34 protein-coding genes and 1 pseudogene are annotated in these 40,427 nt (G+C 46.9%); 15 read left to right on the top strand and 20 right to left on the bottom strand.

The window, feature by feature from the left end; all coding sequences use genetic code 11:
• Positions 1–53: 53 nt before the first annotated feature.
• The 8 genes and pseudogenes from QUA34_RS24765 to QUA34_RS24730 all read right to left on the bottom strand — a co-directional run.
• Positions 54–179, bottom strand: a pseudogene (locus QUA34_RS24765) (DUF3574 domain-containing protein); the annotation flags it as partial.
• A gap of 12 nt (positions 180–191) precedes the next feature.
• Positions 192–383, bottom strand: a complete 192-nt coding sequence (locus tag QUA34_RS24760; RefSeq protein ID WP_333389716.1) for a hypothetical protein — start codon at positions 381–383, stop codon at positions 192–194.
• Positions 384–761: 378 nt separating this feature from the next.
• Positions 762–1,109, bottom strand: coding sequence for a hypothetical protein (locus QUA34_RS24755; protein ID WP_333389715.1), 348 nt, complete (start codon positions 1,107–1,109; stop codon positions 762–764).
• A 333-nt stretch (positions 1,110–1,442) separates the two neighbouring features.
• On the bottom strand, positions 1,443–2,525 hold the full coding sequence (locus QUA34_RS24750; protein ID WP_333389713.1) for an ABC transporter ATP-binding protein: 1,083 nt from the start codon (positions 2,523–2,525) through the stop codon (positions 1,443–1,445).
• Positions 2,526–2,657: 132 nt separating this feature from the next.
• On the bottom strand, positions 2,658–3,521 hold the full coding sequence (locus tag QUA34_RS24745; protein ID WP_333084392.1) for a carbohydrate ABC transporter permease: 864 nt from the start codon (positions 3,519–3,521) through the stop codon (positions 2,658–2,660).
• A gap of 71 nt (positions 3,522–3,592) precedes the next feature.
• A complete protein-coding gene (locus QUA34_RS24740) occupies positions 3,593–4,501 on the bottom strand; it encodes a sugar ABC transporter permease (RefSeq protein WP_333327578.1) in 909 nt (302 codons plus the stop codon).
• A 201-nt stretch (positions 4,502–4,702) separates the two neighbouring features.
• The gene (locus tag QUA34_RS24735; protein ID WP_333389712.1) at positions 4,703–6,019 is read right to left on the bottom strand and encodes an ABC transporter substrate-binding protein; all 1,317 of its coding nucleotides are present in this window, start codon (positions 6,017–6,019) and stop codon (positions 4,703–4,705) included.
• 546 nt (positions 6,020–6,565) lie between these two features.
• Positions 6,566–7,930, bottom strand: a complete 1,365-nt coding sequence (locus tag QUA34_RS24730; RefSeq protein WP_333327573.1) for a DUF4912 domain-containing protein — start codon at positions 7,928–7,930, stop codon at positions 6,566–6,568.
• 566 nt (positions 7,931–8,496) lie between these two features.
• Between QUA34_RS24730 and QUA34_RS24725 the strand changes: the two genes are divergently transcribed.
• On the top strand, positions 8,497–8,619 hold the full coding sequence (locus QUA34_RS24725; protein ID WP_333389710.1) for a hypothetical protein: 123 nt from the start codon (positions 8,497–8,499) through the stop codon (positions 8,617–8,619).
• A 103-nt stretch (positions 8,620–8,722) separates the two neighbouring features.
• On the top strand, positions 8,723–10,261 hold the full coding sequence (gene cysS, locus QUA34_RS24720) for a cysteine--tRNA ligase (protein WP_333389708.1): 1,539 nt from the start codon (positions 8,723–8,725) through the stop codon (positions 10,259–10,261).
• A 91-nt stretch (positions 10,262–10,352) separates the two neighbouring features.
• Here the strand turns inward: cysS and QUA34_RS24715 are convergent, their stop codons facing one another.
• Positions 10,353–11,303, bottom strand: a complete 951-nt coding sequence (locus tag QUA34_RS24715; RefSeq protein ID WP_333389706.1) for an alpha/beta fold hydrolase — start codon at positions 11,301–11,303, stop codon at positions 10,353–10,355.
• Positions 11,304–11,447: 144 nt separating this feature from the next.
• Between QUA34_RS24715 and QUA34_RS24710 the strand changes: the two genes are divergently transcribed.
• Complete coding sequence (locus QUA34_RS24710) at positions 11,448–12,557, top strand: AI-2E family transporter (protein WP_333389704.1); 1,110 nt, start codon at positions 11,448–11,450, stop codon at positions 12,555–12,557.
• Between the two features lie 63 nt (positions 12,558–12,620).
• Here the strand turns inward: QUA34_RS24710 and QUA34_RS24705 are convergent, their stop codons facing one another.
• Positions 12,621–13,556, bottom strand: a complete 936-nt coding sequence (locus tag QUA34_RS24705; protein WP_333389702.1) for an OmpA family protein — start codon at positions 13,554–13,556, stop codon at positions 12,621–12,623.
• Positions 13,557–13,796: 240 nt separating this feature from the next.
• On the opposite strand from QUA34_RS24705, the gene QUA34_RS24700 reads away from it, so the two are divergent.
• Both QUA34_RS24700 and QUA34_RS24695 read left to right on the top strand, forming a co-directional pair.
• Positions 13,797–14,468 (top strand): hypothetical protein, encoded by a 672-nt coding sequence (locus QUA34_RS24700; RefSeq protein WP_333389700.1) that lies wholly within the window; start codon positions 13,797–13,799, stop codon positions 14,466–14,468.
• Positions 14,469–14,512: 44 nt separating this feature from the next.
• Positions 14,513–16,549: an abortive infection protein gene (locus tag QUA34_RS24695; protein WP_333389698.1), complete on the top strand. Its 2,037-nt coding sequence runs from the start codon at positions 14,513–14,515 to the stop codon at positions 16,547–16,549.
• Between the two features lie 335 nt (positions 16,550–16,884).
• Here the strand turns inward: QUA34_RS24695 and QUA34_RS24690 are convergent, their stop codons facing one another.
• From QUA34_RS24690 to QUA34_RS24670, 5 genes are all read right to left on the bottom strand, one after another.
• The gene (locus QUA34_RS24690; protein WP_333389696.1) at positions 16,885–18,057 is read right to left on the bottom strand and encodes a DUF4335 domain-containing protein; all 1,173 of its coding nucleotides are present in this window, start codon (positions 18,055–18,057) and stop codon (positions 16,885–16,887) included.
• Between the two features lie 3 nt (positions 18,058–18,060).
• On the bottom strand, positions 18,061–18,687 hold the full coding sequence (locus QUA34_RS24685; RefSeq protein ID WP_333327545.1) for a DUF3038 domain-containing protein: 627 nt from the start codon (positions 18,685–18,687) through the stop codon (positions 18,061–18,063).
• Between the two features lie 127 nt (positions 18,688–18,814).
• Positions 18,815–18,943, bottom strand: coding sequence for a hypothetical protein (locus tag QUA34_RS24680; RefSeq protein WP_333081937.1), 129 nt, complete (start codon positions 18,941–18,943; stop codon positions 18,815–18,817).
• Between the two features lie 23 nt (positions 18,944–18,966).
• Complete coding sequence (locus tag QUA34_RS24675; protein ID WP_333389693.1) at positions 18,967–19,503, bottom strand: hypothetical protein; 537 nt, start codon at positions 19,501–19,503, stop codon at positions 18,967–18,969.
• 131 nt (positions 19,504–19,634) lie between these two features.
• Complete coding sequence (locus QUA34_RS24670; protein WP_333389692.1) at positions 19,635–21,839, bottom strand: cation:proton antiporter domain-containing protein; 2,205 nt, start codon at positions 21,837–21,839, stop codon at positions 19,635–19,637.
• 555 nt (positions 21,840–22,394) lie between these two features.
• Between QUA34_RS24670 and rpsB the strand changes: the two genes are divergently transcribed.
• The 5 genes from rpsB to fusA all read left to right on the top strand — a co-directional run bounded on the left by rpsB (position 22,395) and on the right by fusA (position 30,854).
• Positions 22,395–23,225, top strand: a complete 831-nt coding sequence (gene rpsB, locus QUA34_RS24665; RefSeq protein WP_333389690.1) for a 30S ribosomal protein S2 — start codon at positions 22,395–22,397, stop codon at positions 23,223–23,225.
• A 422-nt stretch (positions 23,226–23,647) separates the two neighbouring features.
• Positions 23,648–24,307 (top strand): translation elongation factor Ts, encoded by a 660-nt coding sequence (gene tsf, locus QUA34_RS24660; RefSeq protein WP_333081940.1) that lies wholly within the window; start codon positions 23,648–23,650, stop codon positions 24,305–24,307.
• Positions 24,308–24,625: 318 nt separating this feature from the next.
• Positions 24,626–25,561, top strand: a complete 936-nt coding sequence (locus tag QUA34_RS24655) for a hypothetical protein (RefSeq protein WP_333389688.1) — start codon at positions 24,626–24,628, stop codon at positions 25,559–25,561.
• A gap of 150 nt (positions 25,562–25,711) precedes the next feature.
• The gene (recG, locus tag QUA34_RS24650; RefSeq protein ID WP_333327528.1) at positions 25,712–28,225 is read left to right on the top strand and encodes an ATP-dependent DNA helicase RecG; all 2,514 of its coding nucleotides are present in this window, start codon (positions 25,712–25,714) and stop codon (positions 28,223–28,225) included.
• Positions 28,226–28,769: 544 nt separating this feature from the next.
• Positions 28,770–30,854 carry an elongation factor G gene (fusA, locus tag QUA34_RS24645; protein ID WP_333081945.1) on the top strand — a complete coding sequence of 695 codons (2,085 nt, stop codon included), beginning with the start codon at positions 28,770–28,772 and terminating at the stop codon, positions 30,852–30,854.
• Between the two features lie 121 nt (positions 30,855–30,975).
• Here fusA and QUA34_RS24640 read toward each other — a convergent pair whose 3' ends face one another.
• Positions 30,976–32,094, bottom strand: coding sequence for an HNH endonuclease (locus QUA34_RS24640; RefSeq protein WP_333327524.1), 1,119 nt, complete (start codon positions 32,092–32,094; stop codon positions 30,976–30,978).
• 216 nt (positions 32,095–32,310) lie between these two features.
• Between QUA34_RS24640 and QUA34_RS24635 the strand changes: the two genes are divergently transcribed.
• Positions 32,311–32,745 carry a hypothetical protein gene (locus tag QUA34_RS24635; RefSeq protein ID WP_333327521.1) on the top strand — a complete coding sequence of 145 codons (435 nt, stop codon included), beginning with the start codon at positions 32,311–32,313 and terminating at the stop codon, positions 32,743–32,745.
• 123 nt (positions 32,746–32,868) lie between these two features.
• On the opposite strand, the gene QUA34_RS24630 is transcribed toward QUA34_RS24635, so the two are convergent.
• Positions 32,869–34,251: a UDP-N-acetylmuramoyl-tripeptide--D-alanyl-D-alanine ligase gene (locus QUA34_RS24630; protein ID WP_333327518.1), complete on the bottom strand. Its 1,383-nt coding sequence runs from the start codon at positions 34,249–34,251 to the stop codon at positions 32,869–32,871.
• Between the two features lie 409 nt (positions 34,252–34,660).
• On the opposite strand from QUA34_RS24630, the gene QUA34_RS24625 reads away from it, so the two are divergent.
• Both QUA34_RS24625 and QUA34_RS24620 read left to right on the top strand, forming a co-directional pair.
• Positions 34,661–35,941 (top strand): hypothetical protein, encoded by a 1,281-nt coding sequence (locus tag QUA34_RS24625; RefSeq protein ID WP_333081948.1) that lies wholly within the window; start codon positions 34,661–34,663, stop codon positions 35,939–35,941.
• 287 nt (positions 35,942–36,228) lie between these two features.
• Positions 36,229–36,561, top strand: coding sequence for an RNA-binding protein (locus tag QUA34_RS24620; protein WP_333035208.1), 333 nt, complete (start codon positions 36,229–36,231; stop codon positions 36,559–36,561).
• A 239-nt stretch (positions 36,562–36,800) separates the two neighbouring features.
• Here the strand turns inward: QUA34_RS24620 and clpS are convergent, their stop codons facing one another.
• Positions 36,801–37,082 carry an ATP-dependent Clp protease adapter ClpS gene (clpS, locus tag QUA34_RS24615; RefSeq protein WP_015178019.1) on the bottom strand — a complete coding sequence of 94 codons (282 nt, stop codon included), beginning with the start codon at positions 37,080–37,082 and terminating at the stop codon, positions 36,801–36,803.
• A 291-nt stretch (positions 37,083–37,373) separates the two neighbouring features.
• Here clpS and QUA34_RS24610 point away from each other — a divergent pair, with 291 nt between their 5' ends.
• Positions 37,374–37,976, top strand: a complete 603-nt coding sequence (locus QUA34_RS24610; RefSeq protein WP_333327515.1) for a DUF3172 domain-containing protein — start codon at positions 37,374–37,376, stop codon at positions 37,974–37,976.
• Between the two features lie 72 nt (positions 37,977–38,048).
• Here QUA34_RS24610 and QUA34_RS24605 read toward each other — a convergent pair whose 3' ends face one another.
• Entirely contained in the window at positions 38,049–38,354 is a 306-nt protein-coding gene (locus QUA34_RS24605; RefSeq protein WP_333327512.1) for a hypothetical protein, read from the bottom strand.
• A complete protein-coding gene (locus QUA34_RS24600; RefSeq protein WP_333389685.1) occupies positions 38,344–39,672 on the bottom strand; it encodes an AMIN domain-containing protein in 1,329 nt (442 codons plus the stop codon). Before QUA34_RS24600 ends, QUA34_RS24605 begins: the two co-directional genes overlap by 11 nt.
• 90 nt (positions 39,673–39,762) lie before the next feature.
• On the opposite strand from QUA34_RS24600, the gene QUA34_RS24595 reads away from it, so the two are divergent.
• Positions 39,763–40,320 (top strand): NUDIX hydrolase, encoded by a 558-nt coding sequence (locus QUA34_RS24595; protein ID WP_333327506.1) that lies wholly within the window; start codon positions 39,763–39,765, stop codon positions 40,318–40,320.
• Positions 40,321–40,427: the final 107 nt, after the last annotated feature.

The raw sequence follows: 40,427 nt of genomic DNA, 5'->3' as shown, positions 1-40,427 counted from the left end.
ATTTTAAATCACCCTAACCTTCCTTCAGTCTTGTCTTATGGTACTCTGGCTGCTTAAAAACTGTCCGGAGTATTGATTTTAGAGTTTTCTCTAATCAGAATTCCAGAGCTGTTGAGAAACTGCCCGGAGCCGTCTAATACGCTTAGCCCTTGCCGAAAGCGAGGGGCAATAACTGCCTTGACAAACTCCTGCTATTCTGATTCATCAATTGTCTCGCATCCCGGTTTTGTTAAGCCAAAATATAGTTCATCTTTGAGGAGATTTGTTTGCTTGGCATTAGTCTCCGAAGTTTCGGGAAGTTGAGCGGGGGCAATTGTCGCAGGACAAACAGGCAGGATGAACAGCAGGCCTGTCAAGCAAAGACTGTTAATATATTTATTCATCAGGAATTACGCAGAAATTCTATATTGTGGGCCATTGTTTCTAGCGTGCCCTTGAAATGCTGATTAAGAATCCTGCAATATCTCAGTTTTAACCACCGAGTCTGATCAACGGTTTTTTAACGCGAATTTGATTTAATTTAACAAGATAAAAAACTTCCAACTCAAAAACCCAGTTTCTCAGGTGAAACTGGGTTTTTGAGCATCTGTTCTAGTTTATTTATGCTCGCCTACTTGATTGCGTCTGCCGTATTAAGTAGCTCAACTTATTTAAACGTCAAACTTTTCAGGTGTTCAGAAACCCGGAAGGGCGAGCACTCTTGGCTGCGCCCCGAAAGCAATCAGGTTTCTCAAAGTGTTATATTTTTTTAGGTAGAGCTACTAATCCTTTAATTCGCGGATACTTCTCTTAGCAGTATCTTGATACATCTCCCCCATTTCTTTCACGGCTGCTCCTGCCTCTTGGCCAATCTTCTGGGCTCGTTCGCCGGGAGAGTCTGAGGTTTCGCGAGCTTCTTGCCTCCATTCCCGTGTTGTTTGGGGTCTTTCAGGATTGTTGAGCTCAGACTTTGAGCTGGCTTGCGCGCCAAAACCTTTGTTACTGCTTCCCGCATCAACATTTGTTGTTAGGAGCAGAAAACCGACTAGGACAACACTCAAAAAACTCTTGATTTGAAAACCCTTAAGCAGGGAACTGATGCGAGCAATGGCTGTGGAAATCAAATTCATCTCAGTAATACTCCCTAAGTTAATTGGTGATAATTTTCAACATTTTTTCATCTAATTGACTCGCTCCAAAATCAGCAGCTAATGCGAGGTAAAGCCAACTTAGCTTTAACTTGCGATTAACCACCTAAATAGAGTTATAGGTTAGCGATAAAATCTGGTTAACACGCCACCTATGTGTCAGCCAATTAGCTTTTTCACACATGAATATCACGTTAACAGCCGCCAAATATTTCTACCTCTAACTAAAGTCATAACTTAGTTAGAAGCAAAAAACATATTTTTATACACATGGTTAGACAATTTTTAATCAATCATGCTCTGCAGGGCAAATTCTTATTGCAAGCGATCGCCCGTTTTCACGTCAAACCAGTGCAGCAACTGAGGCGGAAAAACCAGCTCTACAATTTCGAAATTCCAGTGGCGGTCATTTGGCAGCAAAGCCCGCACCGTTACTGAGTCCACACCTTTAACTCGGACGCTAACTAAATTTTGCATTCCCAAGTTTTCCACTAAAAAAACCTCACCTTTAATTGCCTCTGGGGCAGACATCTTGCCGGCCTCTGCATCTGCAAAGCCGACGTGTTCGGGGCGAATTCCCAACACAATTTCTGGTGGCACAGTCGGCATATCTGGGAGTCGAACTCGAAAATCGCCCAACTGAGCAAAATTTCCCTGGCATTTAAGCACGAGCAAATTCATTTGCGGGCTGCCCACAAAACCAGCTACAAACTGATTTGCCGGACGAGTATAAATTAAGTGTGGCGGGTCTAGTTGCTGCACGTTGCCGCTGTTGAGAACTGCGACTTTGGTAGAAAGCGTCATTGCTTCGGTTTGGTCGTGAGTTACGTACACTACAGGAGCTTTTTGGGAGGAAAATAATTGTTTGAGTTCGGCCCTAACTTTTTCCCGCAATAATGCGTCAAGATTGCTCAAAGGTTCGTCGAGCAAAAATACTTCCGGTTGGCGCACTAATGCGCGGCCGAGGGCGACTCGCTGCCGCTGTCCGCCTGATAGTTTTCCTGGTTTGCGATCGATTAATTCCGTCAATCCGAGGGAAGTTGCAACTTCCGTCACTAACCGATTGATTTCGCTGGAGGGGATTTTGCGAAGTTTGAGGCTCGATGCCATATTCTCGTATACTGTCATGTGCGGATACAGCGCGTAACTTTGAAAAACCATTGCAATATCCCGATCGCCCGGTCTGAGATAAGTGACATTGCGATCGCCAATTCTAATCTCGCCTCTAGTTGGCTGTTCCAACCCTGCAATTAACCGCAGCGTCGTAGATTTGCCACACCCCGACGGCCCCAGCAAAGTCAGAAATTCTCCTTCGCTGACATCCAAACTAATGTCTTTTACGGGAACTACTTTAGGGCTGTAGGTTTTATTGAGGTTTTTGAGTTGCAATTTTGCCATGATTTTTAAAGTGTTGACTGTTGACTGTTAACTGTTAACTGTTGACTGTTGACTGTGTTGTTTGACTCGTTCCCAGCAAGAGCCCGGGAACCAGTTCAATCTAAAATCTAAAATCTAAAATCTAAAATCGATTTATCCTTTTACTGCCCCCGCAGTTAAACCCTGAACAATGCGCCGCTGGAACACCAAAACCAGCAAAACCAAGGGCAAAGTTCCCAAAACGGTAGCTGCGGCGATCGGGCCGTAAGGAATCTCAAACACTGACACCCCGCTGAGTTGAGCCGTGGCGACAGGAATAGTTTTCAGAGATTCGCGAGTCATAAATGTTAGTGCAAAAATAAACTCGTTCCAAGCTGAAATAAATGTTAAAATTCCAGTTGTGACTAACGCCGGAAATGTCATCGGTAGCACGATTTGCCACAGCATTTGAAAAGTGTTGTATCCGTCAACTTTAGCCGCATCTTCCAAATCTTTTGGCAACTGTTGAAAGAAACTTCGCATTACCAAAATTGTCAGCGGCAGATTGATAGCAGTGTAAGGAATAATTAATGCTAAATAATTATTGCCTAAATCCAAAGCTTTGACAATTTCTAGCAGTCCCAAAAATAGCAGCACTGCCGGAAATAGGGTAACTATCGTCACAGTTGCCAGGATGATTCTCTCCCCCCACAGCCGCAACCGGGCTAAAGCGTAAGCTGCGGGAGCGCCTACTGCTAAACACAGCAATGTTGAAGTAATGGAAACAAAAGCGCTATTTAAAATGTAAAGTGCAAAGGGGCGGCGCTGGAATAGGGACAGGTAATGCTCGAAAGTAATTCGTTTGGGAATGTAGACGTTTGGAATCGCTGAAATATCCGCATTTACTTTGAAAGAAGTTAGCACTTGCCAGATAATGGGTGCGAGAAAATATGCGACGATTAATATCGCTGAAATTGGCAAGATTAATTGCCGGATGTCAAAGGTTTTTTTGCTAGGTTGTTCGCGGGCGATCGACATAATTTATACCAATCAAATAAATGTGCAACTGTGGGTTATCTCAAATCTAAAATCCCCAATCTAAAATCGTCTTAGTTTCCTCCGGCTGCATTGGTGCGGGCTCTCGATAACAGGTAAGCTGCGATCGCAACTGCTGCCACTAACATCAAAAAAGTACACACCACCAAAGCCGCCCCGTACCCAAAGTCTAAATACCTCATGACCGTGCTGTAAATGTAGATAGAAACCGTCTCCGTTGCCCCCGCCGGCCCCCCTCCCGTCATCACCTGAATCAAGTCAAAAATGCCGAAAGATTGGGCAAATCGAAACAGCAAAGCAATCACAATTTGGGGCATCAGCAGGGGCAGGGTAACTTGACGGAAACTCTGCCAGCTACTCGCGCCGTCAATCGCGTGTGCTTCGTACAAATCACCGGGAATTGACTGCAATCCTGCTAGCAAAAGCAAGCTGACAAAGGGCGTAGTTTTCCACACATCTGCTGTAATCACTGCCATCATTGCCAAAGTCGGATCTCCCAGCCAGCTAATGCTATTTTGAATCAATCCCAAACGCCTTAAAATGTCGTTAATTACGCCGTATTGGTCGTTAAAAATCCACGCCCAAGCTACTCCCATCAATGCAGTCGGCAGCGCCCAAGGTAGCAGAGAGATTGTGCGAACAATGCCGCGCCCTGCGAAGGATTGATTTAAGACTAAGGCAATGCCCATACCGAGAATTAATTCCAGCACAACAGAGGCGACAGTAAATACAGTGGTGTTGCCTAAAGTTTGCCAGAAACGCCCGTCGCCTAACATTCGACTGTAGTTAGCAAAACCGGAAAAAACCAGTTTTAATTCAGTACCGAGGTTTTGGGTGAATAAACTCAGCCAAAAAGCGCGCAATATTGGGTAAGCAAATACTAGCATCAGAATTATCAAAGCTGGTGCTACTAATATCCATCCGGTTTTTTGTTCGCGCTGTCGCATCTTGTCTAATTGCATATTGTTCACCTTTTTCTCGTTTGATATTAATAAGATGGACTTTGTATCTCTCGCTTGTAGCCGAGTCGCGCTCCCCCTAAATCCCCCTTAATAAGGGGGACTTTGAAGGTTCCACTTCTTCCCTTTTTAGAAAATACTTTACAGGTTCCAGTCCCCCCCTTATTAAGGGCGGCTAGGGGGTATCGATCTGAAAGCAAGAAGTTACGAAGCTTGGGGTTGTTTCAAACTGCCTAATAAATTACGAGTTTCGCTAGCTGCTGCTTTCATTGCTTGTTCTGCACTCATTCTCCCGGTAAAAGCTGAACTCAAATAACGCTGCAAAATATCAGAAGCTTGAGCGTATTGTGCCAGGGGCGGGCGCAAAGCTGATCGTTCCACTACTTTTAGCAGTTGCGGGTAGTGGGGATATTTGGCGACTATTTCTTTGTTGGTAAATAGGGATTTATAACTGGGAACTAAACCGGTTTGTAAAATAAATTTGCGCTGGGTTTCCTCGCTGGTAAGGTACTGAATTGCTTTCCACGCTTGTTCTGGATGTTTTGAGGTTTTGGCAATTCCCCAGCCCCAGCCGCCCAAGCATGAACCGCCTGTTTTACCCGTACTGCTGAGCATTGGCTCGATCGCAATTTTGCCTCTAACATTCGATCCTTCGGCATTTGCCAGCTTCCAAACATAGGGCCAGTTTCGCAAAAAAAGCGCTTTGCCGTTTTGAAACAAAAGCCTGGTTTCTTCTTCGCCGTAGGTGGTGACACCCGGAGGAGAAATGCCAGAGGCGATCGTATTTTTGAGAAATTCCACTGCTTTAATTGCCTCCGGTTTATCTAACCCAACTTCAAAAGTTTGTGGGTTAGCCCAGAAGCCACCGAAACCGGAGAGCACTTCGACAAACATCGCAGATACTCCCTCGTATTGTTTGCCTTGCCACAGATAACCCCAAGTTGCTTTTCCCTGTTTCTGCAAGTTTTGAGAGATTTTTACCATCTCTTCAAAAGTTTTCGGCGCTGGAATTTTCGCTTGTTCTAAAATGTCTTTGCGGTAATAAAGCATTCCGGCATCGGAAGCATGGGGAATTCGGTAAAGTTTACCCCGATACCGCCCGCCTTCGACGTTACCTTGAATGAATTTTGATAGTTGTTCGGGGGGAATTCTGTCTGTCAAATCGCTTACCCAACCTGCGGCTGCAAATTTGGGAACCCAGACAATATCCATGTTGATGATGTCGTAGGGCGATTCGCCTAAAAGAAAGGCAGATGTGTAAAGATTTTCTATGAGGTTGCTGTCAAAAGGCCCTTCTATGAGGTTGATGCGAATCTTGGGGTTTTTCTGTTCAAATTCTTTGACAAAGGGTTTCCAGTTAACAAGGTCTTGACCTTGCATTAACATGGTGAGCACGACGGGCTGTTGAGTCAGTGCCGGCAGAATAAATAAAAGCAAGACGGTGGCTAATGTGACAGCGAATAAGGCTAAAAGACGGGGACGCTTCTGGCTTCGTTGCTGCGAGGAATTTATTTTTTGCATTTGCTTTTGAGAAATGGCGGTGCGATCGCCTTCTTTCTCTCATAACTCGCTTTCTTTTGTTTCGCTGCATTTACCGAGTTTGTGCAATAAAAATTTAAGTAAACTTTAGCTTACTTAATAATGCTTGAGTGGAAAGTGCAAATTTTGATTTAATTGATTAGATGGCGAGTTAAATCAACATCTATCTACAGATAGATATTAAACCTATTACAAAAATCATCAACTATCTTGAGATTATCTGCGTTTATCTGTATTTATCTGCCTGTCATCTGCGGTTGATCCTTCAATCAAAGATTTATGCAATTCAAGTCTATTGAGAACATTTAAATAAATAATTTTTCCTTCTTCCTTCTTCCTTCTTCCTTCTTCCTTCTAAATACAAAAAACACCGCTCCTCAAAATAGGAGAACGGTGTATAGGGGGTGTTATGGGTTGTTGTCTGGGATTAACCTTAACAAATCACGATCGGCTCAGCCTATGCCTTGTGATGGTTAAAAAATTGGCACAAACCTGCATGATCTGTCGCTGATCGATCGACCTTTGCGATTAGCCCAACCATTCCACAACAGCATCCTGCTTGGTATTGGTGCGCCGTTCTGGGGTTTCGCGGTTGAATTTCAAGTGGATGGCGCGGTTTTGTTCGCCGTCTGCTGCTACTGCAAAAATCGGATAGTCGATTAAGCCGTCTTGGAAGGACATCTGGAAGCGGAAAGTGCCGTCGGGATTGAGTTTAATCGGCTGTCCGCCTACGTAGACGGTAGCGTCAGGCTCGGTGGCGCCGTAAACGATCAGTTCGGCATCAGCAACTAACCAGAACTGGCGGGGGCGCATCGGGGCGGCGAAGCCAACTCCCGACATACCAACACCTGACATACCGAAACCGGACATGGTGAGGCCGGACATACCGACACCCGACATGGTGAGGCCGGACATACCGACACCCGACGCGGTGAGGCCGGACATACCGACACCCGACGCGGTGAGGCCGGACATGGTGGGAGCCGCCCACATTCCGACGCCGGAGGGGAACACGTAGGAACTGAGAGCTTGTTCGTGGATGCCGACTTGCTGGACGGAACCGGCGACGTGCTGCATGGAACCGAAAATAGAACCCGCTACCCGCAGGGATTCGGCAGATTCTGCCATGCCGAAGATTTGTTCGTAGATAGCGTTTTCGGTGCTGTAACCGAAGCCATTGGCTGCTTGTGCCATTTTCTTGGCCGGAGGAACCAGTTCGGCGAAGGTTTTGCCTTGCAAGTCTTCTTCCCAGTCGAGGGTGATGAATTGATCTTCAATCCAGTCGCTGGGATAGACGGGAGGAACGCGGACTTCTGCCGATCGAGCTAATACCAGCCAGCGGCCATCTGCACAGCGGTAGCCGATGTCGATCGCGTAGTCCCGATCGCTCACGGGGATTGGCACGTACCATTCCCGCGCCAATTCGTCGCAGGGATATTCTTGAATGCTGTGCGGGCTTTGAATGTCGAGGTTAACATCTGTAACGTCGTAGATCCGCAGGGCTAGTTGCTGTCCTCCTTGGCGACGCAACTCTTCTTTACGATCGTTGGGAATGTCCCAGTAAGTGTAGGCCCATTCTGGGTCGCGGGGCATTAAAACCACCCGGCTTTCGCCGTAGCCGTTGGGCAAATCTGCTAAACCTTCATCTACAGACGACAAAGAACCGCCTGTTCTATCTTCTTGACCGAGTTCAAACTTTGCTGCTTCCACTGCTTCTTGTGCCTCTAGTTTGCGAGATGGGCTGTAGGAAAATTTGGTGCGCTGAATTTCTTGAATAGATGCCAGGAGTTGCGATTTCCGCATTCGGCTGTAGCGAGAGACTCCACATTCGCTAGCAACTCTGCGGAGTTGTCGCAAAGTCATCTCTTCTAATGGTGGGCGTTCTTTTGCCATGAGTTGGTTCTCCACTAATTTAGGATGGCGGGTTAGATTTTTTTCTTCCAACACAAATGTGTTGACTTTTTGAGTTAGAAACTCTTTTAAATCTACATATTATCGAGCTTCCAAATCTCTCCAACCTTTGAAGCCTTGCTTGTTTTTAGCTTGTCTTGTGCCCCATGCGATCGGGGGTTTGGACTTATTGGCTTCTGCGCGCACCGTCCGATCTAAATAAAGCTTTATCTGTCGATTCTTGATTGACTAGATCGATTTTGTGAGTGCGACCGGTGCTGCTAGCAACGCTGTGCTGGCAGCACACGCGCTATTCGACTCCCAGGGCTGCTTAATCGAAGCATTTCTTTGGGATCGCTTTGTCATGACTTAATGTTGCAGACAAGTTGCGATCGGGTCAAGGGGTCTTTTCCCTCAATTCTGGGTACTTATACGCATTTTCGTGATTTTGGGGATCACTTTGTCAGGGAATCTTGACAATCAAGGGCTTGTGGGGATCGTCACGGAAACAAGTGTCAACATTCCCTGACATGAATTAGATGTGAGATTGAGTCGGCCAGGGCGGTACTATGGATAGAGGAGATTTAGTACAAAATTTGCTAGGCTGGCTGTTGGGCGATACTCTTGTGCAAGCTTCGCTAACGGGCGATCGCAACTACAAACCAACAGTCCAGGACGCAAAAATAGTTTGACACGCTACTTATACAGATAAGGTGGGTACTGCACACCCTACAGATAGAGCTTCTGCGTAAATCTTGTAAAATCTAAAATCTAAAATCTAAAATCTAAAATCGAATGACTCTAACGCTTTACAACAGCTTGACCCGTCGCGAATCACCTTTTGAACCCCTCGAACCCCCAAAGGTGCGGATGTACTGCTGCGGCGTTACGGTATACGATTACTGCCACGTCGGCCATGCGCGCGCTTACATTGTTTGGGACATGGTGCGGCGTTATCTGATGTGGCGGGGATACGATGTGCGCTACGTGCAGAATTTTACAGATATTGACGACAAAATTCTCAACCGCGCCCGCGAAACCAATTCCACAATGGAAGCCGTGGCGGAACGCTTCATCGAGGAATATTTTGTAGATATGGACAAGCTGAATATTCTCAGGGCCGATGAATATCCCCGCGCCACCCATACAATGGACGGCATTAAACGGCTGATTCACGAATTAGAAAATAAAGGTTATGCCTATGCGTCTGGCGGCGACGTTTACTACAAGGTGAGGCAGTTTGCCGATTACGGAAAACTTTCCGGCCGCAAGTTGGAAGAAATGCAGGCAGGGGCTAGCGGTAGATTGGAAACCGCAGAAATAGAAGCTCAAAAAAAGCAAGATTCCTCTGATTTTGCCCTGTGGAAAAGTGCTAAACCGGGAGAACCTGCTTGGGATTCATCTTGGGGAAAAGGTCGCCCCGGATGGCACATCGAATGTTCGGCGATGGTGCGCGATTGCTTGGGCGAAACAATTGACATTCACTGCGGCGGTTCCGATTTAACTTTTCCGCACCATGAAAACGAAATTGCTCAATCTGAAGCCGCGACGGGCAAGTCACTTGCTAATTATTGGATGCACAATGCTTTTGTGACTGTCAATGGCAGAAAGATGTCGAAATCTTTGCACAATTTTATTACAATTCGCGATTTGTTGGAGGGGAATTGGTCGGGTGATTTGGAATCTAACCCCCCCCAGCCCCCCCTTGGTAAGGGGGGGAGTAAGAAGGAAGGAAGCGAGAAGTCAAAAGCGGTGGAACCGATGGCGGTGAGGCTGTTTGCGTTGATGGCGCAGTACCGCAGTCAAATTGATTTTACCGAAGAGGCGATCGCTAGCGCTCGAAATGGCTGGAATACCATCAATGAAGGTTTGCTGTTTGGCCTTCGATATAATTCTCAACTAAGTTGGGACGTTGAGAAAACTGGACAGGATGGCAAAGCTGTGCAGGAATTCCAATCAGCGATGGACAATGATTTCAATACTCCCGGCGCTGTGACGGTTTTGTTTGAATTGGCTAAGGAATTGGCCAAAGAAGGCAATATTTTAGTGCATCAGGGAAAAACAGAAACTTCGCCAGATTTGTTGCAGCAAAAATGGGTAACTTTGGTGAGTTTGGCGGGAGTTTTGGGTTTAGAAGTTCAGCCGGAAAGTGATAGCAATGATGCTGTTGACGGTTTGAGTGATGCGGAGATTGAAGCGATGATTCAGCAGCGGAAAGATGCCCGAAAAGCGAGGGATTTTGCTGAGGGCGATCGCATTCGCAACGAACTTAAGGATAATGGGATTACTTTGATCGATCAAAAGGATGGTACAACCATCTGGCACAGGAGTTGAAATTTAGAGTTTTTTAACCGCAGATGAACGCGGATGAACGCAGATGAAATTCCATCCGCGTTCATCTGTGTTCATCTGCTGATATCTGCGGTTAAAAACTCCCATTGACAAACTCCGCAACAGCCGCGACAAATTCTGCGGTTGATTCGTAGGGTAAAACATTGCGCCCCGGCATTAATAAACCTTCAGCATGGGGAAAAGTTGTTAAATATTGCGCTAATCTTTCATCCGGTTTCTCTTCCTTACCCGCTTGACTGATGCTTGAGGCTTTTTCTCCCATCACAATGAGTGCGGGTCGATCGAACTTTTGAATCGTACCGCTATAATCCTGGCGCCAAAACCCTGCTAAAAACGAGAAAACCGCGTGACGACTGTCAGGATTTGCCGCCCCAGCCTGCAAAGCATCCAACCATTCGCTGTCAACTTTTGCCGCATCGCCAAAAAGTTGTTTCACTGAAAAAGAACGCAAAAACTCAGCGCGTCTGGCGTAGCGGTAAAAAGCGTTTCCCAGGGGAGAATTTAACAAATTCCAGACAATCCGTTGCTGTCTTTCGGTCGAATGTTTGTTCATTACCGCCCAAGCTGGAGGCCCTGCGAGGACTAACCCGCGAATTAAATTTGAGCCGCTTTCCTGCTGCCTTTTTGCTAAAGCCAAGGCTACACATAGTAAAGCACCTTGTACGAGGACGATCGCAGGTTTTTTGACTACAGTTTCCAAGAAATGCTGCAACTGTGCCGCCCAATCGTCAGGATAGCAAGCCACAGCCGGCATTTCGCAATCGCCGCAGCCCAAAAGGTCGGGATTGTAAATCGGGTTAGTGTTCCCTGCTTTGTACCAACTCTCACAAAATCTCTGCCAAAAGATTCTTGACAAACCAACTCCTATCGGATGAATTAATAACAAAGGGATGCTATCTTCTGTCGCAGTAGTTGGGTTATAAACTTCATAAGCACAGCGATAATTTTGCCATTCGTAAAACAGAGTTGGTGGCTTTATAGACGACATGGTGGAGAAATCTTGGGTTGAATATTGTGGTTGCATATTATTTTTTTGTGCCTATGTTACTTTTTATTATAATATGAGTAGGTTCGGGTTTTACCCGACATATATTTGGTAACTGACAAAATAAATAAACCCGCCCTGCGGGAGCACATAAGCGCGAATACAAACCTTTATTACTTAATTATGTCAGAACAGCGGATAACTATTTCTTTACCTAACTTGCTGCTAATTGTAGCATCGTCCTTGCTGCTAGTGCTGCTGTGGCAATTGCGGAGCCTGCTAGTAATTCTAATGATATCAGTTGTGCTGGCCGCATCGATCGTCCCGATCGTTAATTGGGCCCAAACGATGCGGGTTCCCCGCTGGCTGGCGGTGATTATGGTTTATTTAACTCTCATCGGCGGATTTAGCGGGACGGTAGTGTTAATCGGGCCCACGGTAATCGAACAAATAGAGTTACTGCTGCGGCAGTTACCAGTTTATGTCGAAAGTTTGCGAACTGTGGCAACTAATGTATTGAGTCGCTTAAGCGACGATGCCCCAACCTTGGTGGGTCTGGTGGACACTCAATCGCTGACTAATTGGCTGATTCGATCGAGCCAACAACTGGTTTTGCGATCGTACAGTTTAACCAGAGGCATTCTCGGCGGTTTCTTCAGCTTAGTTTTAGCATTATTTATTTCAGGTTACATGGTTGCCGACAGCGACACATTAATCAAAAGTTTGGTGCAGTTTTTCCCGAAACCTTGGGATGCAAAATTAGCTTCACAAGCGGCGCCAATCGGTCAAAGAATGGGGAGTTATATTCGAGGCAGAGTCTTAGTTTCGGGCATTTTAGGGATATTTATTACCACAGGTTTGAGCATTTTGGGAATGCCGGAATTTGCTTTAGGCTTGGGTGCGATCGCCGGTGTGACAAACCTGATTCCCTTCATCGGGCCAGTATTGGGAGCAGTACCAGCATTAATCGTAGCATTAGCTAAAGGTGGCTGGGTACTTGTGTGGGTATTGCTGTTATTTGTAATCATCCAAAACTTGGAAACTTACGTCCTCGATCCTTTGCTTGTTGGTTCGTCGGTTGGGGTGCATCCTTTGTATCAATTGCTGTCTGTGTTGGGAGGCGTACAAGTATTGGGAATTATTGGGGCAGTAATTGTGCCGCCTTGGTTTGCGGGAGTGGCAGCTTTGATTGAGAACTTGTATTTAAAACCGAAGCTGAGGAGTGAACATCGAGAGACAATAAATCAAGCCAAAAATAATTCTGACTTGCCGCCTCTTACACCGTCGGCGTGACAGTAACTACCTCCTTGACAATTCAACAGAGTATCTACAAATTCGCCGACTAAAGACTAAAAACTAAGGACTAATTGCCACTTCAATGCGGCGGTTACGCTGCCGATTAGTATCAGAACTATTATCTACCGAAGGCCTACTTTCTCCATAGCCGATCGCCACCCAATGATACTTCTGACCGAGTACACCAGACAAATACTGCACCACCGCCTGAGCCCGCGCAAACGACACATTGCGATTATCCGCCGCTTCCCCCGCGTCGTCAGTATGGCCCGCAACCCGCACAGTTGCCCCCTCATGATTGCCCAACTCCGCCACCAAATTGTCCAAAATCGCATTAGTTCCCGGGCGCAAAGAAATGCTGCCAGTATCAAACAAAACATCGCTGGGCAGAGTCACCATCAGCCCATCCCCCCCAAACACCGGATTATTGGCATTCTGTGGCGCAGTATTCACCGTTTCAGGGTTCAGACTGGGGCTGCTGCCGATCGCCGGTAAAGCAGGAACAGGACTTGTGGCCGTTTCCGGTGCCGCCAATTCCCGCGACATCAACTGCAAACGCTTTTCCAAAGTTTCCGTCGGGCGGCTGCTGCCCAACTGACTCTCCAAAGCAGCCGTGCGACCAATCAGCGCATTGAGTTCGCCCTGCAACTGTCTCAAATCCGACTGCAATTTCTCTCTCTGGGCAGGACTGACTGTTGACTGGGGAGTCGGTGTAGCGGTGGGTGGCGGAAGCGCCGGAATTGGCGTTGCTGGGGCGCGTTTCGGGCTGGAGGTCAAATTTTGAGTTACACGCAGCAATCTCTCTGCCAGTGGCATTTCCGTCGCGCCTGACGGATAAATTTGAGCGATCGCGATCCCCAGAACCCACGCAAAACCGCTACCCACTCCCAACAGCAGCAGTCGAAAAATCAGCGATAGTACAAGCAAACCTTTTCCCCGCGACTTGGAGACACGAGTGGGGGGGATTGAAGGTTTTTGGTTAAAAGATCGCGTCATATTTCATCCCTCTCGGTGTACATACCAGGTTAATTTCGATACTATCTTACCTATCCGATTTCAAATTTGAGATTTAAGATTTGAGATTTGTCCTCCAATCTAAAATCTCAAAAATAAACCCGGTTTCTATAAATCTGGGGTTTGGTGGCCAAGCATCGAGGCAGAAACCGGGTTTCTAGTCCGTTGCGTGCCAGCCTGAATCTGTTGGATAATTCAGTAAAACTTTTGGAAAAAAAACCGATGACTGACCCTTTAAATAGCCCTTATCCCGTTCCTTGGGAATGGATTAGTGCCACTCATGCTAAAGTGAGCTCCACAGCAGGCACAGGCCTCCGCTATTATCGCAGTCCATCCTTAGTATCAACTAACGGCCAATACGCAGCTTACAGTCGAATTGAGTTGCAAGTCCACCCGGAATTCGCCCGGTGTCGGGTTAGCAGTGTCATGTTTGTGGAAAATCTCAAAACCGGGGAACTGCAAACAGTAGCGGCTGCTTCGCCACTGGCCGAAAGTGGGATGTATGCTAGCGATGATACAGATATGTCCGGGACGATCGCCATTTTAGTGCCTGTTTCTTGGAATCAAGATGGTTCGCGCATTCTCGCCCGCGAATTTGAAGCACTTTTCAACTCTTCCGATATGTCCGACTACGGTGTCATTTGGGACAAAAATGATAATTACACTTATACCGTTGCTCCGGCTCGCAGTCTTTACACTCATGCTGTATTGTTGGGTTGGAGTCAAGTTTGTCCCGGAAAAGTTCTGTTCCGCGCAGGCAATTTGGGCGATCGATATTGGCCTCTTTGTGCAGTGGATATGACAGGGCAAACGGTAGCAGTCACCGAGGACAAACCCTTAGTTTTCGGCAGTCAAGCCAGCACAGACTGGATCGAACCTAAAACTCGCTTTTAGATATTATGGCGGCATTTTCTTTGATCTGGCCAACATTTTTTTTAGTGTCAGGTCAGTCTTTCAACCAATTCATTTTGATCCTGGGGCTGATTATTTTAGCTGTTGTTTTTGGTTTAACAGCATTTATTTTTATTCGGATTTTCTTCAATTGGTTGCAGGCGAAATTTGAAAACAACCGTCTTTTTTCTACACGCTCGTTCACAAAAAATACGGGTCATTTAACCGCTAATTCACAAGCTGAAAAGGTTTTTTTACAACCCAGATTCGTAGAAAGTGACGGCAATTTAACTGCTACTATTTTTGGAGGCAAAAGCGATATTTCAGCAGCGCTTCAGCCGGAGATAATTTGCGAAAATTCAGCAGCAGTTGCCTATCTATACAAGCCGATCGCTCTTTGGCACGGGCGCTTAATTTTACCATCCAACGAACAGCGCCAGCCCTACGGTACAGTCTTTTTTGAAGTTATAAATGCACCCAAAAAATATCAAAATTTAATTGGCAAAACAGCATTTTTGAAGTGGAGTACAAATCGCGAAGTACAGTTTTTTGTCCACGCAGTCAGTCAAGATATAAACTTCACACAAGAAACTAAAAAAAGTCAAAAATCTGGCAATATCCATCCCGATAGATTGAACGGATGGCGAAATGTCGGCCCTTTAGAAACTCTAGCAGGCAGCAGACTCGAAGACAGCGTGACTGTGATGCTACGCAGGCCCGTGATTGCGATTAATTATAGCAGCAGCGATCGCCAGGAACTCACGATCGATCGCGAACCAGTACAAATTATCGGACGTTTCTGCGCCTTAGTCTCAATTTTACAGCGAAAAGAACCCGACAGCGACAAATTTATTGTCCGGCATTTCAACAAAACATCTCGACAATTTGACGGCGCCGCCGAAGTTATTCGGATTCCACAAGTACAGCCAGACAAAAATGGCGTAGCGAGGTCTACCAATCACCTGATCGAAAAATCGCCATTAAATCCAGACGGTTGGTACATTTACGGCGAAAGAGACGCAGACAGTGTATTTGTAGTGCAGGCAATCGAACCCCGCAAAATTGCCCAATTAACACCCGATGAAACACATTTAGGACTGAAAAAATCTCTCGCTTATTTAAGCAACAAAAATTGGGAAAATACACCAGCCCAAAAAGGGCAAGCAAAAAGAGTATTGTTAACGCCAAATGATGCTAAAGAAAACGCTTCAATCCCCCCTTGGCAAGAAGGAGATATCGGGATAGTGATTCACAGTTTCGGCGGTATCGGCGGCAAAAAAGGCGAACGGCCACCGTTGGGAATTGTCACCGGACATTTTGCTTTCGGAGTAGCAAAAGTGGTGCGCGATCGCTTTACCAGCGAACTGCGTTTTGACATAGAATACAAACAAGTTTACGCCCACAATCCCGACGGAATTGTTGCCGGTTCCAGCAAATGGCAAAGTTATATGGGAGACTTGCATCGCGGCTGGTTGGGCGATCGCCCGGTTTGCGATATCATCTGTAAATTAGACTGCGTGTGTTGCGACTACGATTTTGACGGGATAACCTTGTCGCCTTTAACCGAATTAAACCAGCAACTAGATATCATGATGGCCCGCTACCGCAGCGGAGACGGCACCGGTGCAAGTTTAGTCACCCCAGCCACTTCTTGCGTCCAAGATTCAAGTCAGGCAATTTACGCGACAATTAAAAAAATCACTTCCGAAATAGAGTCAAATCCTCAGATTCAAGACTGGTTGAAAACACATCCTACGGACGCACAAACCCAAAGATTTCACCAGTTAGTAGCATTAGGAGAAAGTTTAGAAACAGTATTAATGCCCCTCGGTATTGTTCGTCCAGATTGGCGAAAAAATTCGAGATTAGCGGGGATTGATTCTGAACTGAAAAAAACCTTTTTTGCTGGTATAGCAACCCTGATAAAAGCTGCTATTAGTTACCGAACAATGTTGCCGAGGCGCACCCAAGATGAAATCGCCAAAGTTTTATTAAAACAGGGAGCATTTTTGTGGATAATTCGCACAAATCAAGTCGGAGGATTTGACCCAGATATTGAACCGATAGCACCAACAGGCCTTTAAATCAGCAATCGGCTTGTAGATGATTCGACGATTGATATCAAATCCGTTGGCATCGTCCTGTATTCATCTCTCTCTTCCCTTTCTCTGTATCCTCTGTGTCAAGAGCGGTTTCATCATTCCGATACAACCGGAATTGATATGACAACTGACTGTTTGGACATTTGAACAATACCGATGCAACCGGAAACGATATGAAATCGCTACTAGAAAAACCAAGTCTGCCTCCGCCGACTAAGAGATTGAGGGAGTATTTAAGCGGGATTTGGTATCAGTCAACAGTCAACTGTCAACCGTTAACAGTCAACAGTTAACCGTTAACAGTCAACAGTTAACCATTACCAAGGAGTGACTTGAACTTTGCCGTCTGGTGCCAAAACTACGCGGAAATCAGCCAGCGGTTCCGCAGGGGGCCTGGTGCCAATGGGTTTGTAAAGCAACTCCGACAACAGCGTTTCGGATCTCTCGACTGCTGCCGAATTTTCCGGCTTGTAACCGACAATCGCCCCGTCTGGGGCCACACTCACCCGATAAACCAACTCCGCATCAACCGGAGGCTGAGTCTTCACAACTCCATCAATTTGCTGGGAAAGTTTGCCCCTCAACAGGTCAATTTCCCCTGGATCGGTAATTGGCAGGGCTGCCACATCTGGGCTTGCCAAACCTTCAGCAACAGGGCTGGGCGTGCTTTCCGGTGAAGTGCTCGACTGCGGTGTGGCGCTAGGTGAAGCGTCCGGCTGCGGGGCGGGGATCGGAGTCGGCGAAGTCGATTCAGCGTTCGGAGTTTGATTCCCAGGCAGCAAACCGTCAGCAGGGGGCGTGGGATTGGGATTAGGCGAACCCGATCCGCCCGGATTCGGCGTCCCCTGATTCTGGCCCGCTGGATTGGGCTGCGGCACCGGATCTCTCTGGCGCTGGACTTCCGGCACCGGCACCAAGAAAAACGCCATCGCCGCCAAAGCCAAACTCGACACCCCCACCACAGCAGGTAAAGTCCGCTTCGCCAAAGGTTCGGCAGACTTGATATAACGCCTGGAAATTGGGGTTAATTGCAGGGACAATTCCGGCAGTGTCTGCGTGTCGGCAAAAAACTGATCGATCGCCTCTACCAAGTCAAATAGCTGTACCGTCGTCAAATCTACTTTTGCCGACAGTTCTGTTTTTTGATCGATTTGGGTGGCGCTGCCTGTGGAGGCGGGTAGAACGGTCAACCGATGCACATTCCCGTCAATTCTGTGTAACTGCACCATACCCACATTCGGGCCGTAGCGATCGGGATAATGCACTCCGCTCATAAATTCTTGAGCGTAGCTGCTGACGGCCCTCACCAAGCTTTCAAAAAACTCCCGTCCCCCGCTTAGGGGCTCGCCAAGACCTGTAACATAGCATTCAGCGCTCATTAATATGGAAAGCACCGGCCGTAGATCTAACTGGCTGGCTGCCGATCCATCGCTCAACCCTTCTAGAACCAGGGTGCAATTTGGCAGACTGTACTGACGCCTAATAGTCATTTTTTATTCAACTTCTCCATCAAACAGGCTAACCCAGAAGCGCTGCATTCCGGCTGTGCCTGTACAAAATAGCAGTTTGCTCAACAAGTTCAAAGCTAGTTCGTTGAGCTTGTCATCGGAATCGTAAGCTGCAACTAGCGATCGCTTGGGGTTCATGCGCGATCGAAAGTGAGCTCGAAAGCGTTCTAAATACTCGGCCAGCGGCAAGTGCTGGTTGAGGGGGATATTTTTCGATCGCAACTGCTGCGAGTCTAGCAGCAACTGCCGAATTGTCGCGGTTAACTTACGCGCCATATTACAGGCGATCGCCACCAGCGCTTTTGCCTCCACCATCGTAAGGGAGCGGCGCTGCGTGTAGCGTCTCAGCGGGTTAGTATTACGCATCAGCCAAAGGGCAACCCGATTTTTGATAATTGATTGCAATTCCAGGTCCTTTGACACGGCCAGCATTTCTTCCGCACCTCCGAGATACAAGGCTTCGATCGCCAGCAACATCAAGTCAATTTGCAATCTGGCTCGGCGGGGACATCCCCCATCGGAGGGCGACAAGTCTGGCAAACTGTCTAAAATTAACGGGTTTGACTGGGTAAGCGAAGTTTCTGACGGCATTAATATCACGGCAACATCCATTCCAAACAAACTATACGGGCACGGGGGGTCTTGAGCAAGACAAATTCTCAACCAAGAACTTCTCTGGGATACTTTATTTTTATCATTGACTTTTAGGTATATTTTCTAATTTAGCAGCAACCGACCGTCACAGGCGAGCTCCGGCGGCCGGAGTTCGATCGCCCACTCCCCCACCCCGCCGCAGCTTTGTGATTCCTTGCTTCATGAGGGGAGAAGGGGAGAGTCGGAAAGCGTCAAAGAATTTCCCATTTCCCATTTCTTATTCTCTATTGGGATCAATCAATGTTGCTGCTTTTGGGGTTGCACCACCGCTTCTCTTTGAGCCGTAAAATCAGTAGCCGCCGCCTTATCAGTTAGACTAATTTTTCCCTTGAGGCTTTCTTGCTCCACAATTCCGCGCATTTTAACAGAACTGTTTTGACCGGTTGCTGTGGAGTCGCTGCAACCAGCTAAATTAGGAACCGCACCCGACAAGTTCAATCCTTGAGTTTCCCACTTACCAAATAGAGAAGGTTTCTCCTCGGCTGTTTTTTCCCTGCCCTCCCTGCTGCTCGATCGCAAATTACCGCTCAAATAAACCCCCGATTGCTCGATTGTCAATACCAAAACATCAGAATTTAGACATTCGGGCAAATTTTTAGGATCGAAGCGATAAGTTCCCGCAATTGCCGGGGCCGCCTTTAAATTTGTTTCCCCATAAGCAGTTACTACTTTAAACAGCAGTGCAACTGAGCCGATCGCAATCCCGTAAAATGCCAGTGATTTCAGGCTTAAATGATTCATCATCTTGCTAATTAATAATTGGGCATTGGGCATTGGCCAAACAGGGCATTGGCCAAACAGGGCATTGGGCATTGGCCAAACAGGGCATTGGGCATTGGTACTAACTCACCAATAACCAATAACCAATAACTAATAACAACTGCCACCAGTCAACAGTCAACTGACTACATTTGAGGCAGTACCGATGCCAAGTGCGATCGAACTCTAACGTAACACCGCGCAATCAGTAGCGAAGAATGACACTGCACAGCCAATTCATCAGTATACTGTCCCAAAGTTTGCCGCTCAATTCCCCACTCCCGACTCGTACCCGCAATAGTCAAATCAGCATTAGCAGAAGCCGCAACCACTGCTTGAATGGGCTCAGCAGCCTCCACAATCGGAGTTTCAATGCGCGATCGTACCTCAACCGGTAACTGCTCCATCACTCGCTGAAAATCGTAACTCAGCTCGTTTTCAGCTTCCCCGTCAACCGCCACCCGCAGCACCGTCAAACGGCGTTCCTCGCTATTAACTAACAGTCTCAGCGCCAATTCTAAACCCAAATCATCGTGAATGTTTGCCGCGTAAGGTACTAACAAGTTATTCAACCTTTCCCGGCCTCTGTCAACAAAAATTGCTACATCCACCTTAGCGTTGCTGAGAATTTGGCCGACACGTCCTCCCAAACGGTTGCTGCTAAAAGTAGGTCTGTGCCACCCTACTAAAATCAAATCCGCGCGATCTATTTCCGCAATTTGTGCCGTCTCCCTGGCTACATCATTAGTAACCCGAATGATGGGATGTACGAATTTTCTCGCCTCCGGCAGTTCCAAACTCTCAATCAATTCTGATAATTTCGAGCGACGTTCTTGAATAATGCGATCGGCTTCCGCAGGCGTACTTTCAAAGGCATAGTCATCATTTAATTCTATCAAACTCAGAGGATGAACCGCCGCCGACTGTAAATCCTCACCACCCATACCAGCAGCAGGCTGCGCCAGCGCTACCGCTAGTCGCAGTAAACCTTTCTGCGTGCTGGGATTGGCAACGGGTACTAAAATTCGATAAGTGGGCAGCAATTTGTTAGCAGTTTCTTCGCTGCTGTCAGCCTTTGGTGAATTTTCTAATTCTGAATCCTCAGAGTTTACTTCGGAAATATCTAATCTAATTAACCGTTTTGGATAAGTCCACTCCAACAGCGGGGAAGTCATAAAAGTTGTCACTAAAGCCATGATGACTAACATCGTAAATAGTAGCGGCGAAACTACACCCAAGGAAAGACCGATATTTAGCACAATTAGTTCAGTCAAACCACGAGTATTCATCAGCCATCCCAGGGCTGAAGCTTCGCGGTTGCTTATACCACAGACTCTGGCGGCAACGTAAGTCCCGACGTACTTGCCGACAATAGCCACTCCCAAAACTGCGGCGCACAGCAGCCACAATTCGGGGCTGTTGAGCAAGCCGATTTGAGTCCGCAACCCGCTATAAGCAAAAAATATGGGCAGCAGAAATATTAGTACAAAGTCTTCGGTTTTTTCAGCTAATTCTCTGGTTAATCCCGCATTTTTAGGCATAGCAGCACCCAGCAAAAATGCACCGAAAATTAAATGAATGCCGATCAATTCAGTAATTAAGGCAGAAGCTAAAACTCCCATGTAAATGCCGGATAGCACTAACTGTGTTAATCTGCCAGTGCGGTTGTAGTGTTTGGAAAGCCGCTGCAAGAACCAGCGGACTACAGTCAGCATGAAACCGATGTAAATTAAAGACTCAATAATTGTCGGCAAAGCACCGATCATCGAATTAGTACGAGTAACTGCGATCGCCACCGCTAACAAACACCACGCCGTTACGTCATCTACCGCAGCGCAAGTTAGGGCCAGCGTCCCCAATTTTGTATTCTGCAAGTTGTGTTCTGTAATAATTCTTGCCAGCACCGGAAAGGCAGTAATTGACATGGCCGCGCCCAAAAATAGGGCAAAGGCTGTAAACGAAACGCTATTATTTGAAACGATGGGATACAGCAGCAGTGCTAGGATGCTTCCCAGGGAAAACGGCACTAGAATGCTGACGTGGGAAGTTAAAATCGCTATATCTAAATTGCTTTTGAGGTACTTGGGATTCAATTCCAAACCAATCAAGAACATGAAAAAGATCAGCCCCACCTCAGACAATACGTTGAGGAAGGGAACGGCTTCGGCTGGAAAAAGTGCTGTTGCTAAATCTGGTGCAACTAAGCCAAATAGAGAAGGCCCAAGCATAATTCCTGCGACAATTTCTCCAATGACTTGAGGTTGTTTTATCGCTCGAAATCCTAAACCTACAAGTCTCGAAAGTGCGATGACAATTAGAACTTCAAGCAGAACGAGAATGGGTATGGGCATGACGTTTTTAGCTTTGGGATTTTTGCGGATCGAGAGGGCAGGGTACTAAAGCTGACTGAATTGGCCGAAAAAAATGGATACCAGCTCGATCGAAGGTAGAAGGCACCAGAGGCGCACCAACAACGCCATTCTCTCACAAGCGAACAAAGGCATTGGCAACCTCCCACCTGGATTTTTCGTTTTTTACAAGCGCTTGCAAGTAACTTTAACCGCAGCGTGCGTACCCCGCACTATATCTCACCTCCGGGTGCCCACCGCCCCTTTAAACTCACATCTTGCACCATTCTCAATTACTTGTTTAGGAACAGGCAAGATGCCTGTTCCACAAGAAAACTCGTTCTTTGTGGAACGGGCATCTTGCCCGTTCTTGACAATGGTGCAACGTCTGAGTTGAAACCTAGTGATATAAAATTGTCAGAAAAAGTAGCGCGCGCTGTGATAAACTAGAAAAGTTGTTTAAATTCGCACATCCGGGTTTTCGGGTGTTTCTAGGGCGCAAACCTTCAGAAATACGACCGGGTGGAGGATTAACCCGAATTAGGAGTTAAAAATACAATGCCAGTAGTCAGTTTGGCTCAAATGTTAGAGTCAGGGGTTCACTTCGGACACCAAACCCGCCGGTGGAACCCAAAAATGGCTCCCTACATTTTCACAGAGCGCAACGGGGTTCACATCATCGACCTCGTGCAAACCGCTCAGCTTATGGAAGACGCCTACGAGTACATGAGAGTTGCCTCAGAAAAAGGCAAAAAGTTTTTGTTCGTGGGTACGAAGCGCCAAGCTGCCGGGATTGTAGCCCAAGAAGCTCAACGCTGCGGTGCTTATTACGTCAATCAGCGCTGGTTGGGGGGAATGCTCACCAACTGGACGACGATTAAGTCCCGCGTGGAGCGCCTCAAGGATTTGGAGCGCCGCGAGGAAATCGGTGCCCTCGATTTGCTGCCGAAAAAAGAAGCTTCGGTACTGCGCCGAGAAATGGCGAAACTCCAGAAATATCTGGGCGGGATTAAATCTATGCGGAAGATTCCCGACGGAGTGGTGCTGGTAGACCAACGTCGCGAGTATAATGCGGTGTTGGAATGCCAAAAGTTAGGAATTCCGATCGTCTCTCTGTTGGATACCAACTGCGACCCGGATTTGGTTGACATTGCGATTCCGGCGAATGACGATGCTATTCGATCGATCAAGCTGATTGTCGGCAAGTTGGCTGATGCCATCTACGAAGGTCGTCACGGTCAGCAGGGCGGCGACTCTGAGGAAGACTACGACTACGATGGTGGTTACGAAGGCGCTGAATATGATGTCGAAATCGAAGAATTGGATGACCCCGATTATGTAGATCCCGACGACGCCGCTGAAGCCGAGGGCGAAGAAACCGAGAGCTAGTATTGCCCTCGGAATCTGACACCAGAAAATTAAAAATTAAAGATTGAAAATTAAAAATAATTATTATTTTTAGTTGGATATTTTTAATTTTTAATTGTACATAAGCTGGTCTGCATTTAAATTGTATCTCAAAAAAGATTAAAGTCTTGTGGGGTGGGCGTCCCGCCCGCCCTGAATATACAATTTAAATGGGCGACTGCTTAGCACGAGTCTAAGTCATTAGTAGAGCTCTGGCAAAAGCATTCATTGTGTGAGGGCCAGAATTCATTCTGGCGCTACACTTACAAAGTCGGTACTAATATCCACTGGGTATTTATTCACTTTGGTCTAATCATTAACATTAAAATTAGTGACTAATGACTGATGACTAATGACTGATGACTAATGACTAATAACTAATTTTGATTGGGAACTTAAAGAAGATGGCGGACATATCTGCAAAACTTGTTAAAGAACTGCGCGAAAAAACTGGCGCGGGCATGATGGACTGCAAAAAAGCCCTCGTTGAAAACGAAGGCAATATGGAAACATCCATCGAGTGGCTGCGGAAAAAAGGTCTGGCTTCGGCAGGTAAAAAAGGTGGACGAGTTGCCTCAGAAGGACTTGTAGGTAGCTACATTCACACGGGCGGCCGCGTGGGAGTGCTCGTGGAAGTTAACTGCGAAACAGATTTTGTGGCACGTCGCGAAGAATTCCAAAAGTTGGTGCGGGATATTGCGATGCAAATTGCAGCTTGCCCGAATGTGGAATACGTGAAAGTTGAAGATATCCCCGCCGAAGTTGTCGAAAGAGAAAAGGCAATTGAAATGGGCAAAGATGACTTGGGCAATAAGCCGGAAAACATCAAAGAAAAGATTGTTCTAGGGCGGATTGAGAAGCGCATGAAAGAGTTATCTTTGATGGATCAGCCTTTTATTAAAGATCAGAATATCTCGGTGGAAGAGTTGGTGAAACAAACGATCGCCCAAATTGGAGAAAATATCCAAGTGCGCCGATTCGTGCGTTTTGTCTTGGGCGAAGGCATTGAAAAGGTAGAAGCTAACTTTGCCGATGAAGTGGCAGCCCAAATGGGTGTTCAATAATCCCAAATTAAGATAGAGAATTAAAAATTAAAAATGTGAAAAATCAATTTTTTGCATTTTTAATTTTTAATTTTTATAGGACTTATCGACAGACTATATTTGTAGTGTGGGCACTGCAAACCTTACTACTACAGACAGCCTAAAAATGGAAAACTTGCGTAATATCAAATCCGTTAGCATCGGCATAGTAAATTAGAGTTCACTGTTCACTGTTCACTGTTCACTGTTCACGGCGTCAACAGTCAACCGTCAACAGTCAACATCATTCTGGTGTAACCGGAAATGATATAAGTCCTATTTTAATTTTATACGAGAGATATGGTGCGACCAAGAGAGCGAATAGAGCAAGATTTGGCAGGACTCGAAGAGGCTTTAGCAGCCTTGAAGTTGGAGTTTAGCAGTACCTACGAAGGTTATTTAACTGCGTTGGGACAAGCGGTGCGGCAGCAGTTAATTTTGGCTTGCTATCACCTTTGCACTCAAGCAGTACCGGAGTCGTTTCTCAAGTTGTCCTTCGAGGCGCGGCAAAAAATGCAGCAGTCTGTAAGGGCTTTGGCTGCGGCGTCGGAGGAAAAATTGCGATCGCTGGTGACTGAATCACAAGCAGATGAAGAAATAGAGGAAGAGGAAGAAGAAGACGAAGAGGAAGACGACTTCGATGAAGAGGAAGACGACTTCGATGAAGAGGAAGACAAATCAGACGACAAGGAAGAAGACGAAAAGGAAAAAAACCAAGTTTCGGCCATTAACTATCTATTTTCATTGGCAAATTATCAATTGCCAAACGCCAATTCCCCTGAAAGTTTGGCACGCTGGCAAAATAGTATTGAAAAGTCGATCGCCCATATACTCAAGCTGCTTTCTCGCGACACCAACCGCTTGCTGCAACAGTCGGGAATCTTGCCGAGTCAATTGCCTGAACCGGTTCTAGAAGCTGCTTCTCAAGCTGAATCCTCCGGCGATAGTGTTGCCGGGCCGCCGAACTTATTAAACTTAATCATTGAAACCGATGCCTCATCAGCATCGCGAAAATTGGCAGCAACCTTTGGTAGTAGGGCGCTGCACATTACAGCGATTAAACTGCGGCTATCGGAAATAGAGTTTGCCGATGCGGGAACCTCGGCTTGGCGCCAGCAAATTCGTAACCTGTCTGTAAAGTTGAACTCGCTGGGCCGCGATTACCAGAAAAAGCAGCGGGAACTCGCTGTGGTGGAGGCTGAGTCGGCTTGGCGATCGAGTTGGTTTGAAGATTAGTCAGTTGACAGTTGACAGTTGTCAGTTGACAGTTGTCAGTTGACAGTTGCCAGTTGTCAGTTGTCAATTGTCGGGAATTCTTGAGCTATGATTAATAACTAATGACTAATGACTAATAACTAATAACTAATGACTAATTACTAATGACTGATGACTAATAACCAACCCGAATGGCAGCGATTGCAAAAAGCTCTTTCAGTAGAAGCCGATCGCGGATTTAACGACATCCAAGGCAGTCAATACCGCTTCAGCGAGTTTCTGGGCCTGAGTTTGAGACAACTTGCAGGTTCTGTGGCGGCTTCGGCGCGCGATCGAGCCAGACAACTAGCCGCTGAATTTGACATCTACCCTCAGAAAGATCTCGAACAGCGCCAACATTCGATCGCCATTACGGTCAGTTTTCTGAGGCAAATGGAGCAAGTTTGGGAACAAGAAACTCGCCACCAGCAAGAACAAGCAAGAGAAGTCAGACCCGCAAACGCTAACGCTTCTGAACTAACCGCCCCAACACTTTCCGTTCCCCGAACAGTACCCCTGAGTACAGCCCCGCCACCGCCCAGCCTGACTCTCGACCAACAGTTAACCCGCGTCACCGGCATCGGCCCCGCCAACGGCAACCGCTTGGTAAAACTGGGTTTATACACTGTATATGACTTGCTTTACTACTATCCCCGCAACCACATCGACTATGCAAAGCAAGTACAAATTCGCGAGCTAATAGCCGGGGAAACTGTCACTTTAATCGCAGAAGTAAAGCGCTGTAATTGCTTTTCTAGCCCGAAGAATAAGAAGTTAACCATATTAGAAGTAATTTTAAAAGACCGCACCGGAGAAATAAAAATTAGTCGTTTTTTTGCAGGCCCTCGCTACAGTAATCGCGGCTGGCAAGAATTTAAAAAGCGCGAGTATTGTACTGGTGCGGTGCTGGCAGCTTCCGGGTTGGTGAAGCAAGGTAAATATGGAATTACTTTAGAAAATCCTGAGTTAGAAGTATTAGACGACTCCGGCGGTGCGATCGAATCAATGAAAGTCGGCCGCCTGATACCAGTTTATCCGCTGACGGAGGGGGTGGATGCTGGTTCGGTGAGGCGATCGATTTTGGCTGCAATGCCGGCGGCAAAAATGTTGCCAGAATCCCTACCAGAGGATTTGCGCGAGCGTTACGGTTTAATGGGTTTAGCCGATGCCGTGACTAATATTCACTTTCCGCTCGATCGAGATTGTTTGGCCGCCGCCCGCCGCCGCTTAGTTTTTGACGAATTTTTCTACCTGCAATTAGGACTTTTAAAGCGCCGCCAAACCCAAAGGAAAGCTCAAGCGAGTGCAGTCATCATTCCGACTGGCAAATTGATCGAACATTTTTATGAAATATTGCCTTTTGCCTTGACTAATGCTCAGGAAAGAGTAATTAACGACATCCTCAACGATTTAGCTTCGTCGCAACCGATGAATAGATTGGTGCAAGGCGATGTCGGCGCCGGCAAAACTGTAGTAGCAGTCGTGGCAATGCTAGCAGCAATTCAATCCGGCTATCAAGCCGCTTTAATGGCACCGACAGAAGTTTTGGCAGAACAGCACTATCGCAAATTGGTAGGTTGGTTTAACTTGATGCACTTGTCTGTCGAACTGTTAACTGGTTCCACAAAAATAGCCAAGCGCCGCGAAATTCACAACCAATTAGAAACCGGAGAATTGCCCGTTTTAGTGGGAACTCACGCGCTAATTCAAGATACGGTGAATTTCCATAAATTGGGTTTGGCGGTAATTGACGAACAGCACAGATTCGGTGTACACCAGCGCGCTAAATTGCAGCAAAAAGGCGAAGCTCCCCACGTTTTGACGATGACGGCAACTCCCATTCCCCGGACGCTGGCCCTGACACTACACGGGGATTTAGATGTGAGTCAAATTGATGAACTTCCCCCCGGCAGGCAGGCGATTCAAACAACTGTACTGTCTGCCAAAGAACGCATCCAAGCTTACGATTTGATTCGGCGGGAAGTGGCGAGCGGGCGTCAAGTTTATGTGGTGCTGCCGCTGGTGGAGGAGTCGGAAAAGTTAGATGTGCGATCGGCAATTGAAGAAAAAGAAAAACTTGAAAAAAGTGTATTTCCTGAGTTTAAGGTGGGTTTGCTGCACGGTAGAATGAGCAGTGCTGACAAAGATGAAGCAATTTCTAAGTTTCGAGACAAAGAAACTGATATTTTAGTATCTACTACTGTCGTCGAAGTGGGAGTAGACGTGCCGAATGCCACGGTAATGCTGATTGAAAATTCGGAGCGTTTTGGACTGTCGCAACTTCACCAGTTGCGGGGTCGAGTCGGTCGGGGCAGCAACCGTTCTTATTGTTTGTTAATGCCCGGTTCCAAATCGGGGGAAGCTATGCAGAGAATGAAGGTTTTAGAACAATCTCAAGATGGCTTTTTTATTGCGGAAATGGACATGAGATTGCGCGGGCCTGGTCAGGTTTTGGGAACTCGGCAGTCGGGTTTGCCTGATTTTGCTTTGGCGAGTTTGGTGGAGGATCAGGAGGTTTTGGAGTTGGCGAGGGCGGCGGCTCAAATGGTAATTGAGAATGATGAAAGTTTGAATCAGTGGCCGGTGGTGCGGGATGAATTGGAGCGGAGATATCAGCGGATGATGAGTGGGTCGATTTTGACTTAGATAGTTTTGAACGCAGCAACGAGGTTTTTAATAATATTTGGTAGTGGCCGGTTAAGCGAATATATATCAAAGCCTGCTGTTTATTGCTGCCAAACCAGCCCTCTTCCCGTAGGGCGGTTTATTTGCATTTGCCTATTTAATGTCAGAAAGCGGGTTTCTTGCCACAAAGTCACGTAAAATCATAGTTTTTTTGTCAAGAAACCCAGTTTATAGGGTTTTGCTGAGAATGGTGCAAAATATCAGGTTGAGCGAAGCGTCAAAAACACGAATTTCTTGGGTAGGAGTGCCTCAACCCAACCTACTTTCGGAGACGATTTTTCCCTTGGTCTAGGGTATTTTTATGAGTTGTCAGGCTTGGGGCACTTATTAAACCCAGAATCCTTCGCAGGAATGACGGAGAAGTGTCAAAATTAAGATAGTCCTGCCAGAAACCGGGAAACGGAAATCCGGCCTGTACTGGCCTTACCAGGCAACATTGATTCCTCGCTTGTCACGCTTGCAGGTGGTCGCCGACGGTTCGTCGCATTTAATCTCAACAGTAATTATGAAAGATCTCACTCGTTATCGAAATATCGGCATCTTCGCCCACGTAGATGCTGGCAAGACCACCACAACAGAAAGAATCCTGAAACTGACAGGTAAAATCCACAAAATTGGTGAAGTTCACGAAGGCGCGGCGACTACTGACTTCATGGAACAGGAGCAAGAGCGCGGTATTACGATTCAGTCCGCTGCTACCACCTGCTTCTGGAACGAGCATCAGCTCAACATCATCGATACCCCGGGACACGTCGATTTTACGATCGAGGTTTACCGTTCTTTGAAGGTTCTCGATGGTGGCATTGGTGTGTTCTGCGGTTCGGGTGGAGTTGAACCGCAATCGGAAACCAACTGGCGCTACGCTAACGATTCCAAAGTCGCTCGCGTCATCTACATCAACAAGCTCGATCGCACCGGTGCAGATTTTTACCGCGTTGTCAAGCAAGTTGATAAAATCCTTGGCGCTAAACCGATGGTGATGGTATTGCCGATCGGCATAGAAGAAAAGTTTTGTGGCGTAGTCGATTTGCTGACCCGCAAAGCCTGGATCTGGGATGACTCCGGCGATCCGATGAACTACGAAATTAAAGATGTCCCCGCCGATATGGTCGATGATGTCGAAACTTGGCGCGAACAGTTGATCGAACTGGCAGTAGAGCAAGACGACGCTCTGATGGAACAATATCTCGAAGGCAATGAACCGAGTATTGATGACCTCAAGCGCTGTATTCGCAAAGGTACTCGCGATCGGGCATTTTTCCCCACCTACTGCGGCTCATCGTTTAAAAACAAAGGCGTACAGTTGGTTCTCGATGCCGTAGTTGACTACCTGCCAAACCCGATGGAAGTCACACCACAGCCAGAAGTCGATCTCGATGGAAATGAAACCGGCGAGTTTGCCCTTGTCGATCCCAATCGGCCATTGCGGGCACTCGCGTTTAAGATCATGGACGATCGCTACGGTGCTTTAACCTTCACGCGCCTGTACTCCGGTAAATTGTCCAAGGGCGACACCGTACTCAACACCGCCACAGGCAAAACCGAGCGGATCAGCCGTTTGGTGGAAATGCACGCCAACTCGCGCGAAGAAATTGAATCTGCCCAAGCAGGGGACATTGTGGCGATCGTCGGTATGAAAAACGTCCGCACCGGACACACCATCTGCGACCCCAAAAATCCCGCCACCCTAGAGCCGATGGTATTCCCCGATCCCGTTATTTCGATTTCGGTCAAACCGAAACAAAAAGGCGGCGAAGAAAAAATGGGAGCAGCCCTCACCAAAATGGTGCAAGAAGACCCATCCTTCCACATGGTGACGGATCTAGAAAGCGGCGAAATGATTCTTAAGGGGATGGGCGAGTTACACCTCGACATCAAAGTAGACATTCTCAAGCGCACCCACGGCATCGAAGTAGAAGTCGGCGAACCACAAGTGGCTTACCGCGAGTCGATTACCAAGCGCCTCGAAGACGAATACACCCACAAAAAGCAATCAGGTGGTTCCGGTCAATTTGCGAAAATTGGCTATGTGATCGAGCCTGGTGAGGTGGGAAGTGGCTTCCAGTTTGAGTCCAAAGTGACTGGTGGTAGCGTGCCGAGAGAATATTGGCCAGCGGTCGAAAAAGGCTTTGAAAGCTGCATCGACAAAGGCGTCTTGGCTGGATTCCCCTGCCTAGACTTGAAATTCACCCTACTAGACGGCGGTTTCCACCCCGTTGACTCGTCAGCAATGGCCTTTGAAATTGCTGCCAAAGCGGCCTATCGGCAGTCTCTGCCTAAAGCTGCGCCTCAGTTGCTCGAACCGATTATGAATGTCGATGTATTCACTCCAGATGATTACATGGGCGACGTGATCGGCGACCTCAACCGCCGCCGGGGGATGATGAAATCTCAGGAGACAGGACAAACAGGAGCACGGATCAAGGCAGATGTACCGTTGAGCGAAATGTTTGGTTACATTAGCGATTTGCGTACTATGACATCTGGCCGCGGTCAGTTTTCCATGTCCTTCTCGCACTATGCTCCTTGTCCGAATAACATCGCTGAAGAAGTGATTAAGGCGGCAAAAGAGCGTCAAGCCGCGAAGTAGTGCATTTGACTCCTGGTAGGTGCTATCTGGAGTCAAACAGAAAAATTAGATCCCCGCTTTTTGAAGAAATCGGGGATCTAATTTTTGTAAACTATCGGTTAGAATAAGTCAACAAAACATATTAGATAGTAGAATCACGAGCAGACTTTAACAACATCTTGATTTCTTCAAGACTTAATGGTGGTGAACTACGATGAATCATAGCGTGACAATTTGGGCAAACAGGACGCAAATCTTTTATAGGATCAATTTCATACTCTTCTGCAATTTCTGAAAGGGGTCTTAGATGATGAACATGAATGAAACCTTTTCCCAGTTGCCCAAAAGCTCTGCCAAAATCGAAATCACAAATAGAGCAACTTGAACCGTAATAATCAATACATTTTTGCCGAGCTTTAGGCTCTCGTTCATAGGCGTTGACTGAAACTTGCCGTACTGCCCCCTCACGAAATGTTTGTACTGAATCTACTTCATCAGGAAAGTATCTAGTAGTAGTTACAGATTCCTGAATTTGAAGCGGATTTTGCCAATCCCTCAAACATTTTAGGTAGTCCTCAAAATGGTCTTCCTCACCAAGATACACATTTATTGCAGCACGAAAGATAGCAAAGAGTTCGACAAAGTTATCAATCACTGGCTGAGTTGCATCTAGGTCTTTAATAGGAAGAACTAGGGATGGACTCAGAATATAAGTACCTTTCCACTCTCGTTCAGGAACCAATTGCAGCTTCTTAATTAACTCATCATACTCTAAATTTTCATCTTCTTTCGGTGCAATAGTTTCAGAGTAAACTTCATATTCACCCTGCTCCCAAATCTGAGTAACATCTTTCAAATGCTTCTTCAGGACTTGAACAATCGGATTCCCTTCTAGTCCTCTTAATCCAAAAAAGTTCACAAATAAACTATCATAAGTACACTCGAATCTCAGTTGGAAATACCAAGTTCCTTTTATAGTCAAGCCAGCGCTTGCTATTTTGAATGGCTTGGTTTTCTTGGCTCCAGAGCGATGAGCTGGTGTAGTCGTTATTCGACAATCTGAGAGTACATCTGTGCCATAAACTTGGTGAATTTGGTCACAAGCTTGTTTAATGATTATTTTAAGCTTAGGGACAAGTAATTCTTTTAGCTTATCAGCACGCTCTCGATTGTCTTCGACTGAGAAGAGATATTGTTCAGCAGACCCTATCAGTGGCAAGTCAACGATTTGTGACAATCCGGTCTCCTCAACTGAATTCATATCTCCTCTCCGACATGACAAGTCCAACGAAAACTAATCGATATTTTAGCTTTTTTTCGACATATCCTGAAATAGGTCATGCTTCCCCGGCTCCTAAAACTTGTGCTGGGGTGAGTTCCAGCCTTGTAGGGTGCGTCAGTTAGAATACTTACTGGACAAGGGAAACGCTTATGGACTGACGCACCCTACTATCGTCTTTTAAATGCCGAACAGCTTATGACTCAAATAAATCCCGATCGCACTACTGGAACAATTGCGATCGACGTTTGCGCTCAATCAAACGGGCAGTATCTTTGTCAAATATCATCATCTCTGAGCGATCGGCCTGATGATACCATGAATTTTTACGGACAAACGAAAGAACACGCGATCGCGATCGCCTTAGAACATTTAGCCTCTCGCTACCGCCAGCAAGCCGAAGACTCTCAAAATATAGATTGGGACGCGGTGGAAATTTCGGATTCGGGAGAGCCGATTGAAAAGCGTTATCACGTAATTCTGCACTACGAACGAATTACTAAAGATGAATCTAAGTTTGAGGCAATGCACAATACAATGATGGGAAATACAGTAGTTGAAAATGCCAAAATTTCAATAATTGAGATCGCTCCCGATATCGAAATCGAGGCCAGAGGGCTATCAAAATATTGAGCCCTCGGGACTTAGGTGCAGATGGGCATCTTACCCTACCCATCAACGCTCGAAACGTGAGTTTGAGGCGGCGATCGACTAGAAGCGATCGCATAATTTCAAATCCCCAAAATTTCTTTTCTATTAGTCGCCAGCCAAATCAGCGCGAAACTTCTCCACAACTCGATTTAACTCCACCGAATGAGAGGCCTTAAATAAAATACGATCGCCCTTTTCGACAAATCCCAACAACCGCTTTGCTAAATCTTCCCGCCCATCCTTGGCTGTAATATCTCCTACCTCCACAAAAGGCAAACCCGCCGCACCAGCAGCCATCGCCGCCGCTTCCTCAAAATCAGCAAAAACAAACAAAGCATCGAGATTCAAATCTCGCGCCGCCCTTCCCACTTGTCGGTGAAATTCGATCGCCCTATCGCCCAATTCCTTCATCGTTCCCAACACCGCAATCCGGCGCTTTCCAGGAGTATCTGCTAACAGTCTCAGGGCCGCCAGCATCGACTCCAAACCAGCATTGTAAGTCTCATCCAGAATCACAATATCCTGCGGCAAATCGTAGCGGCGCGCCCGTCCATCCGGTAACTGCACAGACAAACCTTGCTTTAAAACTTCCCAATCAATACCTAACACTTTTCCTACCGCCAACGCCGCTAAATAATTTACAGCATTGTGGCGTCCAGCCAGCGGCAGCGGCAATTCCACACCTTCTATTAACATTGTATTATGATTCAGCAATTCTCCGCACAAATCCCCGCCTTCTAAACCATAAGTTAAAGTTTTTCCCTGCCAAACTTTTGACGCAGTTGCGATTAATCTGTCACCATCGTGATTTAGAATAGCAATGCTATCCGCAGGCATTTCTGCTAATAGTTCGCACTTAGCTTGGGCGATCGCCTCTTCCGATCCTAATCGCCCGATATGTGCCGTTCCTACATTAGTAATTACCGCCACAGTAGGACGCGCAATTTGCGACAGCAGCGCAATTTCGCCACTCCCGCGCATTCCCATTTCAATTACAGCATAATTGTGGGTCGGTGAAAGCTCCAACAGAGTTTTTGGTACGCCAATTTCATTGTTGTAGTTATATAGAGTTTTAAGAACATTTCCCGTCGTTGACAAAAGCGCCGCAATTAACTCTTTAACAGTAGTTTTACCTACAGACCCAGTAACAGCAACTATAGGTATACTGAATTGGTCACGCCACCAGCGGGCGATCGACTGATAAGCTTTTAAAGTATCATCTACGCGCAACAGCGGAAAATTAGGTAATTCCTCTTGCCAATCTCGATCGACTATCGCCGCAATCGCCCCCAAATCCCGGGCTTTTGCCACAAATTGATGGCCGTCAAAATGCTCTCCCCGCAGCGCCAAAAATACTTCGCCCCCCTCAAGAGTGCGCGTATCTGTGGCAATACCTGTCCCTAAAGCTGTCAAAACGCCCTCAGACACAGCAGGCAAAGGTACACTGAAAATTTCAGATAGTTGGGCGATACTTACACGACAAACCATAACCAGCACTCACATTTCAAATAATTATTTTCACAGCTAATTCTACCCCGCCCAACCTCAAATTTAACTAACAGCGGGCTGCGGATCAGGATTGACCTTGATCATCCTAATACTAAATCGTCTGCCCACTAAGAAATTATCCCGTACCCACCCACAATCTTTACCAATACTTTACACAGTCGATGGTGATTTAAGGCCTTGCTAATTACCAACAATTCATGTCATGCTGGTGTTGATAAATAGTTTAACTAAGCAAAAAATATCGATCGGCTTAAGCTGCTGACAGCTTCTACCCATAAGTCTCAGCCGGCGAGAAGCTTGGTTGATTCAATTATTGCGATTCATTTGCCAATTCATCAAGCTAATAGCGCTGAAAGCTCCTGCCCCACCCTCGGAGGGTTAATCCACAGTGAACGACTACAACAGACAAAGCCACGAAGAAGAACAGCTACTTTACAAGCATTGGCTGGAGTTGGTACAACGAGAGCAGCCGGCCGAACTCATCAGCCGCTTTCGCACATTGTTTATCCAGGGTACGGGATATCCCGATCGCTCGATCGCCGACGCACTCGATAAAATAGCACGCTCAGAACACGCCGAACAAGAATTCAAATACATCCTCAACCGCTGCTGCCACATCCTGATCAACCGCTGGCAAACATACCCCAGCAAGCAAGCCGCCATCCCTGAATTGATCGCTGTGTTTGAAGAAGCGCCCAAAATATTATTTGGATACAATCGATCGCGGGGGCGAGGCTCCATCCCCCAATTAGTAAATCAATTTACCGAAAGCGAACAGTACCTCACCCTCCAACGCTTAGCGAAAGTCATAACTCACAGCAATGAAGATAGCAGCAACAGCAAAACCCCTGCTACCCTAGCTCTCGGAACCTTAATTCCCCGCTACCCTTACCTCTACAAACACTGCCTCCTCAGCGACGACAGCACCTACGAACAGCAAAAGATCATTAAAAAAATCCAAGCTCAAAAGCAGCAGCAATTTGAGATCAACCTCTCACAATATGTCGCCCACCAAGTGAGAAAGGCTCACATAGCGCGTCGGGAAACCTCCCTTTCCTTCGGCAGAAATATACAGCCTATAAAAAATCCGACCCTGTTGACAGACCCGGAACTATTCTTTGCCCTCAAGCAATTTGTCGGAAAAGTAGAAGGAGCCGATACCTACAGACAGCTAGCGGGCCGTTTCACGGCGAACGCCAGCACATATCAGTCCTACCGCTCCTTTAAAGACGACTTGTACGAATACCTGATTTCTTCTGTCACCGACGATCGCTACGGCAAACGTCTCTTTAACGAAAAATTGTATAAGCAACTACAAAATACCCTGCCCCACAGCGATGATCAGAAGTTTAATGAATTTTTAATGATCAGAACTTGCAGCCAGTTATTGAACTTTTTAGTAGTAGAGAGTCCTGTGCGGCCCAACCACTTTGTCTTCATCGACCTGATCTCAAACCTCGGGCCGACCCAAACCACAGGTTTGCTGCTGAAAATCGTACTAATTTGCGGCAAAGTCAAGCCCTACCTAGAAAAGCGGCTGGCAATTTTGTTCGGTCACTACGAATGCAGTACCCGAGAAGGCGTGGTGTGGTTAGTTAAAGCCCTGGAAAACGTAAACCTAGCTTTGAGTACCAACTTTGGCAAGGTGGATGTATCTTTCCTGCGGTGAGAGCGGGGGGCATAACTTTCTCTGCTTCCAATGCAGGCAAAACATCACACCGATCGACCAGGTTTCTGAATACCCTAAAAGTTTTACCTTTAATTAGAACGACTTAATTAACTCCTGAAACCTACTCAAAAGACATTATTCTATGTTAAAGTACCAAGTGTGAATCAGATTCAGTTGCAGGCTTTGTTCATTGCTACAGAATTGTCTAAAAACTTGCCCTTCTGTATCGGCAGGGGACTCTCCGAAACTGAAATCTTCGCACTGTCTAAATTTTGGAGTTATTCCTCATGTCGATATACGTCGGTAACTTATCCTACCAAGTTACCCAAGAAGACATCACCACCGTCTTCGCCGAATACGGAACCGTTAAGCGAGTACATCTACCTACCGACAGAGAAACCAGTCGCCCCCGCGGCTTCGGTTTTGTAGAAATGTCCACAGATGCAGAAGAAGATGCAGCCATTAGTGCTCTCGACGGAGCAGAGTGGATGGGTCGCGACCTCAAAGTTAACAAAGCTAAGCCCCGCGAAGATGAAGGCGGCCGGGGTGGCGGCAACCGGGGCGGCGGCCCTGGAAAATTTGGTCGCGCAGGAGGGGGAGGCGGAGGAGGACGTTATTAATTTCCTCATTAATTTCCTCGGATAAAGATTTGAGATTGGAGAGTTGAAATTGGCGCGAGAGCTCACCTAGCTCCGAACCACTTCCGGCCGTTCCGAAAAACCTATGCTCTTCAAAATTCCATCTCTACCGGATTAAATATACCAAAAAGCCAAGGGCCTAACCCTTGGCTTTTTGGTATGAGGGTTGACGGTATGAGTCTGAAACCTGCTAAGCGAATCCGTTGCAGTACCCTCAGGTTCTAATCGTCAGGTTCAATGCTGCTGCTCAATCCGTGATTATTGAGCGTTTCAGCGTAAAACTCAGCGTGTTCGAGAGCGCAAACAATCACCAATCCCATCCCGTTAGTATGGGCTTCCATCATCACATTTACCGCCTGTGGCTGAGTCAGACTCGGTACCGTCGCCATCAAAGTCTGCACCACGTACTCCATAGGATTGAAATCATCATTGTGCAGCAGAACGCGGTAGCGCGGTGCAAGCTTGCGGACTGTGGAAGGCTTTTGAATAATTTCGACAGACACTAATCTATACCTCCTGACTTGTAAAATGTTAAAATTTGTCAACAATCTTGAGCCGGATTCCTCCGCTGTGCAAGACTATCTCACTTTCAGCTATTTTATTGAAATCTGAAAATTCAGACAAGGCAGCCCCTTGGTCGATCGCGAGCTGTGAACCCAACACCAAACCCACAGGGGGTGTCCTGGGCCCTGGGCAACCACCTTCCTAGCGCCATAATATTAGAAAGGCGCGATCGGTTAAAAATAACAAACTACTACCTGTTAAGTCTCCAGAACTGAGGGAACGAACATTATATGAAACGCAAACCTAAATCCTACAACGACAGATTCAGCGGCGACCCATCCCGAGCAGATGAAGACTCCGACTACCCAGGCTCCTTTGGCGGACAGTCGCGGCGTCAACCTCAGTCCGGCAAACCCTCTTTTCTCAATTCCGCCACCCTAGGGATTTTAACAGCCGTCTTTATTCTGGGAATTGGCATTGGCATTGCCTTTAGCTCCACAGCTACAATTAGCCCAGAGAACGTAGCCTCCCGCGAATTTATCGATCGCAGTGCCCCGAACCCAGAACTTTGCGTGCAGTTTGGAGCAAGCGCGATGGTGACAGATATGCGCCTCTACGTCACCCTCAACCCTTTCAACGTCTACATCTCGCAGCCGAGTATGCGCCCCGGATGCGTCCTGCGAACCAATAACTGGGCAATTCTCGAACAAAGAAAACTTATCAGCCAAGACCAAGTGCGCGATTGCAAAAATCGCATGAATACCTTTGGCTTCACCGGCCCCCTGGAAGCTCAACCCGAAATTAACTGTATCTACCAAAACGACGGCGCTAAAAACCTGTTCCTCAACCAACCGGGTTCGATAGCTCCAACCACGGAAGGTCAAAATTTCTAAATCCGCGATATAGCGGTTTTCAGTTGAGTGAAGTACAGATATGGGGTAGGGATTTAGGCAAAGCCTAAGTCCCTACTTTATTTCATACAAGGGAAAACTGCTCTCAGAAAATATTGAACTAAGAGGTTCGAGGGAAGAAAAAAGTCTGCCTTCTGCCTTCTTCCTGACATCCGTTACATCTGTTACATCCGTTACATCCGTTACATCCGTTACAAAATCCGTTGCCGAACTTCCTTCTTCCTTCTTCCTGACATCCGTTACATCCGTTACAAAATCCGTTGCCGAACTTCCTTCTTCCTGACATCCGTTACATCTGTTACATCCGTTACATCCGTTACAAAATCCGTTGCCGAACTTCCTTCTTCCTTCAAAAACCAAACTGGGGGAAATCTTCCGTTAACTGAACTTGCAAAATTTGACCGGGTTGAATCGTAGCAGGTTGAGGAGCAGCCACGTAAGTTGTAGCAACACCACCGGCGGCTCCCGCCAACAAACCGATACCAGAAAAGCCGCTCAGCAAGAACAAAGCTAAGCCACCAATACCAGTATTTCGCAACAAACTGCGATCGGAAGGCTGAGCTCGTCGGCCTTCCACGGGTTCCGAGCGAGCCACCAAAGGGATATTGCGGCCGTTGAGACTAATAGCTTCGACCACAAATCGACTGCCGATGTTGGTTGTTTCAAACCGACCGATGACCGGCGTATTAGCAGGTACGATCGTATTACCGAGACCGTCGAGAATTCCCCCTTGCAGCAGCAACACTTCCTCTCGGCTGGGCTTCGCTTCCAGTCGCAAAGCCCGATCGCCGGGGTATAGCAAACTGAGCTCCGTGCCCGCCGGCAACAAGACATTCGCCCCAGTCGCAGCCTGCAAAGGAGCATTCGAGCGGCCGCGAGGAAGTGGTTCACCAAAAGTAAGCGTCCGCTGTTGGGGTGCAGCAGCAGCCGTTATTTGAGGGTCTAGGCGGGGTAGAGCAGCAGCTTGTACCCCACGGCGTTCGTCAAGGCGAACATTGACTAAAGGCACTCTTAGCGGTCGGATTTGGTCATTTGGAGTTGGCGGCTGCGAAGAATTTGTAGCGGGATTCGGGGAAGTAGGAGATTCAGGTCGATCGACCTCTGTGGCCGCATTTGAGTTGGAATCTGTCGGTGGCTGGTTTTGCGGTACTTGTATTGCAGGCTGGGGTTGAGTTTCGGAAGTTTCCATAATTGGAGTCGGTTCGATCGAAGGACGCAACACCCAGCGATTTTCTACCCCACTTCTTTGGAATTGAACTTGCCCTGCGCTGAAACCGACTCCAGGAGCCAAATTGACCAGAATTCTCGCCGTTCCCGGTTGAAGTTGACTCACTCCCACAGAACGCACTCTACCTTGTGGGTATAGCTGAGTTGCATCTACTCCGATCTCAGTATTGGGCAAATCCACAGCAATCTGAGACGGGTTGAGTAGAGAATATGTGGGGGTTGTTCCCTCTGGGAGAGTAATTTCTAGCTGATTGGTCGCCGGATCGAATTTCCAACTTGTGACTGTAGAAGCATTTGCTGGTTCCAGTGTTGCCGGCATTGTCGCAACTGCTGCGACGACTGCTAGACTCAGACTCAGTGACTCGATCGCAAACAATCCCGCTGGTAGAGAATTAACAGTCAATTTTTGTAAGTCTTCCCCAAATCTGGTGAGTAATTTTTTGTATGGCATGGCGGCTGGGTGAAAATTTTGATCTGAAATAGATTATGGATGGGAAAATTTGGCCTTCGGAGGACGCTGAAAGTTTAACATTATTGCGATATGAAAAATTTAACTAAATGGAAATTATTGCGATCGCGCTTCGTTCTTAACAACAAGTGGTGTCAGGTTAGACAAGATGAAATAGAATTGCCAAGCGGACAAATTATAGACGACTTTTTTGTTAATGTTCGACCCAATATCGCCCTCGTATTTGCCACGACAGAGCAGCAAGAACTTGTATTAGTGCGCCAATACAGACACGGAGTAGGGGAAATTTTGCTGGAACTGCCTGCCGGATCTTTCAATCCTGCTGAAGAGAGCGGGAAATCGGCAGCAGCCAGAGAACTTGCCGAAGAAACGGGATATGTTGCTGAAGAAATTTTGGAACTAGCAACCTTATATGATAACCCCGTAAAAGATACCAATTCTATCTACCTCTACTTTGCTAAAAATGTCAAACTTGCCAGCAAAATACAATTAGATATTACCGAAGATATTGAAGTAGTTTTAGTCCCCATTGCCGAAGTTTCATTAAAAATAGAAAACCGAGAAATTTGTGTAGCCGGAAGCATCGCAGCTATTTTTTTAGGATTAGATTTTTTTAATAAACAGCGGTAAGGTGCTGTGTTAATGGAACCTTACACGCTGTTTAATGCGCTTTGTTATTAAGGAGAAAGAGTGAGAAAATCCAGAGCAGTGAGAGAATTATCAGCACCAAAAACCTG

Source organism: Microcoleus sp. POL10_C6 (assembly GCF_036701585.1).
Lineage (GTDB): Bacteria > Cyanobacteriota > Cyanobacteriia > Cyanobacteriales > Microcoleaceae > Microcoleus.
This window is presented reverse-complemented; position numbering and strand designations above follow the sequence as displayed.

Excerpts from the sequence above, each read along its gene's own strand:
- QUA34_RS24760 (WP_333389716.1), bottom strand. The coding sequence starts at position 383 with ATGAATAAATATATTAACAGTCTTTGCTTGACAGGCCTGCTGTTCATC.
- QUA34_RS24755 (WP_333389715.1), bottom strand. The coding sequence starts at position 1,109 with ATGAATTTGATTTCCACAGCCATTGCTCGCATCAGTTCCCTGCTTAAG.
- QUA34_RS24750 (WP_333389713.1), bottom strand. The coding sequence starts at position 2,525 with ATGGCAAAATTGCAACTCAAAAACCTCAATAAAACCTACAGCCCTAAA.
- QUA34_RS24745 (WP_333084392.1), bottom strand. The coding sequence starts at position 3,521 with ATGTCGATCGCCCGCGAACAACCTAGCAAAAAAACCTTTGACATCCGG.
- QUA34_RS24740 (WP_333327578.1), bottom strand. The coding sequence starts at position 4,501 with ATGCAATTAGACAAGATGCGACAGCGCGAACAAAAAACCGGATGGATA.
- QUA34_RS24735 (WP_333389712.1), bottom strand. The coding sequence starts at position 6,019 with ATGCAAAAAATAAATTCCTCGCAGCAACGAAGCCAGAAGCGTCCCCGT.
- QUA34_RS24730 (WP_333327573.1), bottom strand. The coding sequence starts at position 7,930 with ATGGCAAAAGAACGCCCACCATTAGAAGAGATGACTTTGCGACAACTC.
- QUA34_RS24725 (WP_333389710.1), top strand. The coding sequence starts at position 8,497 with ATGGATAGAGGAGATTTAGTACAAAATTTGCTAGGCTGGCTGTTGGGC.
- cysS (WP_333389708.1), top strand. The coding sequence starts at position 8,723 with ATGACTCTAACGCTTTACAACAGCTTGACCCGTCGCGAATCACCTTTT.
- QUA34_RS24715 (WP_333389706.1), bottom strand. The coding sequence starts at position 11,303 with ATGCAACCACAATATTCAACCCAAGATTTCTCCACCATGTCGTCTATA.
- QUA34_RS24710 (WP_333389704.1), top strand. The coding sequence starts at position 11,448 with ATGTCAGAACAGCGGATAACTATTTCTTTACCTAACTTGCTGCTAATT.
- QUA34_RS24705 (WP_333389702.1), bottom strand. The coding sequence starts at position 13,556 with ATGACGCGATCTTTTAACCAAAAACCTTCAATCCCCCCCACTCGTGTC.
- QUA34_RS24700 (WP_333389700.1), top strand. The coding sequence starts at position 13,797 with ATGACTGACCCTTTAAATAGCCCTTATCCCGTTCCTTGGGAATGGATT.
- QUA34_RS24690 (WP_333389696.1), bottom strand. The coding sequence starts at position 18,057 with ATGACTATTAGGCGTCAGTACAGTCTGCCAAATTGCACCCTGGTTCTA.
- QUA34_RS24685 (WP_333327545.1), bottom strand. The coding sequence starts at position 18,687 with ATGGATGTTGCCGTGATATTAATGCCGTCAGAAACTTCGCTTACCCAG.
- QUA34_RS24680 (WP_333081937.1), bottom strand. The coding sequence starts at position 18,943 with ATGGGAAATGGGAAATTCTTTGACGCTTTCCGACTCTCCCCTTCTCCC.
- QUA34_RS24675 (WP_333389693.1), bottom strand. The coding sequence starts at position 19,503 with ATGCCCAATGCCCAATTATTAATTAGCAAGATGATGAATCATTTAAGC.
- QUA34_RS24670 (WP_333389692.1), bottom strand. The coding sequence starts at position 21,839 with ATGCCCATACCCATTCTCGTTCTGCTTGAAGTTCTAATTGTCATCGCA.
- rpsB (WP_333389690.1), top strand. The coding sequence starts at position 22,395 with ATGCCAGTAGTCAGTTTGGCTCAAATGTTAGAGTCAGGGGTTCACTTC.
- tsf (WP_333081940.1), top strand. The coding sequence starts at position 23,648 with ATGGCGGACATATCTGCAAAACTTGTTAAAGAACTGCGCGAAAAAACT.
- QUA34_RS24655 (WP_333389688.1), top strand. The coding sequence starts at position 24,626 with ATGGTGCGACCAAGAGAGCGAATAGAGCAAGATTTGGCAGGACTCGAA.
- recG (WP_333327528.1), top strand. The coding sequence starts at position 25,712 with ATGACTAATAACCAACCCGAATGGCAGCGATTGCAAAAAGCTCTTTCA.
- fusA (WP_333081945.1), top strand. The coding sequence starts at position 28,770 with ATGAAAGATCTCACTCGTTATCGAAATATCGGCATCTTCGCCCACGTA.
- QUA34_RS24640 (WP_333327524.1), bottom strand. The coding sequence starts at position 32,094 with ATGAATTCAGTTGAGGAGACCGGATTGTCACAAATCGTTGACTTGCCA.
- QUA34_RS24635 (WP_333327521.1), top strand. The coding sequence starts at position 32,311 with ATGACTCAAATAAATCCCGATCGCACTACTGGAACAATTGCGATCGAC.
- QUA34_RS24630 (WP_333327518.1), bottom strand. The coding sequence starts at position 34,251 with ATGGTTTGTCGTGTAAGTATCGCCCAACTATCTGAAATTTTCAGTGTA.
- QUA34_RS24620 (WP_333035208.1), top strand. The coding sequence starts at position 36,229 with ATGTCGATATACGTCGGTAACTTATCCTACCAAGTTACCCAAGAAGAC.
- QUA34_RS24610 (WP_333327515.1), top strand. The coding sequence starts at position 37,374 with ATGAAACGCAAACCTAAATCCTACAACGACAGATTCAGCGGCGACCCA.
- QUA34_RS24600 (WP_333389685.1), bottom strand. The coding sequence starts at position 39,672 with ATGCCATACAAAAAATTACTCACCAGATTTGGGGAAGACTTACAAAAA.
- QUA34_RS24595 (WP_333327506.1), top strand. The coding sequence starts at position 39,763 with ATGAAAAATTTAACTAAATGGAAATTATTGCGATCGCGCTTCGTTCTT.